Origin of the sequence: Streptomyces roseus (assembly GCF_001044425.1) — a bacterium.
GTDB classification, from domain to species: Bacteria; Actinomycetota; Actinomycetes; order Streptomycetales; family Streptomycetaceae; genus Streptomyces; species Streptomyces roseus.
On record NZ_LFML01000108.1, the window covers coordinates 13,607 to 71,277 of the forward strand.

Annotated in this window: 45 protein-coding genes (1 of these 45 cut by a window edge); 24 read left to right on the forward strand and 21 right to left on the reverse strand. The window is 72.8% G+C overall.

Translation table 11 applies throughout. The features are described from left to right. Positions 1-920, forward strand: a 920-nt coding sequence (locus ACS04_RS24785; RefSeq protein ID WP_342449534.1) for a TIGR03619 family F420-dependent LLM class oxidoreductase, incomplete at its 5' end; no start/stop codon positions are given. Here the strand turns inward: ACS04_RS24785 and ACS04_RS24790 are convergent. Continuing rightward, the gene (locus ACS04_RS24790) at positions 901-4,407 is read right to left on the reverse strand and encodes an ATP-binding protein (RefSeq protein WP_053080939.1); all 3,507 of its coding nucleotides are present in this window, start codon (positions 4,405-4,407) and stop codon (positions 901-903) included. The genes ACS04_RS24785 and ACS04_RS24790 overlap by 20 nt on opposite strands. Positions 4,408-4,530: 123 nt before the next feature. On the opposite strand from ACS04_RS24790, the gene ACS04_RS24795 reads away from it, so the two are divergent. Further along, positions 4,531-5,571: a vWA domain-containing protein gene (locus tag ACS04_RS24795; RefSeq protein WP_048478969.1), complete on the forward strand. Its 1,041-nt coding sequence runs from the start codon at positions 4,531-4,533 to the stop codon at positions 5,569-5,571. Between the two features lie 98 nt (positions 5,572-5,669). Here the strand turns inward: ACS04_RS24795 and ACS04_RS24800 are convergent, their stop codons facing one another. From ACS04_RS24800 to ACS04_RS24810, 3 genes are all read right to left on the reverse strand, one after another. Further along, on the reverse strand, positions 5,670-6,503 hold the full coding sequence (locus ACS04_RS24800; RefSeq protein WP_048478970.1) for a PIG-L family deacetylase: 834 nt from the start codon (positions 6,501-6,503) through the stop codon (positions 5,670-5,672). Between the two features lie 212 nt (positions 6,504-6,715). Then, positions 6,716-8,215, reverse strand: coding sequence for an APC family permease (locus ACS04_RS24805; RefSeq protein WP_048479004.1), 1,500 nt, complete (start codon positions 8,213-8,215; stop codon positions 6,716-6,718). A 259-nt stretch (positions 8,216-8,474) separates the two neighbouring features. Then, positions 8,475-9,188, reverse strand: a complete 714-nt coding sequence (locus tag ACS04_RS24810; protein ID WP_048478971.1) for a TetR/AcrR family transcriptional regulator — start codon at positions 9,186-9,188, stop codon at positions 8,475-8,477. A 124-nt stretch (positions 9,189-9,312) separates the two neighbouring features. On the opposite strand from ACS04_RS24810, the gene ACS04_RS24815 reads away from it, so the two are divergent. Both ACS04_RS24815 and ACS04_RS24820 read left to right on the forward strand, forming a co-directional pair. Continuing rightward, positions 9,313-10,539, forward strand: a complete 1,227-nt coding sequence (locus ACS04_RS24815) for a saccharopine dehydrogenase family protein (protein WP_048478972.1) — start codon at positions 9,313-9,315, stop codon at positions 10,537-10,539. Between the two features lie 293 nt (positions 10,540-10,832). After that, on the forward strand, positions 10,833-12,254 hold the full coding sequence (locus ACS04_RS24820; protein WP_048478973.1) for an MFS transporter: 1,422 nt from the start codon (positions 10,833-10,835) through the stop codon (positions 12,252-12,254). Between the two features lie 24 nt (positions 12,255-12,278). Here the strand turns inward: ACS04_RS24820 and ACS04_RS24825 are convergent, their stop codons facing one another. After that, complete coding sequence (locus ACS04_RS24825) at positions 12,279-13,337, reverse strand: aldo/keto reductase (protein WP_048479005.1); 1,059 nt, start codon at positions 13,335-13,337, stop codon at positions 12,279-12,281. 189 nt (positions 13,338-13,526) lie between these two features. Between ACS04_RS24825 and ACS04_RS24830 the strand changes: the two genes are divergently transcribed. Then, complete coding sequence (locus tag ACS04_RS24830; protein ID WP_048478974.1) at positions 13,527-13,907, forward strand: hypothetical protein; 381 nt, start codon at positions 13,527-13,529, stop codon at positions 13,905-13,907. Positions 13,908-13,929: 22 nt separating this feature from the next. Here ACS04_RS24830 and ACS04_RS24835 read toward each other — a convergent pair whose 3' ends face one another. Next, on the reverse strand, positions 13,930-14,922 hold the full coding sequence (locus ACS04_RS24835) for an AraC family transcriptional regulator (RefSeq protein WP_048478975.1): 993 nt from the start codon (positions 14,920-14,922) through the stop codon (positions 13,930-13,932). A 219-nt stretch (positions 14,923-15,141) separates the two neighbouring features. Between ACS04_RS24835 and ACS04_RS24840 the strand changes: the two genes are divergently transcribed. The 3 genes from ACS04_RS24840 (at position 15,142) to ACS04_RS24850 (ending at position 19,348) form a co-directional block, all read left to right on the forward strand. After that, positions 15,142-15,885, forward strand: a complete 744-nt coding sequence (locus ACS04_RS24840; protein WP_048478976.1) for an SDR family NAD(P)-dependent oxidoreductase — start codon at positions 15,142-15,144, stop codon at positions 15,883-15,885. Between the two features lie 100 nt (positions 15,886-15,985). Then, entirely contained in the window at positions 15,986-17,569 is a 1,584-nt protein-coding gene (locus ACS04_RS24845; protein ID WP_048478977.1) for an FMN-binding glutamate synthase family protein, read from the forward strand. A gap of 51 nt (positions 17,570-17,620) precedes the next feature. Continuing rightward, positions 17,621-19,348 (forward strand): thiamine pyrophosphate-dependent enzyme, encoded by a 1,728-nt coding sequence (locus ACS04_RS24850; protein WP_048478978.1) that lies wholly within the window; start codon positions 17,621-17,623, stop codon positions 19,346-19,348. 75 nt (positions 19,349-19,423) lie between these two features. Here the strand turns inward: ACS04_RS24850 and ACS04_RS24855 are convergent, their stop codons facing one another. Then, entirely contained in the window at positions 19,424-20,389 is a 966-nt protein-coding gene (locus ACS04_RS24855) for an LLM class F420-dependent oxidoreductase (RefSeq protein ID WP_048478979.1), read from the reverse strand. A 171-nt stretch (positions 20,390-20,560) separates the two neighbouring features. Here ACS04_RS24855 and ACS04_RS24860 point away from each other — a divergent pair, with 171 nt between their 5' ends. Further along, on the forward strand, positions 20,561-23,011 hold the full coding sequence (locus ACS04_RS24860; RefSeq protein WP_048478980.1) for a SpoIIE family protein phosphatase: 2,451 nt from the start codon (positions 20,561-20,563) through the stop codon (positions 23,009-23,011). Positions 23,012-23,088: 77 nt separating this feature from the next. Here the strand turns inward: ACS04_RS24860 and ACS04_RS24865 are convergent, their stop codons facing one another. The 4 genes from ACS04_RS24865 to ACS04_RS40110 form a co-directional block, all read right to left on the reverse strand. After that, positions 23,089-23,427: an STAS domain-containing protein gene (locus tag ACS04_RS24865; protein WP_048478981.1), complete on the reverse strand. Its 339-nt coding sequence runs from the start codon at positions 23,425-23,427 to the stop codon at positions 23,089-23,091. Then, positions 23,424-24,710, reverse strand: coding sequence for a PP2C family protein-serine/threonine phosphatase (locus ACS04_RS24870; RefSeq protein ID WP_048479006.1), 1,287 nt, complete (start codon positions 24,708-24,710; stop codon positions 23,424-23,426). The genes ACS04_RS24865 and ACS04_RS24870 overlap by 4 nt, the downstream gene beginning before the upstream one ends. Then, the gene (locus ACS04_RS24875) at positions 24,710-25,513 is read right to left on the reverse strand and encodes an alpha/beta fold hydrolase (protein WP_048478982.1); all 804 of its coding nucleotides are present in this window, start codon (positions 25,511-25,513) and stop codon (positions 24,710-24,712) included. Before ACS04_RS24875 ends, ACS04_RS24870 begins: the two co-directional genes overlap by 1 nt. Positions 25,514-25,702: 189 nt before the next feature. Continuing rightward, a complete protein-coding gene (locus ACS04_RS40110) occupies positions 25,703-27,535 on the reverse strand; it encodes an IPT/TIG domain-containing protein (protein WP_158977490.1) in 1,833 nt (610 codons plus the stop codon). A 412-nt stretch (positions 27,536-27,947) separates the two neighbouring features. Here ACS04_RS40110 and ACS04_RS24885 point away from each other — a divergent pair, with 412 nt between their 5' ends. Next, positions 27,948-29,180, forward strand: a complete 1,233-nt coding sequence (locus ACS04_RS24885) for an MFS transporter (protein WP_048478983.1) — start codon at positions 27,948-27,950, stop codon at positions 29,178-29,180. 236 nt (positions 29,181-29,416) lie between these two features. After that, entirely contained in the window at positions 29,417-29,692 is a 276-nt protein-coding gene (locus ACS04_RS24890; RefSeq protein ID WP_048478984.1) for an isoamylase early set domain-containing protein, read from the forward strand. A gap of 51 nt (positions 29,693-29,743) precedes the next feature. Here the strand turns inward: ACS04_RS24890 and ACS04_RS24895 are convergent, their stop codons facing one another. The 3 genes from ACS04_RS24895 to ACS04_RS24905 all read right to left on the reverse strand — a co-directional run bounded on the left by ACS04_RS24895 (position 29,744) and on the right by ACS04_RS24905 (position 32,785). After that, complete coding sequence (locus ACS04_RS24895; protein WP_048478985.1) at positions 29,744-31,576, reverse strand: glycoside hydrolase family 15 protein; 1,833 nt, start codon at positions 31,574-31,576, stop codon at positions 29,744-29,746. Positions 31,577-31,721: 145 nt separating this feature from the next. After that, the gene (locus tag ACS04_RS24900; RefSeq protein ID WP_048479008.1) at positions 31,722-32,159 is read right to left on the reverse strand and encodes a VOC family protein; all 438 of its coding nucleotides are present in this window, start codon (positions 32,157-32,159) and stop codon (positions 31,722-31,724) included. Between the two features lie 50 nt (positions 32,160-32,209). Further along, a complete protein-coding gene (locus ACS04_RS24905) occupies positions 32,210-32,785 on the reverse strand; it encodes a SixA phosphatase family protein (protein ID WP_048478986.1) in 576 nt (191 codons plus the stop codon). A gap of 225 nt (positions 32,786-33,010) precedes the next feature. Between ACS04_RS24905 and ACS04_RS24910 the strand changes: the two genes are divergently transcribed. Together ACS04_RS24910 and ACS04_RS24915 are read left to right on the forward strand one after the other, a co-directional pair. Further along, a complete protein-coding gene (locus ACS04_RS24910; RefSeq protein ID WP_048478987.1) occupies positions 33,011-34,405 on the forward strand; it encodes an alpha/beta hydrolase family protein in 1,395 nt (464 codons plus the stop codon). Between the two features lie 230 nt (positions 34,406-34,635). After that, positions 34,636-35,154 carry a cupin domain-containing protein gene (locus ACS04_RS24915; RefSeq protein ID WP_209441768.1) on the forward strand — a complete coding sequence of 173 codons (519 nt, stop codon included), beginning with the start codon at positions 34,636-34,638 and terminating at the stop codon, positions 35,152-35,154. A 13-nt stretch (positions 35,155-35,167) separates the two neighbouring features. Here ACS04_RS24915 and ACS04_RS24920 read toward each other — a convergent pair whose 3' ends face one another. After that, positions 35,168-35,641: a MarR family winged helix-turn-helix transcriptional regulator gene (locus ACS04_RS24920; protein ID WP_078865275.1), complete on the reverse strand. Its 474-nt coding sequence runs from the start codon at positions 35,639-35,641 to the stop codon at positions 35,168-35,170. Positions 35,642-35,827: 186 nt separating this feature from the next. Between ACS04_RS24920 and ACS04_RS24925 the strand changes: the two genes are divergently transcribed. From ACS04_RS24925 to ACS04_RS24940, 4 genes are all read left to right on the forward strand, one after another. Beyond that, positions 35,828-36,958 (forward strand): NADH:flavin oxidoreductase, encoded by a 1,131-nt coding sequence (locus ACS04_RS24925; protein ID WP_048478988.1) that lies wholly within the window; start codon positions 35,828-35,830, stop codon positions 36,956-36,958. 203 nt (positions 36,959-37,161) lie between these two features. Next, positions 37,162-37,317, forward strand: a complete 156-nt coding sequence (locus ACS04_RS38690) for a DUF6131 family protein (RefSeq protein ID WP_167352601.1) — start codon at positions 37,162-37,164, stop codon at positions 37,315-37,317. A gap of 681 nt (positions 37,318-37,998) precedes the next feature. After that, the gene (locus ACS04_RS24935; protein ID WP_398021976.1) at positions 37,999-39,762 is read left to right on the forward strand and encodes a BCCT family transporter; all 1,764 of its coding nucleotides are present in this window, start codon (positions 37,999-38,001) and stop codon (positions 39,760-39,762) included. 186 nt (positions 39,763-39,948) lie between these two features. Beyond that, entirely contained in the window at positions 39,949-40,980 is a 1,032-nt protein-coding gene (locus ACS04_RS24940; RefSeq protein ID WP_245236530.1) for a PP2C family protein-serine/threonine phosphatase, read from the forward strand. Positions 40,981-41,006: 26 nt separating this feature from the next. Here the strand turns inward: ACS04_RS24940 and ACS04_RS24945 are convergent, their stop codons facing one another. Beyond that, positions 41,007-41,522 carry a GNAT family N-acetyltransferase gene (locus ACS04_RS24945; RefSeq protein ID WP_048478991.1) on the reverse strand — a complete coding sequence of 172 codons (516 nt, stop codon included), beginning with the start codon at positions 41,520-41,522 and terminating at the stop codon, positions 41,007-41,009. A 201-nt stretch (positions 41,523-41,723) separates the two neighbouring features. On the opposite strand from ACS04_RS24945, the gene gnd reads away from it, so the two are divergent. The 4 genes from gnd to ACS04_RS24965 all read left to right on the forward strand — a co-directional run bounded on the left by gnd (position 41,724) and on the right by ACS04_RS24965 (position 47,508). Continuing rightward, a complete protein-coding gene (gnd, locus tag ACS04_RS24950) occupies positions 41,724-42,767 on the forward strand; it encodes a phosphogluconate dehydrogenase (NAD(+)-dependent, decarboxylating) (protein ID WP_048478992.1) in 1,044 nt (347 codons plus the stop codon). Continuing rightward, positions 42,764-44,251 carry a glucose-6-phosphate dehydrogenase gene (gene zwf / locus ACS04_RS24955; RefSeq protein WP_245236531.1) on the forward strand — a complete coding sequence of 496 codons (1,488 nt, stop codon included), beginning with the start codon at positions 42,764-42,766 and terminating at the stop codon, positions 44,249-44,251. The genes gnd and zwf overlap by 4 nt, the downstream gene beginning before the upstream one ends. Positions 44,252-44,365: 114 nt before the next feature. Then, positions 44,366-45,109, forward strand: coding sequence for a beta-phosphoglucomutase family hydrolase (locus ACS04_RS24960; RefSeq protein ID WP_048478993.1), 744 nt, complete (start codon positions 44,366-44,368; stop codon positions 45,107-45,109). Then, positions 45,106-47,508 (forward strand): glycoside hydrolase family 65 protein, encoded by a 2,403-nt coding sequence (locus tag ACS04_RS24965; protein WP_048478994.1) that lies wholly within the window; start codon positions 45,106-45,108, stop codon positions 47,506-47,508. Before ACS04_RS24960 ends, ACS04_RS24965 begins: the two co-directional genes overlap by 4 nt. Positions 47,509-47,530: 22 nt before the next feature. Here ACS04_RS24965 and ACS04_RS24970 read toward each other — a convergent pair whose 3' ends face one another. Continuing rightward, the gene (locus ACS04_RS24970) at positions 47,531-48,202 is read right to left on the reverse strand and encodes a PAS domain-containing protein (protein WP_048479013.1); all 672 of its coding nucleotides are present in this window, start codon (positions 48,200-48,202) and stop codon (positions 47,531-47,533) included. A gap of 152 nt (positions 48,203-48,354) precedes the next feature. Here ACS04_RS24970 and ACS04_RS24975 point away from each other — a divergent pair, with 152 nt between their 5' ends. From ACS04_RS24975 to ACS04_RS24985, 3 genes are all read left to right on the forward strand, one after another. Then, positions 48,355-51,621 carry a bifunctional cytochrome P450/NADPH--P450 reductase gene (locus ACS04_RS24975; RefSeq protein WP_048478995.1) on the forward strand — a complete coding sequence of 1,089 codons (3,267 nt, stop codon included), beginning with the start codon at positions 48,355-48,357 and terminating at the stop codon, positions 51,619-51,621. 191 nt (positions 51,622-51,812) lie between these two features. Beyond that, on the forward strand, positions 51,813-53,042 hold the full coding sequence (locus ACS04_RS24980) for a cytochrome P450 (protein WP_048478996.1): 1,230 nt from the start codon (positions 51,813-51,815) through the stop codon (positions 53,040-53,042). A 157-nt stretch (positions 53,043-53,199) separates the two neighbouring features. Further along, on the forward strand, positions 53,200-53,463 hold the full coding sequence (locus ACS04_RS24985) for a hypothetical protein (RefSeq protein WP_048478997.1): 264 nt from the start codon (positions 53,200-53,202) through the stop codon (positions 53,461-53,463). A gap of 33 nt (positions 53,464-53,496) precedes the next feature. On the opposite strand, the gene ACS04_RS24990 is transcribed toward ACS04_RS24985, so the two are convergent. From ACS04_RS24990 to ACS04_RS25005, 4 genes are all read right to left on the reverse strand, one after another. Continuing rightward, positions 53,497-54,057: a hypothetical protein gene (locus tag ACS04_RS24990; RefSeq protein ID WP_048478998.1), complete on the reverse strand. Its 561-nt coding sequence runs from the start codon at positions 54,055-54,057 to the stop codon at positions 53,497-53,499. Continuing rightward, positions 54,021-55,304 (reverse strand): molybdopterin-dependent oxidoreductase, encoded by a 1,284-nt coding sequence (locus ACS04_RS24995; RefSeq protein WP_245236532.1) that lies wholly within the window; start codon positions 55,302-55,304, stop codon positions 54,021-54,023. Before ACS04_RS24995 ends, ACS04_RS24990 begins: the two co-directional genes overlap by 37 nt. Positions 55,305-55,503: 199 nt before the next feature. Then, the gene (locus ACS04_RS25000; RefSeq protein WP_048478999.1) at positions 55,504-57,129 is read right to left on the reverse strand and encodes an MFS transporter; all 1,626 of its coding nucleotides are present in this window, start codon (positions 57,127-57,129) and stop codon (positions 55,504-55,506) included. Positions 57,130-57,220: 91 nt separating this feature from the next. Further along, on the reverse strand, positions 57,221-57,671 hold the 3' end of the coding sequence (locus ACS04_RS25005) for a PP2C family protein-serine/threonine phosphatase (protein ID WP_048479000.1). Its footprint extends 1,268 nt past the window's final position; the window shows 451 of its 1,719 coding nt (coding positions 1,269-1,719); the start codon falls outside the window, past its right edge — the gene reads right to left on this strand; the stop codon is at positions 57,221-57,223.

Genomic DNA, 57,671 nt, shown 5'->3' on the forward strand with positions numbered 1-57,671 from the left:
AAGTCCCACCGATGCGCATCGGATTCTCCGTCCCCCAGTTCGGCCCCTTCGCCGACCCCGACCGCACCGCCGGCATGTGCGCCGCGCTGGAAGCGCTGGGCTGCCACGCCCTCTGGGTCGCCGACCGGCTCCTGGCACCGCTCACCCCCGCCGCGGGATATCCCGGCGGGAAGCCGATGCCCGACCGGTACGGCACCCATCTCGACCCGCTGCTCGCCCTGGGCGTGGCGGCCTCGGCCACCACACGGGTCCGGCTCGGCAGCAGCACGCTGGGCGCCCTGTGGCAACCGCCCCTCGTACTCGCCCGGGCGCTGACGACCCTCGACCTCATCAGCCACGGCCGCCTGGACGTGGGCCTCGGGCTCGGCTGGATGCGCGAGGAGTACACGGCCGCCGGGGTGCCCTGGCGGGGGCGCGGGGCACGGCTGGAGGAGACCCTTGACGTACTCGACGCCGTATGGCGGTCCGAGCGGGTCGTCCACAGCGGCCCCTTGTGGACGGTGCCCGAGTCGACCGTGCTGCCCAAGCCCCTCCAGAGACCGCGGCCGCCGATCCTGCTGGGCGGTTTCACCCCGTACGCCATGGAGCGGGTCGGCAGGCGCGCCGACGGCTGGCTCGGCGCGTCGATGCCGCTGCCCCACCTGGACGGCCTGTGGGCGGTCGCCGCGCAGGCGGCCGAGAGGGCTGGCCGCGACCCGGCGGCGCTGCGCCGGGTGTTCCGCGTGAACGCCGATGTCACGAAGACCGACGCCGACCCCGCCGAGACCCACCACCTCGGGACCGTGCGACAGATCTGCGAGCACCTCAGGGCGGTGTGCGCGGCGGAGACCGACGAGGTGCTCGTGGACCTCCAGTTGACGACGGACTCACCGCAGGAGTTCCTCGACCTCGCCTCGGAGTTCATGGCCGAATTGGCGTAGCCCCCAGGCCCGGGGCGCCTGCGGATTCCGGCCCCAGGTCGGCCAGTGCGGCCTGCGCGGCGCGCGTCCACAAGGGTGAGTCCCACGCGGCTGCCACCCTCATGGCTTCGAGGAAGTGACGCCGGGCCTCTTCGGGCCGGTCCAGGAAGCGGGCGAGTTCGCCGAGGGACTGCGCGACGGGCCGGAAGGCGAGGCTGAGGCTGCTCGCGCCGCCCGCCAGCCCCCGCAGGGGCAGCAGGTCCTGGTACACCTCCTCGGCCGCCGCGGTGTCGCCCAGGGCGATGGCGGCCACCGCACGCATCCCGGCCAGTATGGGATAGGCGAAGTCGCGCCGCAGCGGCACGCGTTGGCCGAAGATCTCCCGGGCCTGCGCAGGACGGTCGGCGGCCAGCAGCGCGAGTGCGGCGAGGGCCTCGTTGTGCGGCTTGTACCGCTCCCACACCTGGAGCAGTACGGGCAGCATCTCGGCGAGCCGGCCCTGCTGGAAGCGCATGCAGCCGACTCCGAGGGCGGCCAGTCCGCTGAGGTCCACCGCCCCTCGGGCCCGCAGCTCCGCGACCGCCGTCCCCAGGTCCCGCTCGGCCTCCTCGAAACGTCCCTGCGCCATGGCGACCATGGGATGGCGCAGCCTGGCCACCGCGAACGCGCCCTGGAGCTCGTACCTGCGGGCGATCTCGTCCGCTCGTACGAGACACCGCTCCATCTCGGCCGGGTCATTGCGCCCGGCCGCGATCCGGGCGGCGACGTAGGCGCTCATCCACGCGTACTCGGGACTGTCCTGGGCGGCGGCCACCTCGGCGAGTTCCCGGTGGAGTTCCCGGTAGGCGGCGGGTTCGAGTTCGCCGTCGACCTTGCGCAGCAGCGACGTGAGGGTCAGGCCCCGCAGGCGGGGCTCGCCCACGGTCCGTGCGAGGTCCACGGCCCGGCGCGCCACGGTCACCGCGCGGGGGTCGGTGTCGTCGAGGGCGTCGGCGAGCTGGTCCAGGAGCAGGCAGCGCTGCCGGTCGCCCAGTTCCGGGTCCTTCAGCAGCTCCCCGAGCTCCTCGACGGCCTCGGGGTCGGACGCCGCGTACGGGCGCACCCGCCAGGGCGTCGGCTCGGTCCACGTGGTGTAGGCGGCGGTCAGCAGCTCGGGCCGGCCCTCCGCGCGGGCCACCCGTACGGCCTGCTCCTGGGCCTCCCGTGCCGGCACCACGGCGCCCATGCGGATCCGGCAGTCCACCAGCTGCCCCAGCAGCAGCACCCGTAGCAGGGGCGCATCCTGGTCGGCGAAGGCGGCGGGGTGTTCGGCGAGGAGGGCGAGGGCCGCGTTTAGGAGGGCCTCGGCGTTCTGCGGCGCGTAGCGGCGCACCGCCTGCTCGCACGCGAGGCGGGCGTGGCGGACCGCGGGCCCGGCGTCGGCGCTCACGACCGCGGCCGCCCGCAGGAGGTGGTGCGCGATGGCGGAGACGTCGTCCGAGCCGAGGGCGATCAGGCTCCGGCCCAGGCGCGAATGCATCCGCGCGAGCCGCAGGCGCGTGAGGTCTCCCTCCAGAGCGTCCCGGACGAGGGCGTGGGTGAAGCGGACGGTACCCGGGCGCGGCTCGGTGAGCAGTCCGGCGGTGACGCCCGCGTCGAGGGCGTCGAGGAGCTGCTCGGCGTCGCCGTCCGCGGCGTGGACGAGGAGGGCGACCGCGGCCTCGCGTCCGGCGACGGCCGCGAGCCGCAGTCCGGCCGTGACGGCCGGCGCGAGCAGGGCCAGCCTTCGCCGCAGTACGTCCTGGACGCCCTGCGGGACACGGGCCAGCGCCTGCCGCTCGCCCTCACCGGCCAGCAGGAGCGAACTCTCGCGCAGGTGGAAGGGGTTGCCCCCGGCCCGTTCGGCCAGGGCCACCGCGGCGTGATCACTCATGGCGGCCGCGCCGCGCCGCAGCAGTTCCCGCGCCTGGGCGTCCGAGAGGCCGCCGAGGGCAAGCCTCAGGGGCGAGCAGGGGGCCAGCCGTGCCAGTGCCCCGGTCAGGTCGCCCTCGCCGGTGCGGTACGAGCCCACCAGCAGCAGGGGTACGTCGCGCAGCCGCTCGGCGCAGAGGAGGAACAGCTCGATGCTCTCCTGGTCGCCCCGGTGCAGGTCGTCCAGCACGATGGCGAGCGGTCGCCGCAGGGCCGTGTCGCGGAGCCAGCCGAGCAGCGCCTTGTGCAGGTGGAAACGCCGGGCCGGGCTCCCGTCCGGCAGCCCGAGGTCCCGCTCGGTTCCGGGCGCCAGCAGCGGGGCGAGCGCATCGGCGTACGGACCCGGCGGCGCGGCATGCGCCAGGGCCGGCAGCATGTCGAACCAGGCCCAGCCGGGCGGGGCCCCGTCCGTCTCCGGGCACTGTCCCGAGCCGACCAGCCAGCCCTGGGCAGGGAGTTGGCGGACGGCGGCCTCCAGGAGGCTCGATTTGCCGATACCGGCCTCACCGGAGATCAGGACCACCTGCGCGCGCCCGGCCCGGGCACGGTCGGCGGCGGCGGCGAGTCCGGCCAGCTCCTCGTCACGGCCCAGGAGCCGGTCCGCCGCCAGGGAGGTCGGGGCTGCCGGGGAGGTCGGGGCTCTCGCGGCCGGGGGCTGCGGGGGAAGGGCCGTCGGGGTCCTGTGCCCGGGTCCGGCCGGAGCCGGCGCTTGCGGGGCGGGCGCCTGTGGTTCCGGCGCTCCGGCGGTGGCCGCCCGTGGGTGTCCGGTGGCCGCCGCGGGGGTCCCGGTGGCCCGGTGGAGCACGTCGAGGCGCTGGTGCAGCAGGGCCTGCTCCAGCTCCAGCAGGGCGGGCCCGGGCTCGACCGCGAGTTCCTCTCCGAGTACGCGCCGGGCCTCGCGCAGCGCGGCCAGGGCGTCCCCCTGGCGGTCACGGGCCCACAGCGCCAGGGCCAGCAGTCGCCAGCCCTCCTCGTGCAGCGGCTGCTCCCGGGTCAGGGCGCCGGCGTCGGCGAGGGCTTGTGCGGCCTGCCCGCCGGCCAGCCGTGCCGCGGCGAGCCGTTCGCGGGCGGCGCGGTGCAGCTCGTCCAGTCGGGCGCGCTCGCCGGCGGTCCACGGCTCGTCCGAGAACTCGGCGTACGGCTGGCCGCTCCAGGACGCGAGCGCCTCGGCCAGCCCCTCGGCGGCGACGGGGGCGGGCAACTCCGGCGCCGAGCAGGCCAGCAGTCGGCCCTCGAACACCCAGGCGTCGACCGCGTCCGATTCCAGGGCGAGGGCGTAGCCGTAGGGCGCGCTGAGCAGCAGTCGCGCGGGCGTGCGCGGCGCGCGTTCCGGTTCGAGGACGCGCCGCAGACGCGCGATGTAGGCGTGGAGCGACGCGTGGGCGCTCGACGGGGCGCGGGTGGGCCACAGGCGCTCGATGATCCGCTCCGTGGGCACGACCGCCCCTCGGGCGAGCAGCAGTTGGACCAGGACCATACGGGCGAGCCGGCCCCCCGCATCGACCGGGCGGCCGTCGACCTCGACCCGGAGCGAGCCGAGCACCTTCACTGTGACCATGACAAGAACATGATAAGGGGAGGTTGCGGCCGCGGTCGCCCGGCAACGCGGTTCGTGAGCCCGGCGATTGTCAGTGGTGGGTGAGAAGGTTGGATCATCCAGTCGGGAAGAGGGGGAGCGGCCATGTCCGGAAACCAGAACTTCATCAATCACGTTGCTCTTGTGTTGGATGCCAGTTCGTCGATGTCGCATCTGAACCGGAAGGTCGTCGAAGTCGCCGACCAGCAAATCGCCTATCTGGCACGCCGGTCGGAGGAACTCGACCAGGAAACCCGGGTCACGGTGTACGTGTTCGCGGACAAGGTGGAATGCGTCATCTACGACAAGGACGTGCTGCGGATGCCGTCCCTGAAGCAGTTGTACCGGGTCGGCGGGATGACGGCTCTGCTGGCGGCCACGCTGAAGTCCCAGCGGGAGCTGGCGCAGACGGCCCAGCTGTACGGCGACCACAGCTTCCTGACGTTCGTGCTGACCGACGGGCAGGAGAACGCGAGTCACCGCTGCTCGGACGCCCCTTCCAGGGATCCGCGGGAACTGGCGCAGGCCGTGTCCCGGTTGATCGCGACGCAGGAGGACAACTGGACGCTGGCCGTCCTGGTGCCGGACCAGATGGGCAAGCGCGAGGCCATGCAGTGCGGTTTCCCGAAGGACAACATCGCCGTCTGGGACGCCACGAGCACGCAGGGGCTGGAGGACGCCGGGGAAGTCATCAAGCAGGCCACCGAAAAGTTCATGGTGGGGCGCTCGCAGGGAATCCGAGGATCGCGCGCGGTATTCTCCACGGGTGCGGACGCCGTCAACAAGGAAACGATCGAGGCGGCCGGTCTCACGCCGGTGGATCCGTCGGAGTACACGTTGATTCCGGTGGCCCGTGATGCGGGAATCCGGGAATGGGTCACCGAAAGCGGGCACGTCTATCGCACCGGTGGTGCTTTCTATCAGCTGAGCAAGTCGGAAAAGGTCCAGGCGCGAAAGCAGATCGCGGTGCTGGAGAAGAAGACGGACCGCGTGTACACGGGTCCGCAGGCCCGGGCCCTGCTCGGACTGCCGGATGTGGAGGTCCGCCTCAAGCCGGACCACAACGACGAGTTCACGATCTTCATCCAGAGCACCAGCGTGAACCGGAAGCTGGCGCCGAACACGCGCTTGCTGCTCATGAACTGACGCCGGTGAGGGCCCGGGTCGGTGCCGGGTGGGGTCCAAGGCCGGGCGGCACCGCGGGGTGCCGCCCGGCCGCCGGTGGGCGTCGGTGGCCGGGCGGGTCAGCGCAGTCCGGCGAAGAGGTCGTTCTCGGGTACGGCCGCGCCGGTGGCGTCCTGGACACGTACGAAGGTCTCCATGCCCATCAGCTCGGCGAACCGCTCCTTGCCCATCCTGAGGAAGAAGATGTTCTCGCCCTGACTGGCGTGCGCGGCCAGCGCGTCGAACTTCTGACCCGCGAAGGCGGTGGTGTCCACCCAGGTGGTGATCTCGTCGTCGGGAAGACCGATCTCGGCCAGCGCGGCGGTCTCCGCGGGGTCCGGCTCCGGCATGTCCTCGTGGAACTCGCGCATGATCTCGCCGAACCGCTGCATCGCCGAGCGCGGCATCGTCGTCCAGTACACCTTCGGGGTCAGCCCGGTCATCTCCAGCGCCGCCATGGTGATCCGGTGCGCCTGGATGTGGTCGGGGTGACCGTAGAAGCCGTTCGCGTCATAGGTGACGACCACATCGGGCCGGTAGTGCAGCATGAGGGTCGCGAGCCGGGCGGCGCCTTCCTCAACGGGGGTCTGCCAGAAGGATCCGGCGGCGTCGTTGCTCGGCCAGCCCATCATCCCGGAGTCGGCGTAGTCCAGCATCTCCAGGTCGCTGATCTTCAGGACTTCACAGCTCGCCTCGAGTTCCTGACGGCGCATCGAGGCGACGGCCGCCGGGTCGTGCCCGGGATCGCCCGGCTTGGCACCTCCCGGCCCGTCCCCGCACCCGCCGTCGGTACACGTCACCAAGACCGTGCGGATGCCCTCCGCCGCGTAGCGCGCGAGGACGCCGCCGGTTCCGGTGGCCTCGTCGTCGGGGTGGGCGTGCACTGCCATGAGCGTCAAAGGCCGGTCGGCCATGAAAGTCCTCCTGCGGAAATACGTCTGGGCGGCGTGCGCGCCGGGCGTCACGCAATGACGGGGACCGGCTCCTGCGGGAGCGGACGACTTCGACGTGTCCGTGTCCCCGCCGGTACGGCGCCGGTCCCCACCCCAGTACAACAGTGCCGGTCGGCCCGGCTGTTCCCGGCGCGGCCCATTGATCTTCCGGATGAGGAGCGCGAGCCGGGCGCCTACGGGGCCTCGGGGGCCACGCCGGGGCGTTCGCGCCAGAAGGCTCCGGAGGCGGCGCGGCGCACCAGCATGAGCACGACTCCGGCGCCCGCCAGGAACAACGCGATGATCAGGGGGGCGCCCAGACCGAACCAGGCGGTCGAACTGGAGGCGTTGCCCGGGTCGGCCATGTCGGCCACGGATTCCACCAGCAGCCAGATCAGCATGGCCGAGCCGAGCAGGGGGCCCAAGCCGAGCAGCAGGAAGGGGCCCGGTCCCCGCATCAGGCGGCGCCGGTACCAGACGGCGCAGGCGATGCCGGTGAGGGCGTAGTAGAAGGCGATGAGCAGGGACAGGGCGGTGAGGGAGTCAGCCAGGGCGTTCTCGCTGATCCGGTGGATGACGACGTACCAGACCGTCGCGGTGCCCGTGACCCACCAGGTGCTGGTGCTCGGCGTGCCCCGGCGCGCGTCTATGTGGGCGAAGGCGCCGGGCAGCGCCCCTCGGCGGGCCATGGACAGCGCCGTACGGGAGGCCGGGATGATGGTCGTCTGCGTCGAGGCGAGGGCGGAGGTGGCGACGGCGAGCAGCAGGATCCAGTCCCATCCGCCGAGCACCTCACGGGCGAGCGCGGCGAAGACGTCCTCCGCCGCATCGGCGTGTCCGGCGAGGTACGCGGTACCGGCGTAGGCGACGACGGCGAAGGCCACGGCCAGGTACGTCGCCAGCAGGACCACCGTGGACCAGATGCCGGCCCGGCCGGGGGCGTTCGCGGAGTCCTTGGTCTCCTCGGTCAGGTTGACGGCGGACTCCCAGCCCCAGTAGGCGAAGACGCCGAGCAGCAGGCCGCCGGTGAGCGCGGGGCCACCGGCCCCGAAGGGGTCGAGCCAGTCGGCGCCCGGGCGTACGGCATCCAGGGATCCCGTGCCGGCGTACACGCGGTAGACGGCGACGGCCGCGAACACGACGAGGCAGAGGACCTGGAGCAGTCCCAGGACGTTCTGGAAGCGGGCCGACACCTCGGTGCCGCGGACGCAGAGCCAGGACATGAGCAGGATCAGCAGGACGGTGAGGGCCTCGCGGACCAGGGTGTCGTCGGCCAGGCCGTCGGCCCCGACGGCGAGGAGGCCGAAGCCGACGGCGACGTCGGCGAGCGAGCCGACGACGAGTACTCCGGTCATCGCGATGGCCCAGCCGCCCAGCCATCCGGTGGTGGGGCCGAGGGCGCGGGTGACCCAGGAGAAGGTCGTACCGCAGTCCGGATCGGCCCGGTTGAGGAAGTGGAAGGCGGAGGCGATCAGCAGCATGGGGACGAAGGACGCGAGCATGACCCCGGGGGCGTGTACGCCGACCAGGGCGACGAGGGGTCCGATGACGGCGGCCAGCGAGTAGGCGGGCGAGGTGGCGTTGAGGCCGATGGCGAGGGCGTCGAGGAAGCCGATCGCGTCCGGTGTGAGGGCTCCGGCCGGGGTGGGCGCCTCCGGTGCGCCGTTCCCGCTCGGGGCGGCCGGGCCGGTCATCCCGGTCGGGCCGGCCGCGGCGGTCGGGCCGACCGGCGGCGCGGGCGCGGTGGTGGCCGTGGCGGCTCGGGGGGTGGTTTCCGGCGGGGTGTCTGCGGCCATCGTCCCTCGCTGTGCTGAGTGCGGTGTGCGGGCCGCGCCGTGGCGGCGCGGTGTGAACAGGGCGTGAACTGCGAAGAGGAAACCCGCGCGGGCGGGAAGGGGTCAATGGTGTTGGCATAAGGGCCCGCGCAGGTCCCGGCGACTGAGCGCGCCCGGGTCAGCCGGCCGGCGGCAGGGACCGGAGCCTGGCTTCCGCGCTCGCGAGCAGCATGTCCAGGGCGACCGGGTAGGCGCTGTGGTTCATGCGGGCGGCGAGCAGTCGCTTGGTGGCGGCGATGTGCGGGTACTCGTCGGCCGGCAGGCGCGCGTACGTGGACTCCCACTGCCCTTCGTCGGAGGTCCGGGAGGGCTCGGTCAGGGCGAGGGCTCCGGCGTCGAGCGCCGCGAAGGCCAGGCTCTGGTCGATGAAGGCGTGGTAGATCAGCACCGCCTCCGGATCGGGGAAACCCGCTGTGCGCAGGATGCCGAGGACGGCCTCGTCGGCGGCGATCTCGCGGGGCCGGCCGGTCACGCGGCCGGCGGTGAGCACGGCCGCCTGCGGGTGTGCGAGGTAGGCGCCGTGGATGCGCAGCCCGAGTTCGCGCAGGTCGTGACGCCACCGGCCGGTGACCGCCCAGCCGTCGAGGGCCCGGCCGATGAGCTCCTCGCCGATGGCCAGGGTGAGGGCGTCCATGCCGTCGAAGTACCGGTAGAGGGTGCTGGGATCGGCGCCGAGCGCGGCGCCGAGTCTGCGGGCCGACAGACCCGCGCTGCCGTGTTCGCGCAGCATGCGCAGGGCGGTCTCGACGATGAGCCGCTCGGACAGGACCACGCCCTGCCGGGTGGGGCGTCGCCGCCTGCGGGCTTCCTCGGGGACCACGGGCTTCGCCATCGGGCACCTTCCTCTCACGCCTCCACCCTTACGCCAACACCATTGACCTTATCTCGCGGCCCCGGCTTTCATCCCTCCCATGGGGCGCGGACCTCCGCGGACCTCACCGAGAGAGGGTTTCGTCATGCGTGTTCTGCTTGTGGGCGCCGGTGGCGTCGGTACCGCGATCACCCGGATCGCGGCCCGCCGGGACTTCTTCGACCGCTTCGTGGTCGCCGACTACGACCTGGACCGCGCCGAGGCGGCCGTGGCCGCGCTCGGCGAGGACGGCGGCCGGTTCCACGCGCGCCGCATCGACGCCTCCGACCAGGCGGCGGTGGCGGCGCTGCTGACCGAGGAGCGGTGCGACGTGCTGTTGAACGCCACGGATCCGCGGTTCGTGATGCCCTTGTTCGAAGCCGCGCTGGCGGCTGACAGTCACTACATGGACATGGCGATGTCCCTGTCCCGGCCGCACCCCGACCGGCCCTACGCGCAGTGCGGGGTCAAGCTCGGCGACGAACAGTTCGAGCGGGCCGGCGCCTGGGAGAAGTCGGGGCGGCTGGCTCTGGTCGGCATGGGTGTCGAGCCCGGCCTGTCGGACGTCTTCGCCCGGTACGCGGCAGACGAACTCTTCGACACGATCGAGGAGATCGGCATCCGCGACGGGGCGAACCTGACGGTCGAGGGTCACGAGTTCGCGCCGTCCTTCAACATCTGGACGACGATCGAGGAGTGCCTGAACCCGCCGGTGATCTACGAGCGCGAGCGCGGATGGTTCACCACCGAGCCGTTCAGCGAGCCGGAGGTCTTCGACTTCCCGGAGGGCATCGGGCCGGTCGAGTGCGTCAACGTCGAGCACGAGGAGGTGCTGCTGGTCCCGCGCCGGGTGGATGCCCGCCGGGTCACCTTCAAGTACGGCCTGGGCGAGGACTTCATCGGCAAGCTGAAGACCCTGCACGCGCTGGGCCTGGACTCGACCGAACCGGTCACGGTGCGCGGCGCGGACGGCAGCCCGGTACGGGTCTCTCCGCGCGACGTGGTCGCGGCGTGCCTGCCCGACCCGGCCGGCCTGGGCGAGCTGATGTCGGGCAAGACCTGCGCGGGGACGTGGGTGAAGGGCACCCGGAACGGCCGCCCGCGCGAGGTGTACCTGTACCACGTGGTGGACAACCAGTGGTCGATGCGCGAGTACGGGTCGCAGGCCGTGGTGTGGCAGACCGCGGTCAACCCGGTCGTGGCGCTCGAGCTCATGGCCGGCGGGGTCTGGGCGGAGTCGGGCGTACTCGGCCCGGAGGCCCTTCCGCCGCGCCCGTTCCTGGACCTGCTGACCGCGTACGGCTCCCCTTGGGGCATCCGCGAACAGGGCTGATCGCAGCCGTCCGCCGCTGTCGCGGGCCGTTTCGGACTCCGGCCGCCCCGGCCCGCGACAGCGGCCCTCGCCCCTTGCCCGGACGGGCGCGACATGACCGATCTCAAGATCATCGGCATCGACGGCGGTGTGTCGGCCGTACGTTCATCTGGTTCGCGCTCCCACCGCCCTCAGGCGAGCGACCGCATGTCCCACCGTGGTCGAGCCCGCGCGCGTCGTACCCCTCGACGTGCGCGGAAATCGGTGCGGCGGCGGAAGCACACCCGTCCGCTCACACAACCGGGGCCTTCCGAATGAACACCTCACCGCACGGAAAGAACACCTCACCGCACAGACAGATCAGCCGGCAGCACCGCACGACGCTGCGCCGGCTCATCGCCATCACCACCGTCACGCTGGTCTTCGACGGCTACGACCTGGTCGTCTACGGGACCGTGGTCCCACAGTTCCTGCGCGACCCGAGTCAGATCGGCCACCTCTCCGTCGCCCAGGCCGGCGCGCTCGGCTCCTATGCGCTCATGGGCGTCATGGTCGGCGCGCTGAGCGCCGGAGCGGTCGGCGACCACGTAGGACGCCGTCGCGTCATGATCGCGGGGATCATCTGGTTCTCCGTCGCCATGGGGCTGAGCGCCTTCGCCACGAGCATCCCCGAGTTCGGCGTCCTGCGCTTCCTCACCGGTATCGGGGTGGGCGCCCTGGTGGCCACCGCCGCCGCGATGGTCGCGGAGTTCGCGCCGCCCCACCGCCGCAACGTCTACAACGCGATCGTCTACAGCGGCGTCCCCGTCGGCGGTGTCCTCGCCGCGGTCTTGGCACTCATCACCTCCGGCGGGGACAGCTGGCGCACCCTGTTCCTCTTCGGTGCGGCTCCCCTCGTGGTCCTGCTGCCGGTCACACTGCTGTGCCTGCCCGAGTCTCCCAAGTGGCTCCAGGCGCGCGGGCACACCGAGCGGGCCCACCTGCTCTCCGAGCGCACCGGAGTCGCGCTGAACGGGCCGGTCCGGGCGGCCGACGACGAGAAGGTCGGCTTCGCGGCGCTGGCGAGCCGCCGGTACGCTCTGCCCACGGTTCTGCTCGGCCTGATGAGCTGCTCCGGTCTCCTGCTCACTTACGCCCTGAACACGTGGCTGCCCGAGATCATGGGGCAGAGCGGCTTCGACAAATCGTACTCACTGGTCTTCCTGCTCGCCCTGAACGGCGGGGCGGTCATCGGTGGGCTTCTCGCCTCCCGGGCCGCCGACCGGAGGGGCCCGCAGCGGGTGATCACCTCCACCTTCGTGCTGGCCGCCGTCTCCCTGGTGCTGCTCACCCTGGGGCTGCCCCTCGGGGCTCTGCTGGCGCTGGTCGCGGTGGCCGGAATCGGCACGATCGGCACCCAGGTCCTGGTGTACGGCTTCGTCGCGAACTACTACGACACCCGGGCCCGCGCCGCCGGAGTCGCCTGGTGTGCCGGGTTCGGCCGGCTCGGTGGCATCGGCGGGCCCCTGGTCGGCGGCGCCCTGATGAGCGCCGGCATCTCGCCCCACCACGCGTTCTACGCCTTCGCCGGCGTCGCCGTCCTCGGTGCGCTGGTGACCCTCTTCGTTCCGCGCCGGAGCACCGGGGAGGAGGCCGCGGCCGAGTACGTGACCGAGCCGGGTGTGCCCGAGTCCGCACCCGGCTCGATGCCCGACTCCGTGTCCGTTCCCACGTCCGCGTCGATTCCCGTGGGGTGACGCCCCTCGGCGGCTCAGGTGACGTCAGGTGCACCCGCCCGCCGCGCGGTCCTGCGGTGCCCGGCGGCGCTGCGCGGGGTCGGTCAGAGCCGGCGGGCGCCACACGCCGTCGGGCTGGTAGAGGTTCGTCCCCGGCGGCACGATCTCGTCGATCCGGTCGAGCGCCGCGTCATCAAGGACCAGTCCGGCGCCCTTGACCAGCGAGTTCAGTTGGTCCATGGTCCGCGGACCGATGATCACCGAAGTGACCGCGGGATGGGCGACGGGGAAGGCGACCGCAAGCTCGGGCAAGGTGCAGCCGATCCCGTCGGCGAGCTCGACGAGCGCTTCCACGGCCTCCAGTTTCGCGATGTTGCCGGCAATCGCCGGGTCGAAGCGCGCGGGTGTCAGCGCCGCCCTCCCCGTGCTCAGGTCGACGGGCCCGCCCAGCCGGTACCTGCCGCTCAGGAAGCCGGAGGCCAGCGGGCTCCAGGTCAGTACGCCCATGCCGTGGCGCCGGGCGACCGGCAGCACGGCGGCCTCCACCCCGCGCGCGAGGATCGAGTACGGGGGCTGCTCCGTACGGAACCGCGGCAGGGCCCGCCGCTCGGCGACGTGGTGCGCCTCTGCGATCTCCTCGGCGGGGAAGGTGGAGCAGCCGAAGGCGCGGATCTTGCCCGCCCGCACCAGGTCGCCGAGGACCGAGAGGGTCTCCTCGACGTCCGTCGTGTGGTCGGGCCGGTGCACCTGGTAGAGGTCGATCCAGTCGGTGTCCAACCGCCGCAGGCTGTCCTCGGCGGCCTGCGTGATCCACCGCCGCGAGTTTCCGCTGCGGTTGCGCCCCTCTCCCATCCGGAAGTGGACCTTGGTGGCGAGTACGACGTCATCGCGCCGCCCCCTGAGCGCCTTGCCCACGATCTCTTCGGACTCTCCGGCGGAGTACATGTCTGCCGTGTCGACGAAGTTGATGCCCTGATCGAGTGCGGCGTGGATGATGCGCACGCAGTCCTCGTGATCCCCGTTCCCCACCGCTCCGAACATCATCGTGCCGAGGCAGTGCGCGCTCACCTCTATGCCGGTCCCACCCAGGGTGCGGTATCTCATGGTCATGGGGCGGAACTCCAGGAGTTGGAGTGCGCTCCAGCGCAAGCACTCGGCAGACAGCCCCGGTTGGACCAGCTCCTCTGCCCACCGAACCGCGCGGCGGCACCGGCTTCGCATTCCGGCCGACAGCGGGTGCGGGTCTTCGCAATACGGCTTTCGCGGGCACCGGGACGGGTCGAAAGTGGAAGCATGTCCTCCCCCACGATCGCCGGGCTCACCCAGGACGGGTCCGGCGACGACTGCGCACGTGTGCGGCGTCTGCTCGCCCGTGCCGGTTTCGAGACGGTGCCGCAGGACGGGCACGGCCTGCGCGTCTGGGCGGCGCCGGAGGGCGTCTTGATCGGATGGGCCGCTCAGGAGGTACTGCGGCCGACCATCCAGGTCCACGGTCACGAGGAGGACCTCTCCCGGTTCACCGCCCTGCCGGGCCTGCACACCGCTCTGCGGACGGCTCTGGCGGTGACCCTGCGGGACGGCGGCCTCGATGTGGCGGTCCGGGGTGATCACCTCCTCGCGCTGCGGCCCCGGGAGGCCACGGGCTCCGGTCCTGCCCCGGACCCGGCCGTTTAGCCGGCCGGCGCCCCGGCCCGGGCTACGTGGCCGGGCCGCTCTCCCCCAGGGTGTGGCTCGGCGCGTGCCCGTATGCCGCGCGGTAGGCGGCGGCGAAACGGCCGAGGTGGTGGAAGCCCCACCGATGGGCGATGGCCGCCACCCCGACCCCGTCCGCCGGGCCGGCCGCCAGCAGGTCGGCGTGCGCGAGGTCGAGCCGTACGCGGCGCAGGTAGGCGGTCGGCGTCGTACCGGCATGCCGGCGAAAGGCGTACTGGAGCGCTCTCGGGGTGACGCCCGCGGCCGCGGCCATCTCCGTCAGACCGATCTCGGCGTCGGGCGCGGATTCGATGAAGGCCACGGCTCGCCGGACGGTCTCCGACGTCGCGTCGCGGGTGTCGGCCAGTACGGGCGCGGGGTGCGCGGTGTTCGGGAAAGTGGTCAGCACATGGGCTGCGATCATGCGGGCGGCGGCGTCCAGCACCAGCGGTTCACCGGCCGCGGGCCCGGCCAGGACGTCCGACTCCAGATAGGCCACGGCCTTCTTCCACTGCTGCGCCAGCGCCGGGGAGACGGGGGTGAACCGGGTGAACCGCAGCGGCGGCGCGGGCCGGCCCGGCCGGCGGCCCGCGGCGTCCTCGACGAGTCGGCGGGGCAGGGACACCGCGTGCAGCTCGGCCCCCTCGACGCGGCCGGTGTACGGCTGGTCGGGCTGTGAGATCGCGAGGACGTCGCCCGGCCCCGCGGCGAGGGCGTCGTCGGCGCATTCCCGGTGCATCCGGCCGCTCACCACATGGGTGATGGCCACGGCGTCCAGCGGCTCGCTGGCGTACGCGTACTCGGCGGCCAGCGCGAGCGTGCTCAGCGTGACGGGGCCGGCGAGCGTACGGGAGTAGCTGAAGGTGCCGTTCGGCGCGGGGGACCTCATCCGCAGGCTCGTGCCGTACGCGTTCCTCATCCAGTCGCGGGCGGCTTCCAGGTCCGTGATCCGGAAGCTCGTCCGGCCGGGCGAACCGGCCGGGGAATTCCGTCGCATCGCAGCCCTCCCCCTTCCGCAGGCGGCCGGCTGGAGGCCCGGCCCGGCCTTCCAGAATAGGGTCGCTCCAGGCGGGCGGACCTACGCCCTTCGGGCAGAACCGCTGCGCATCCCCGCCCCGTACGACGCGCGGCGCTCACGCCCGTGTCAGGATGCAGGCCGCGACGCGCGCGCCCCGCATCGCGCGCAGGGACGCCTCCCGCCCCGACGAGGAGAGCCATGAACCACACGACCAGCCGGATCCTGGTGACCGGTTCCGCCGACGGGCTGGGACGGGCGGCAGCCGAGTCCCTGCTGTCCGCGGGGCACGAGGTGGTGGTGCACGCCCGGAACCCGGAGCGGGCGGCCGCCCTCGCCCCGCTGCTGGAGCGCGGCGCGGGCCTGGTGGTGGGCGACTTCACCGACCGCGGCACCGTACGGCGCATCGCCGAGGAGCTGAACGACGCGAAGCCGCTCGACGCGGTCATCCACAACGCGGGGGTGTGGAGCGGCCCGGCGGTCATGCCGGTCAACGTCATCGCGCCGTACCTCCTCACGGCCCTGGTGCGCGGGCCCCGCCGCCTCGTGTACCTGAGCAGCGGCTCCCATTTCGACGGTCACCCCCACTCCTCGCTCGACGGCATCGACTGGCGGGGCGAGCAGGCGGGCTCGTACGCCGACAGCAAGCTGTTCGTCACGGCGCTCGCGGCCGCCGTCGCCCGCCTGCGCCCGGAGGTGGCGAGCAACGCCGTGGATCCGGGCTGGGTCCCGACGAGGATGGGAGGCCCGCACGCGCCGGACGACCTCGAACTCGGCCACCGGACACAGGAATGGCTGGCGACGAGCGCCGATCCCGAGGCCCTGACGAGCGGCGGGTACTGGTACCACCGCCGGCGGCAGCCGCCCCACCGGGCGGTCCACGACCGGGCCTTCCAGGACCGCCTGCTGCGGGCGCTGGCCCAGGAGACGGGCGCCGCCGTCTGATCCGTACGTATCGGGCGGGGGGCGGACGGAGCCGGGGGCGGGAGGGACCGGGCGCATCCTCCGACCGGTTGGCCTGCGGACTTCGGGACAGAAGCACGACGTGCTGAAGATATCTCTCGTGGCCCTGCTCGCCGTGGTCGCCATAGGTGCGTCGGTCGCCGCCGCCCTGACCACGCCGTGGCTCGCGGCCCTCGCCGTCCCCCTGGTCCTGCTCGTGCTGGTGGCCGTACACGACCTCGTACAGCGCCGGCACTCGATCCTGCGGAACTACCCGCTGCTGGGGCACCTCCGCTTCGCCTTGGAGGCCCTGCGGCCGGAGATCCAGCAGTACTTCGTCGAGCGGAACTTCGACGGCCGCCCCTTCGACCGGGACACCCGCAGCATCGTTTACGAGCGGGCCAAGGGGACCGACGCCGAGGAGCCGTTCGGCACCGAGCTCGACCTGTACCGGCCCGGCAGTGAGTACCTCGTGCCGTCGATGGCCCCGCGGCCGGTGCGCACGGATCCGCCCCGGGTGCGGATCGGCGGACCCGACTGCACCCGCCCGTACGACATGGCCCTGCTCAACGTGTCGGCGATGAGCTTCGGCTCGCTGTCGGCCAATGCCGTACTCGCCCTCAACGCGGGCGCGCACGCGGGCGGCTTCGCCCACGACACCGGCGAGGGCGGGCTGTCGGAGTACCACCTGCGCCCGGGCGGGGACCTCGTCTGGGAGATCGGCACCGGCTACTTCGGCTGCCGGACCGACGACGGGGGCTTCGACGAACGGCAGTTCGCCCGGAAGGCCGCGTACGAGCAGGTCAAGTGCGTGTCGCTGAAGATCAGCCAGGGCGCCAAGCCGGGCATCGGCGGCGTCCTGCCGGGAGCCAAGGTCAACGCCGAAATCGCCGAGGTGCGCGGTGTCCCGCAGGGCAGGACGGTCGTGTCGCCTCCGTTCCACCGCGTCTACTCCACGCCGCGCGAGCTGGTGCGCTTCGTGGCCCGGCTGCGCGAGCTCGCCGACGGCAAACCGGTCGGTTTCAAGCTCTGCGTCGGCTCGCGGCGGGAGTTCCTCGCAGTGTGCAAGGCCATGCTGGAGGAGGGCACCACACCGGATTTCATCATCGTCGACGGCGCGGAGGGCGGAACGGGCGCCGCGCCGCTGGAATTCGCCGACTACGTCGGGCTGCCACTCGGCGAAGGGCTGATGACCGTCCACAACGCCCTCGTGGGCACGGGCCTGCGCGAGCGCATCCGAATCGGCGCCAGCGGCAAGGTCGCCACCGGCAGTGACCTGGTCAAACGCCTCCTCCAGGGAGCCGACTACACCAATGCCGCCCGCGCCATGATGTTCGCGGTGGGCTGCATCCAGGCCCAGCGCTGCCACACCAACACCTGCCCCGTGGGGGTCGCCACCCAGGACGAGCGGCGCGCCCGAGCCCTGGACGTCGGCGAGAAGGCGGAACGCGTGCAACGCTTCCAGGAGGCCACCGTCAAGAGCGCCCTGCAGATCATGGCGGCGATGGGCGTCGACGAGCCGTCCGGGCTGAGCCCGCACCAGCTGGTACACCGGGTGGATCCGCATACCGTCCACTCCTACGCGGAACTCCACGAGTGGCTCACACCCGGACAACTGCTCGCATCGGCTCCCGAGAGCTGGGCATCCGACTGGCGGGCGGCCGACCCGGACCGCTTCACCCACTGACATCGCGCCGGCCCTCGCCGCGGGGGCCGCACCGGACCGAAGGGCACTCCTGTGGCACGTACCGTCGCCCACGTGATCGTCGACGCACTCAAGGAACTGGGTGTCCGGCACGTCTTCGGCGTCGTCGGGGACGCCCTGAACCCCCTGACCGACGCCATCCGCACCACCGACGACCTGGACTGGGTCGGCTGCCGGCACGAGGAGGCCGCGGCCTTCGCGGCCTCGGCGCAGTCGCAGCTGTCCGACACCCTCGGGGTGTGCATGGGCACGGTCGGGCCGGGTTCCGTGCACCTCCTCAACGGGCTCTACGACGCGGCCAAGAGCCGCACGCCGGTCCTGGCGATCTGCGGGCAGGTCCCGCTCGCCGAGGTCGGCAGCGACTACTTCCAGGAAGTCGACAACGACCTGCTCTTCCGCGACGTGGCCGTCTACCGCGCCACCGTCACCTCCCCCGACCAGATGCCGAGGATGCTCGAATCGGCCGTGCGCGCCGCCGTGACCCAGGGCGGGGTGGCCGTCCTGACCGTACCCGGCGACCTCGGCGACCAGGAGCTGAGCGAGGACCGCCCCACGCGCTTCGCCCTCGCCGCGCCCCGCACGCGGCCCGAGGACCCGGCCCTCGCCGAGGCCGCCGAGCTGCTGAACTCCGCCTCCCGGGTCACGCTGCTCGTCGGCCGCGGGGCGCGCGAGGCCCGTACCGAGGTGCTCCGGGCCGCGGAGCTGCTCGCAGCGCCCATGGTGCTCACGCTCAAGGCGAAGGAGGGCTTCGAGGGAGACAACCCCTTCCAGGTGGGGCAGACCGGCCTGATCGGGAATCCCGCTGCGGCGCACGCGCTCGACAACGGCGACGCGCTCTTGATGCTGGGCACCGACTTCCCCTACCGCGACTGGTACCCGACGGGCTGCAAGGTGGTTCAGGTGGACACCCGGGCGGAGCACCTGGGGCGCCGGGTCCCGGTGGACGTGGGTCTCGCGGGCGATGTCGGGGCCACCCTGCGCGCCCTGCTGCCCCTGCTGGAGGCGGCCTCCGACCGTACGCACCTGGACGGCGCCCGGGAGCGGTTCGCGCGCTGGGAGGAGGGGCAGCAGCGGCTGGCCGACCCCGGCCACGAGCGCCGGTGGACCGGCAGGCTGCGAGCGGCCCTCGACAACCGAGACCACGAGATCCGTCCGGAGGCGCTGGCCGCCGCGGTGGACCGGTACGCCGACGAGGACGCCGTGTTCACCTCCGACACCGGCATGGCCACCGTGTGGCTGTCCCGCTTCGTCGGCATGCGCGGGAGCCGGCGGCTGGTCGGCTCGTACAACCTCGGGTCGATGGCGAACGCCATGCCCCAGGCGCTCGGGGCGCAGCTGTGGGCGCCCGACCGGCAGGTCGTCGCCTTCTGCGGTGACGGCGGGCTGAGCATGCTGCTCGGGGACCTGATGACGATCAAGACGTACGGGCTCCCGGTGAAGCTCGTGGTCTTCGACAACCGCAGGCTGGGCATGGTCAAGCTCGAACAGGAGCAGGCGGGCCTGCCCGAGTTCGGTACACAACTGGACAACCCCGATTTCGCCGCCGTCGCCACGGCACTCGGCCTGACCGGGATCCGGGTCACCGATCCGGCCCAGCTCCACGACAGTGTGCGCCGGGCCATGCAGACTCCGGGGCCGGTCCTGCTGGACGTACTGACGAACCCCGAGGAAGTGGCCGTGCCGGGCAAGCCGACCGTGGCCCAGGGATGGGGCTTCGCCATCGCCAAGATCAAGGAGACGCTGTCGAGCCACGAAGGCTGACGCAGGACCCCGGCCCCGGCGGACGACAGCCCGCCGGGGCCCGTCGGCGGCCCGCGCAGGGCGCCGGGGACGGTCTCACAGCTCCCGCAGGGCCGGCAGCAGCTTCTTCTCGGCCCAGTCGAGGAAGGGCAGCTGCTGGTCTCCGCCGATCTGGACCAGGGCGATCTCGGTGAATCCCGCGTCGACGTACGGGCGCACGGCCTCGACGAAGGCGTCGACGTCATCGCCGCAGGGGATGGCCTCGGCGACGTCCGAGGGCCGGGTGTGCTGCGAGGCCTGGGCGAAGCCCGCGGGACCGGGGAGTTCCGCGTTGACCTTCCAGCCGCCGAGCGCCCAGCGGAACTGCTCGTGCGCTCGGGCCGCCGCCGCGTCGCGGTCGGGGTCGTAGGAGACCGGCAGCTGCCCCACGCACGGCTTGCCGGCGCCTCCGTACCCGCCGAACGAGGCCACCAGCCCCTGCTTCGGCTCGGTGGCGATCAGGAGGTCGCCGTGGCGTCCCGCGATCTCGCAGGAACGGTCGCCGGAAGCGGCGATCCCGATCGGGGGCGGATCCTCGGGGAGGTCCCAGAGCCTGGCGTTCTCGACGTCGAAGTGGGCGCCGTGGTGGCTGACGTATCCGCCCGCGAACAGGGAGCGGATGATCTCCACGGCCTCCTCCAGCATGTCGAGGCGGACGTGGGCGGCGGGCCAGCCCGCGCCGATGATGTGCTCGTTGAGGTTCTCGCCCGAGCCGAGGCCCAGGCGGAAGCGCCCCTGGGACAGGAGCTGCACGGTGGCCGCCTTCTGCGCGATCACCGCAGGGTGGTAACGGAAGGTCGGACAGGTCACATACGTCATGAGCGGGATCCGGGAGGTGGCCTGCGCCGCGGCGCCCAGGACGCTCCACGCGTAGGGCGCGTGCCCTAGGGACTCCAGCCAGGGGAAGGAGTGGTCGGAGATGACGGAGAAGTCGAATCCCGCCCGCTCCGCGGCCACCACGTGCGCCACGAGGTCCCTCGGCCCGGCCTGCTCGGTCATCATCGTGTACCCGATTTTTGCCATATCGGGCGCATTACCGTTTCCGAGCCGTTCAACCGCCTCCGGGCCGACCGGCACCGGCCCCCTCGTCGCCCCGCCCGTCCGGGTCGCACCCCGGGTCGGGCGGGGTGACCATGGGCAGGTGGTGGGAGGGCGGTCGACAGCGGCTGCCCGCGCAGGAGGGCACTACGGATCGTGACCAGGCAGCACTTTGCGTTCTGCGGGGCGGAGCTGGCCGCTGTCTACGTACTCGCCGAAGGCCGCAGGGAACTCCATCTGGCCGAGATGACCGGAAACCGCTCCATGCTCTACGGGCTGCCCGCGGTCCTCTCCGTGGACGGGCACTCCCCGGCCGCCGAGGCCTACCGTACGGGCCGCCCGCTGTGGCTGACCCCGAAGGCGCTCGCCGCCTACGTGGAGGAGGACCCGCACCACTTCCCGGGCCGGGTGGGGGAGGAATCCGCCAGGGTGTCGCCGGCCAGGTTCTCGCTCGGCGCCCTGCCGCTCGGGCACGGTGCCAGGGAACTGGGCTGCCTGGTCGTCGCCGGCGAGGTCGACGACGGCTTCAGCAGCGATTGCCGGAGCCTGCTGGAGCTGTACGCCGACCAGGTGGCCGCCGGACTCGAATCGGCGGCCGCCCACGCGCCCGGGCGTGCGGCGCCCCGCCCCGTTCTGGGGCACAGCCTGGTACCGATGCGGGGCGGCGCGTTCATCCTGGACCTCGCCTCCGGCCGCCTGGAGGCGCACGCCCGCGTACTGGAGCTCCTCGGCATCCCGCCCGACCGGTTCGGCGGCACCGTGGAGATGCTGCTCGCGAGCGCCGTGCCGGACGACGTTCCCGCGCTGATGGCCGTACTGGAGCCGGACGGGCTCACGACGGAGCCGCAGCAGCTGGCGTTCCGCATCCGCAGGCCGGGAGGAGAGCTGCGCTGGCTGGGCCTGCGGTGCCGGGTGACGACGGACGACGAAGGCACCCCCACGCGCGTGCTCGGCGTCGTGGCCGACGCCTCCTACCTGCGTCCGAGCGCCGACGAGGTCTCCGTCGTCCAGCGGCTGTCCACCAAGCTGGCCGGCGCGACGACCATCAGGGACGTCAGCCAGATCGTGGTCAACTCGCTGCGCGACCCGCTGGACGCCGGCCGGGTGGCTGTCGCCGAGCTGGAGGCCGACCGGCTCGTGATCACCGTGCTGGACCCTCCCGAACCGCGCGCCTGGCCGGACATGTGGCGCTCCGAATGGCGCTCCGAGTGGCCGGACGCCTCGATGCACGACCTGCCCACGCTGCAGAACGCGATCCGGGAGGGTCATGTGAGCCTGTGGCCGCCGGGTGCCGACCTCGAACCCGCCCTGGCGGGCATCGGGCCCGGCGGGCTCGCGGTCCTGCCCCTGCCGGCGGACGGCCGCATGGTCGGGGTCTGCCTCGTCGGATGGGACGGGGAGCACCGGTTCGGGCCGGAGGAGCGCTCGCTCCTGACCGCCACCGCCGGGCTGGTGGGGCAGGCGCTGATGCGCGCCCACGCCCTGGACGCGGGCCATGAACTCGCCACGATGCTCCAGCGCAGCCTGCTGCCGCGCAAACTGCCCCCATTGCCCGGCGGAACGGCCGTAGCCCGGTACCTGCCCGCGACCGTGGGGCTCGAAGTGGGCGGCGACTGGTACGACGTCATCCCACTGAACGACGGCCACGTGGCGCTCGTCATCGGCGATGTGCAGGGCCACAGCGCCGGCGCCGCGACCATCATGGGCCAGATCCGGACGGCCGTGCGGGCCTACGCGGTGGAGCGGCATCCGCCCGACGTGGTCATCGCGAGGGCCAACCGGCTGCTCGTCGGCATGGAGACGGACCTGTTCGCCACCTGTCTGTACGTGGACCTGGACATGGAGGAGGGCATCGCCTGGTTCGTCCGCGCCGGCCACCTGCAACCGATCCTGCGGCACCCGGACGGGCGGGCCGAGGAACTGGCGGTCGAGGGAGGGCCGCCCCTGGGAGTGGTCGCGGACGCCGAATTCCCCATGACGGAGCTCGGCCTTGCGCCGGGGAGCGTGCTGGCCCTGCTGACGGACGGCATGGTCGAGTCGTCCAACCTCCGTCTGGAGGAGGGAATGCGGCGGATGCGCGACGCACTGGCCACGGCGGACCCCGCCGACCCGGGGATGATGGCCGACGAACTGCTCGCGGGCGTCAACCGGCGCGACGACGACGTGGCGCTGCTGCTCCTGCGCTACGACGGCACCGACACCCGGCCGATGCGGACGAACTGGACCGTCTGGCGGCTCCCCAACGCCGTCCAGCACGCCCGGCGGTTCGCCGCGCGCGCCCTGCGCTCGTGGGGTGTGGAAGAGGAGGTGGACGTCGCTCTGCTGGTGGTGTCCGAGCTGGTCACCAATGCCCTCGCCCATACGCAGGGCGAGGTACGGCTGGACCTGACCCTCTCCGCGGACCGGCTGCGCATCGCCGTGAACGACGCCTCGCCGCGCAGCCCGGTCAAGCCCGGGGACGTCGACTGGTCGGCGACCGGGGGCCGCGGCATCCTCATCGTCGAGGCGACGACCGCGTCGTGGGGGTCGGTACCGCTCAGCAGCGGCAAGCAGGTGTGGGCCGAGGTTCCGCTGGCGCCGCGCGAGCGGCTCGCCCACGGCGGGTAGCAGGGCGCCGCACCCGCTGCGCGGCGTGCTGGGACGTCGGGATGAGGGAAACCGGCGTGGCGGAGTGCGACGGCGGTTCAGGTTCCCGTGGCGGTCTCCGTGTCGGGGTGGATGGCGAAGACCCGGTCCAGGCCCACCAGCCGGAGGATGCGCAGGGTGTGGACGGGGACGGCTGCGAGGGCGATGACGGCCCCGTGGGCGACCGCGTGGTTGTAGGCGGCGATCAGGGCGCTGATGCCGCTGGAGTCACAGAAGTCCATGTGCTCCAGATCGATGACGAGGCGCCCGCCCGGGCGGAGGGTGAGGGTGGTGAGGAGGTCGTGGACTTGGGGGGCGGTGATGTAGTCGAGGGTGCCGGCGACTTTCAGGAGGGGACCTGTCGCGGCGTCCAGAACGGTGATGCGCAGCGGGCTCATTTCAGGCTTCCGGTCGTAGGGGCGCCGAGGGCGAGGAGGGCGGTGTCGTCGTCGAGGCCGGCACCGAAGCCGTCCAGCAATGTTGCCAGTGCCTTGACGATGGCCTGGGGCGACTGGCCGGCGTGGCCGGCGGTGAAGTCGCGCAGGGCCTTCTCTCCGTACAGGGCGCTGCGGTCCGCGCCGGTACGGGCTTCGGTGATGCCGTCCGTGTAGAGCAGAAGCGTGTCACCGGGCGACAGGACGGTCGTGACGGAGGTGAAGTGCGCGGCGGGCAGGACTCCGATGAGGAGGCCGCCGGGGGTGGGCAGGAAGGAGGCCGTGCCGTCGGCGCGCAGGACGAGGGCCGGAGGGTGTCCGCCCGCGGCGAGGGTGATGGCCACCTGGCCTGACACGGGGTCGTGTTCGAGCGTGCCGAAGATGGCGGTGCAGTAGCGCGGGTCTCCCGCGCTGTACCGCTCGTGCAGGGCCTCGTTGAGGATGGCCAGTGCGGATACGGGGTCGGGGTCGTGCAGGGCGGCGGCCCGCAGGGTGTAGCGGGTCAGCGAGGTGACCGCCGCGGCCCGGGGGCCCTTGCCGCACACGTCGCCGAGGAAGAACCCGTACCGCTTGCCGTCGATGGGGAAGAGATCGTAGAAGTCGCCGCCGAGCCGGTCCGGGGAGGCGGTGCGGTAGTGGGCGGCCGCCTCCACTCCGGCGATCCGGGGCAGGCTGTCGGGCAGCAGCGAGGCCTGGAGCACGGCCAGGGCGTCCTGGAGCCGGGCCCGGTCGGCTTCGGCTTCGCGGCGTGCCTCCTCCGCCGCCTTCCGTTCCCGCAGGAGCTGTTCTTCGTAGGACCGCCGGTCGCGGGCGTCGAAGACGGTGGTGCGGATCAGCAGCGGGTCGCCGGATTCACCGTATTTGACGACGGAGGAGACGAGCACGGGCAGCCGGCCCCCGTCGGCCCTCTTGATCTCCAGGGCGATCCCGCCGACCTCGCCCCGCATGCGCAGGAGGGGTGCGAGATGCGTTTCGTGGTAGAGCCTGCCGCCGACGGTGAGCAGATCGGTGAAGCGTCTGCGGCCCACCAGCGCTTCCCGTGGCAGGCCGAGCCAGTCCAGGAGGGTCGCGTTGATCTTCGCGATGGTGCCGTCCATGAGCGTGGACAGGTAGCCGCACGGGGCGCTTTCGTAGAGGTCCTCGGCGCTGTCCTCGAGCATCGCCGCGAACACGGCCTGGGATTCCTCCCCGCCCTCTTCCGGACGGTCGGCTCCGTGCGCCCCCGAGAGGTGCCCGGTCCCGCACATCACCGCAGCCCCGCCAGGAAGCCGGAGAGGGCGGTGTTCGTGGCCTCCGGCGCGGACAGGTGGGGGCAGTGCCCGGTCGCGCCGAGGGTCACCAGGGTCGAGCCGGGAATCGCCCCGTGGACGAAGGCGCCGACCTCGCGGGGTGCGATGACGTCCTGGGTGCACTCCAGGATCAGCGTCGGGACGTCCACCTTCTTCAGGTCCTCCCGGGAGTCCGACAGGAAGGTGGCCCGGGCGAAGACGCGGGCCATGTCGGGGTCGGTGGCGCAGAAACTGGCGGTGAGTTCCTCCCCGAGCTCGGGCCGCTCCGCGTTGCCCATGATGGCGGGGGCCATGGCGGCGGACCAGCCGAGGTAGTTGGCCTCCATGGACGTCATCAGCTCGTCGATGTCCTCGGCGCTGAATCCGCCGTGGTAGTCCACGTCGTCGATGTAGCGCGGGGAGGGAGCGACCATCGCCAGCGCACCGATGCGTTCCGGTGCCCTCTCGGCGGCCAGTACTCCGATCATCGCGCTGACCGAATGACCCACGAACACGGCGTCGCGCAGGTCCAGCGCCTCGCACACCTCGACGACGTCCTGGGCGTACCCCTCCAGGGACGCGTAGCGGGCCTCGGAGAACGCCGACGGGTCGGAGCCTCCCGATCCGACGTAGTCGAACAGCACCAGGCGGTAGTCGTCGGCGAGGGCGGGCACGGTGAGCCGCCACATGTTCTGGTCACAGCCGAACCCGTGCGCCAGCACCACCACGGGCCCTTGCGGGTTGCCCGTGACGCTGACGTTGTTCCTCCTGGCGATATCCATGAGCGCAGTCTCGCAGGGTCCGGGCACGGACCGTGAACGGGCCGTGAACGGGCCGAGACCCCCGGGCGCATGGGGCTCGGCCGCCCGCCGGGAGGAGGACCTGGGTCTCCGGCCCCCTGCGGCCCCGGGCCCGGGCGCGAGCGCGGGTGGCCTCGTTCGCCTCCGCTTCGTGCCCGGGCCCTTGGCGCGTCAGGGGCAGGTGGCCAGGAGGACGGAGACGACCGTGCAGGTGGCGGTCGCGCTGTCGTCGAGCGGGTCGGGGTCGGCCGGGGCGGACACCGTGCGGGTGGCGGTGACCGAGACGCGGCCCAGCGAGAGCAGGCCGAGCGGCACCCGGAAGGTCTTGGCCGGGGCCGCGCCGGCGGCGATGGTTGCGAAGGCGCAGGTCACGGTGGCGCCCGTGGCGGTGCACCCCGGAGCGAGGGAGGTGGCCGAGGAGCCCGGCGGCAGGGTAGCGGTGAGGGTGGCCGAAGTGACCGTACCGGGCCCGGTGTTGTGGGCCGTCATGGTGTAGGAGAGGTACGGGACGAGCAGGCTCAGGCCCGGCTGTGCGGTCAGGTCCACGTCGATGTCGGCGGGCGGGAGCTGGTAGGTGTAGCGGGCTGCGGGGGATGCGGCACTGGTACCGCCCGGGGTGGTGACCTGCACGTCGACGGGGCCCGAGGCATGCGCGGGTGCGGTGGCCAGGCAGGTGGTGGCGGTGCAGGACAGGGCGCCGGCCGGGTTGCCGGGGCCGAAGGTGAGCGCCGTGGCGCCGCTCAGGCCGGTCCCGTGGACGGTGACGACGGTTCCGCCGTCCGTGGTGCCCGAGGTGGGGCTGAGCGAGGTCACGACGGGGACGGGGAGATAGGTGTAGCGGGCTGCGGGGGTCGTGGCACTGGTACCGCCGGGCGTGGTGGCCCGGATGTCGACCGTGCCGGTGCCGGCCGGGGCCGTGGCGGTGCAGGAGGTCGGGGTGCAGGTGACGCCGGTGGCGGGGTTGCCCGGGCCGAAGGCGAGGGTGGCGCCGGTCAGGTGGGTGCCGGTGAGCGTGAGAGACGTACCGCCCGCGGCGGGACCGGTGTCCGGGCTGACGCCGGTGAGCGTGGGAGCCTCCGGGAGGAAGGCAAACACGATCCGGCCGTCCCCGGCGTTGGCTCCCTCGGTCAGGGTGACCGGCGAGCCGGGCAGGGTGCCGGACACCAGGCTGGATCCGCCGCCCCCGCCGCCGCCCCCGCCACCGGTGGTTCCGTACCGGCCGCCGGCTCCGCCCCGGCCGCCGCCGCCGTACCCGGCGCCACCGCGGCCGCCGGCCCCCGTCGGGTTGTAGACGCCCTGTGGGGCGGATCCGCCGGAGCCGTTCGGGTGGGCGCCGGGAGAACCGTTCGCGCCCTCATTGTCCGTGCCCGGCCCCCCGATGCCCGCGGCACCGCCGGCGGTGGCGGTGCCCGGGCCGCCGCCCGTACCGCCCTGTGCGTCCGGGACCAGGCCGTTGCCGTCGCCTCCGGCGCTGCCGCTGTCCCCGCCCGCGCCGCCCCGGTAGGACGGGGAGCCGATGCCCGGGCCTCCCGCGCCGCCGCCCGAACCGGCCGTCAGCAGGGGGGCGTTGGCGTCGGTGGTCACCGCGACGAGGGCTCCGCCCGAACCGGGTGCGCCGAACTGCGGATTCGCCGCCGCGTTGGCGCCGCGGCGGCCGACGGTGACGTTGAACGTCTGCCCGGGGGGCGTGGGCAGGCTCGCCACCAGGTGCGCGCCCTTGCCGCCGGGTGTGCCGTCATAGGCGTTGCCGCCTCCGGCGCCGTCGAGGGTGACCACGGCGCCGGTGGTTCCCTCGGGCACGGTGAGGCTTCCGGAGCCCCCCGCCGTGCAGGTGATCGTGGTGATGCCGTCCGCGACGGCGGGGGCGGCGCACACCCCTTCGGCCGCTGCCGGAAGCGCCAGGGCGGTGAGACCGCCCGCAGCGAGCGCGGACGACGCGGTCAGGACCAGCAGCCGGTCGCGCCAGCGGGTTCTCGGTCCGCGGAGTAACCCTTTCGATGACATCGGCATCTCCCCCTCCTCAGTTCCGCCCGGCCGCGACCGGAGGCGAAGTCTCCCGGAAAGCCGCTGCCGGGCGCTCCGGCACGACGAACCGGCGCGCCGATCCCCGTGGCGCCGCCCGCGTTCGCCGGTGTCGCCGGACCACGCGTGCGAGCGGGGCCCGGCGACAACGGCGGAAGCATCGCAGCGGGCGCCGCGCGGTGAGGGAGAAACCCGAAATCACGTCCTTCCCCGTGCCGGGAGGGAGTAGGTGGGGCGAGGCCGATGTCCTCCCGTCTCCCGTGCACGCCGGCCACATCATCACGGCCGGGGACGGCCCGCACGCTCTCGGTCGGTGATGGCCCCGCGACCCGGTCGGGGCCACTGATGGCCCAGTCCGGGCGACGGGCCGGACGAATTCGCTTTGACTGGCGCCATGGAGACGGAAGCCAAACCTCCCGCCGGGGCGTACCGCAACCTCGCCGTCGCTACGGTCGGCTTCGCCCTCACCTTCTGGGCGTGGGACCTCATCGCCCCGCTGGCCGCCGGCTACAAGGACCGGCTGGGCCTGAGCGACTTCCAGCAGGCGGTCCTGGTCGCCGTCCCGGTCCTGGTCGGGTCACTCGGCCGCATCCCGGCCGGCGCGCTCACCGACCGGTACGGCGCACGCGTCGTCTTCCCCCTGGTCGCGGCGCTGACCATCGTCCCGGTGCTGCTCCTCATTCCCACCCGCGACAGCTACGGGTGGGTTCTCCTGGCCGGGTTCCTCCTCGGCCTGGGCGGGACCACGTTCGCGATCGGCGTGCCCCTCGTGAACTCCTGGTTCCCGCCCCGCCGCCGGGGCTTCGCCCTCGGCGTGTTCGGCATGGGGACCGGAGGTGTCGCCCTTTCGGGATATTTCACGCCCCGGATGGCGGCACACGGCGAGAACCTCCCGTTCCTCGTCGTCGCGATCGCACTGGCCGCGTTCGCCGTCGCCGCCGCCTTCCTCATCACCGACCGCCCCGGCCGGCCCGTCCCCACCGCCCCGCTCTCCGCCCGGCTGGTCGGCGCGGGGAGGCTGCGGGTCACCTGGGAGCTGTCCGCCCTGTACGCGATCGGATTCGGCGGGGTCGTCGCGTTCGGGGTCTACCTCCCGACCTACCTCAAGACGTGGTACGAGCTGTCGCCCACCGATGCGGGCGCCAAAGCGGCCGGCTTCGCGCTGGTCACCGTCGTCTTCCGGCCGGTCGGGGGCCGGCTGTCCGACCGGTTCCACCCGGCTCTCGTCACCGCCGGGGCGCTGGCCCTCGTCGCGCTCTTCGCGGTGGTCCAGGCCTTCGATCCCCCGCTGTACCCCCTCGGCACCCTCGCCCTGCTCCTCATGGCGGCCGGGCTCGGGGCGGCCGGCGGCAGCGTCTTCGCCCTCGTCTCGCAGGTGACACCGCAGGAACGGGTCGGCAGCGTCACCGGCATCGTGGGCGCCGTGGGCGGCCTCGGGGGGTTCGTCCCCCCGCTGCTGATGGGCGCCGTCTACAGCGCGAAGGGCTCGTACTCCATCGGCTTCATGCTCCTGTCCGACCTCGCCCTCGCGGGCTGCGTGTACGCGTACGGCCGGATGCGGAACCTGGAGCCCACCTCGGCGGCGCCCGCCCCGGAGCCCCTCCCCGTGCTCGGCCGACGCCCGTAGAGGTGACCGCACCGTCCCGTCGGCCTCACCCCGCCCGTCCCCCAATGGCATACGCGTACCCGCTCCGTACGGGCGGTGCGGGCCGGGCCGTGGCACGGTGGCAGGGCGAGGTGAGGTCCACGCACGCGGGGCCCGGCCGGCGAAGAAGCCACCCCGGCCGGGCCCCGCACGGACCCGGAACCGGCACTCCCCCACCACCCGCGCATCCGCCCCACCACCTACGGCTGGAGAACACCGTGCTGGAACGCAAGTCGGCCAGAGGCCGCACCAAGGTCACCTTCGTCCTGCCCGAGAGCAACCCGGACGGCCCGGTCAGCGTCGTCGGGGACTTCAACCACTGGAACCCGGCCGCCCACCCCCTCCAGCCCCGCGGCGACGGCACCCGCGCGGCCGAGGTGTCCCTGCCCGCGCACAGCGCGCACTCCTTCCGCTACCTCGCCGCCGGCGACTACTGGTTCAACGACGAGCACGCCGACGGACATGACGGGACCAACAGCCGCCTCCACACCTGAGCGCCTCGCCGGTCCACGCTCGTGGGCTCACCGGACGGTGCGCCCATGGACTCAGCCGAGGGCGCGGTCGAGGTTGAAAGCCGCGCTGATCAGCGAAAGGTGGGTGAACGCCTGCGGGAAGTTGCCCAGTTGTTCTCCGCTGCGGCCGATCTCTTCGGCGTAGAGGCCGACGTGGTTCGCGTAGGTCAGCATCTTCTCGAACGCCAGCCGGGCCTCCTCCAGACGTCCGGCGCGCGTGAGCGCCTCGACGTACCAGAAGGAGCAGATCGAGAACGTGCCCTCGGAGCCCCGCAGGCCGTCCGGGCTGACCTCCGGGTCGTAGCGGTAGACCAGCGAGTCGGAGACCAGGTCCGCGGTGAGCGCGTCCAGGGTCGAGAGCCACTTCGGGTCGGTGGGCGAGATGAACTTGGCCAGCGGCATCATCAGCACCGCGGCGTCGAGTACGTCGTCCCCCAGCCCCTGGGCGAACGCTCCGCGCTTCGCCGACCAGCCCTGCTGCATGATCTGCCGGTAGATCGCGTCCCGGTTCCGCTGCCAGCGCAGAAGATCGGCCGGCAGGCCGCGCCGGTTGGCCATCCGGATGGCCCGTTCGATCGCGACCCAGCACATGAGCCGCGAGTAGACGAAGTTCCGCCGGCCGCCGCGGGTCTCCCAGACCCCTTCGTCGGGCTGGTCCCAGTGGTCGCAGAGCCAGTTCACCACTGCGTCGACCTCGTCCCAGTGGTCGCTGCTGATGGGCCGGCCCCACTTGTCGTACAGGTAGACCGAGTCGATCAGCGCGCCGTAGATGTCCAGCTGGAGCTGTTCGGTGGCGGCGTTGCCCACCCGCACCGGAGCGGATCCCAGGTGCCCTTCGAGGTGGGACATCTCGGTTTCGGGCAGCTCGGTGCGTCCGTCGATGCCGTACATGATCTGCAGCGGGCCCGTGGGCCCGACGCCCCGCATGATGCCCCGGTCGGACAGGAAGCCCATGAACGCCTCCGCCTCGGTCGTGAAACCCAGGCGGAGCATGGCGTAGATCGCGAAGGCGGCGTCGCGGACCCAGACGTACCGGTAGTCCCAATTGCGCTCGCCGCCGACCCATTCGGGCAGGCTGGTCGTCGGTGCGGCCACGATCGCACCGGTCGGCGCATAGGTGAGCAGCTTGAGCAGCAGCGCCGAGCGGTGGACCATCTCCCGCCACCGGCCGCGGTAGCGCGACTGGCTCAGCCATCGGCGCCAGAACCGGACCGTGGCCTCGAACTGCTCCTCCGCCTCGGCGTGCGGACACGCCAGCGGGCGGACGTCATCGCTGATCTTGTCGAGGGCGAAGACCACGGACTCGCCTTCGAGGAGCTTGAAGTGCGACCACACGTCCGTGGCGTCGCTTTCGAGCGGCACGGTGGAGGTCAGCGCCAGCGAGATCGACGGGGAATCGAAGACGGCCTCGTGGCCCTGCACGCGTACGGTGTGCGGCTCGGCGCCGTAGCCGAAGCGGGGGGCGATGCGCGTCCTGAAGGGGAGGGAGCCGCGGACGCAGATCACTCGGCGGATCAGCCGGTGCCGGGACGCCTCGCGCGACTCGTCGACGACCGGCATGAAGTCCTGGATCTCCGCCACCCCGTCCTCCGCGTAGAACCGCGTGATCAGGACGTTGGTGTCGGGGAAGTAGAACTGTCGCGTCCGCGTCGCGATGTCGGTGGCCAGTTCCCACGAGCCGCCCTTGTCCGCGTCGAGGATGGACGCGAAGACGCTCGGTGCGTCGAAGCGGGGGCAGCAGTACCAGTCGATGGTGCCGTTGGCTCCCACGAGCGCGGCGGTGCGAAGATCACCGATCAGGCCGTGCTGGGCGATGGGCAGGTAGCGTGCGCCGTCCGCTCCCGCGGCTCCGTTCCCGAACTCCATGCCGACCTCCCTGCCGCCTCGCCGTGGCGGGGTGGGCGGGAACCAAGAAGACCAAGAAGACCTTGCCCTTCATGGTAGAACGCTCCCGGATTCCGGCGCGGCGAGGAGAGGGACAACAGCGAACAATTGTTCGCCACCGCAGGCGTCAGTCCTTCTTCAGCTCCTCGGCGAGCATCACGAGGATGCCGCTGGGACCGCGGAGGTACGTGAGCTTGTAGACGTCCTGGTAGGTCGCCACACCGCGAAGCGGGAGGCACCCGTGCTTCGCCGCCGTCTCGAGGGCTTTGTCGATGTCGTCCACGGAGAAGGCGACGCGGTGCATGCCGATCTCGTTGGGGCGCGTGGGCTCCGTCTCGATCGCTTCTGGGTGGACGTACTCGAAGAGCTCCAGGCGCCCTTGGCCGTCCGGCGTCTGGAGCATCGCGATGTGGGCGTGATTGCCATCGAGGCCGACGGCGGTGTCGGTCCACTCCCCACTGACCGTGTCACGGCCGATGACGGTGAGGCCGAGGTCGGTGAAGAAGGAGATCGCCGCTTCGAGGTCGCGAACGGCGATGCCGACGTTCTCAAGTCTGATGCCCATGCGGCGCATGCTACCGATCCCGAACCGGGCGGATCGAGCGTTTGCGGCAGTCACACGGCCTGGCCTCGGGGGACGGCCAGGTCCGTGAGCAGCGCGGCGTCCGGGCCGAGGTCCGACCAGGGGCCGCGCAGGGCCAGTACGGCCACCGCCGAGGTCGGGAACTTGGTCCGGGCGCGCTCCAGGGCATCGCCCACGGCCGCCGCGGCGACCACCAGCAGCAGGTCTTCCAGTCCCGGGTTGTGGCCGACCAGCAGCAAGGTGCCCACTTCGGGCGGGACTTCGCGGATGACATCGAGGAGGTCGCACGCGTCCGCCGCGTACAGGCGCGGGTCGTGCCGGACCGGCGGTGTGCGGTCCAGTTCCGCAGCGGCCAGGTCCCAGGTGTCCCGGGCGCGGCGCGCCGGGGAGCACAGCACGAGGTCCGGCACGCCGAGGGAGCGGGCGAAGAGCCGGCCGACCGCCGGCGCGTCGCGCACGCCGCGGGGCCCGAGCGGGCGGTCGTGGTCGGGAACCCCGTCCGGATAGGCGCTCTTGGCGTGTCGCAGGATCACGAGTCGGCGCCCGGTGTCGTGCGGCCCCGCACTGCGTACGTCCTGGCTCTCGGGTGACCCGTCTCCGTGCCTCATACCCCGAGCGTAGAGGCCCCGGGACCTGGTCGGGTCGGCCCGGGCCGGGTCCGTACGGGCGTCCGCACGCTCGCCGCCGGGCCGCCCGAACGGCGCAAGGGCGGTCGGGCGCGGCGCGGGGGTGCGATGTCCCTGTTCAGGGGCGGGTGGGAGCGGTGGCCGGCTCGCTCCGGGCGCGGCGGTCCGGGAGGTCGGGGCTCCCGTCCGGCTCTACGCTCCGGTGCCATGAGCCCCGTACACGGCGGTCCGCACTCCGGACCCACGCGACGAGCCCTCCTCACCGCCGGCGCGGGAGCCGCGCTCCTTGCGGGCTGCGCCCGCGGCGGCGCCCCCGGCGCCCCGGCCGCGGTGGCCAGCAGCCCGGCCGCGGCTGCGGGCGGTGGCATCACACCGGGCGCGATGACGCTGTTCAAGGACCCCTCGTACAACTTCAACGGACTCCTGGCGCTCGGGGCCTCGGGCGCCGGCTCCGCGGAGGTCGGTGAGGTCCTGACGGCGGTGAACGCCATCAACGGCGCCGGGCTGACGGCCCAGTCGTACGTCAAGACGTTCCGCAGCCTCGGCGACCAGCTCATGGCGGCGCCTCCGGGCGCCCCCGCCGACGGCCAGACCAAACGCTTCCGTGCCCTGCGCGCGGCCCAGTACTACGGCCAGGCGCTGTTCTTCGTGCTGGGCTCGGACGACCCCGGCAGCGAGGAGCAGCTCTACAAGGCGGGACGCGCCGCCTGGGACGCTTTCTGCGACCTGTGCGACCCCGCGCCGGTGAAGGCGAAGGTGCCCTACGGGACCACACCGCTGCCGGTGTGGTTCTTCCGGCCCGACGCGTCCGGCACTCCGCGCCCGACGGTGATCCTGACGAACGGGAGCGACGGCCAGAACGTCGACATGTGGACGTACGGGGTGCCCGCAGCCCTGGAGCGGGGCTGGAACGCGCTCGTCTACGACGGACCCGGCCAGGGGCAGCTGCTCTTCGTGGACCGCGTGGTGTTCACCCCCACCTGGGAGCGGGTCGTCACGCCGCTCGTCGACTGGCTGACGGCGCGCCCGGACGTGGACCCCGGCAAGATCGCCCTGACCGGCCTGAGCATGGCGGGCGACCTCGCGCCGCGGGCCGCGGCGTTCGAGACGCGCATCGCCGCGCTGGTGGCGATGCCCGGGTGCGTGGAGCCGTGGCTGGGGTTCCCGCCCGAGATCCGGAAGATCCTCACCCCGGACAAGCAGCAGACGAACGACATCTGGAACAAGGAGGTCGTCCCCGAACTGCCCCCGGAGGCGGCCGATGTGATGAAGAAGCGGTTCGAACCGTTCTCCGTGCCCGCCATGCTCGCGGCGCGTCAGGGCAAGCTGTTCACCGACTTCTACACCCCGGCCTCCCGTATCAAGGCACTGTCGATCACGGACGTCGTCCCCCGCATCAAGACGCCTACGCTGGTGCTGGATTACGAGGGCGAGCAGTTCTACCCGGGGCAGCCGCGCCGCATGTTCGACGCCCTCACCTCGCCCAAGGACTACCTGAAGCTGACGGCGGCCCAGGGGGCCCAGCTGCACTGCTCCCCCATGGCCCCGCAACTGCACTGCGAGGTGGTCTTCGACTGGCTCGGCAAGACGCTGGGCGCGTAGAGGATCTTCCGAAGGCGGCGGGGCCGCGGCGTCCGACCCGCCAGCCGATCACTCCGGTGGCGCGCCGACCGGGTCCACCGGCGCGACCACGGGCGCGACCGCCTCGTCGCCCGTGAGCGCCTGCTCCCGGCGCGGAGGGCGCCACGACGGGGCATCCTGGTTGGTGGGGGGACGGAGACTGTTCCGGAGACCATCGTTTCCTCTCCGCTTTCTGTCGAGGAGTGATCGCCATGACAGAACCGCCGGTCCCACCGCTCACCATCGTTCGTCCCGGCGAGGGCTCCGAGGGCTTCCTCGGCTCGATCGGGGTCGCCTTCAAGCTGTGGGGGGAGGACACCGGCGGCGCGGTATCCGTCGTCGAGCACCCGTTTCCGGTCGGGGCCTTGGTGCCCCCGCACCTGCACACCCGGGAAGACGAGTACTCGATCGTCACCGAAGGCGACATCGGGTTCCGGTCCGGGGACCGTGAGACCGTCCTGGGCGCCGGCGGCTACATCACCAAGCCGCGCGGGGAAGTGCACACGATGTGGAACGCCGGATCCGCCCCCGCCCGGATGATCGAGATCATCAGTCCGGCCGGATTCGAACACTTCTTCCGGGAGATGGTCGAGATGCTCGCCGACGGCCGGCCGCCGTCCGAGGACGCGGTACCGGCACTCGCCGCCAAGTACGGGCTCGTGCTCGGGCGCCCCGACTGGCTGCCCGACGTCATCTCCCGGTACGGCCTCACGCCCCCGCCCGGCCTCTGACCGAGGCCGCGGGTCACAGCGCTGCGGATTCCTGCGGGGTCGGCTCCTGGCATGCGGTGGGGGTGATGCCCTCCTCCACGCGCGGCCAGTACCGCCCTTCGAGGGCCTCGGCGCTGCGGTTGAGCCGGACCAGGACGTCCTCCAGCTCCCGCACCTCCTCGGGGGTCCAGCCCGCGACGACCCGGGCCAGGCAGGACTGGTTGACCTCACGGTCTCCGGCGAGCCGGCGCCCGCCTTCGACGGTGATGCGCAGCTTGCGGGCCATGCCGCCGTCGGGATCCGCGACGCGCTCGGCCAGTCCGCAGCGCAGCAGCGCGGCCGTCTGGCGGTTGACCGTCGAGGTATCGAGTCCGAAGGCCTCCGCCAACTGTCCGATGGACATGGGGCCTTGCGTGTCGATCCGGCTGAGCAGGAGGTAGGCCGACCGCTCCAGGCGTTCGGGATCCCGCTCGCGCCGAGCGAGCACCTGGTGCCGCGAGAGCAGCATCAGCTCCCGCTCGAGTTTCTCCAGCACTGCGTCTCCCCGCTCCTTCCGGCGCCCTCATTATCGCCGACCCGCGGGCCGGCTGACCCCTGCCGGGATGCAATATGCATGATACATAAGCTGTGTACTATGCACTTCTCGTCGCCGTCTCACCCCGACGAGCCACAGCCTCAACCCCGGAGGACCCGCATGACCCTCTCCACGTCCACCGCCTCCCGCGCGGCCGAGATCCTGTCCCGGCCCATCACGCTGAACGGCCTGACCGTTCCCAATCGCATCGCGATGGCCCCGATGACGCGGATGTTCTCCCCCGGCGGCGTACCCGGCGAGGATGTGCAGGCGTACTACGCCAGCCGGGCCGCCGCGGGCGTGGGCCTGATCGTCACCGAGGGCACCTACGTCGGCCACGACTCCGCCGGGCAGAGCGACCGGGTGCCGCGGTTCCACGGGGAGGACCAGCTGGCGGGGTGGGCGAAGGTCGCCGCGGCCGTGCACGAGGCGGGCGGCACGATCGTCCCCCAGCTGTGGCACATAGGCATGGTGCGCAAGCAGGGCGAGGCGCCGTACGCCGACGCTCCCGCCGTCGGCCCCTCCGGCATCCGCGTCGACGGCACCGAGGGGACCGGCAAGGCGATGACCCGCGCCGACCTCGACGACGTCATCGGCGCGTTCGCCGACGCCGCCGCGGAGGCCGAGCGGATCGGCTTCGACGGCGTCGAACTGCACGGCGCCCACGGCTACCTGCTCGACCAGTTCCTGTGGGAGCGGACCAACCGCCGCACCGACGGCTACGGCGGCGACGCGGTGGCGCGTACGAAGTTCGCCGCGGAGATCGTGACCGCGGTCCGCGAGCGCGTCGCGGCCGACTTCCCGGTGATCTTCCGCTACTCGCAGTGGAAGCAGGAGGCCTACGACGCCCGCCTCGCGCAGACCCCGGAGGAGCTGGAGGCCATCCTGGCGCCGCTGGCGGCCGCCGGTGTCGACGCGTTCCACGCCTCCACCCGGCGCTACTGGGTGCCGGAGTTCGAGGGCTCGGACCTGAACCTGGCGGGCTGGACCAAGAAGCTCACCGGCCGCCCGGCCATCACCGTGGGCTCGGTCGGCCTCGACGGCGACTTCATCCGCGCGTTCGCCGGCGAGGGCGCGGCGCTCGGTGACATCGACAACCTGCTCGACCGCATGGAGCGCGAGGAGTTCGACATGGTCGCCGTCGGCCGGGCGCTGCTCCAGGACCCGCACTGGGCGGCGAAGGTCCTCGGCAACCGCTTCGACGAGCTGAAGCCGTACGATCCGGCGGCGCTCAAGTCGCTCAGCCGGTAGCCGCCACCCGGCCGCCGGAGGACCGCTCCGAGTACGCCCCCTGACGCCGGCCCGCCGACGTCGCGGGGCGTTCGCGTGCCGGCCGGAGGCCAGCGCGCCGCGCCGGGGCCACCGGGACCGTCCACATGGTCCCGAAAAGGCGTGAAACTGCAGAAATGGGTAGAAGCAGGAGGTCCCCGCTCTGGCAGGACATGGAGGTCCTCATGATTGTCCTCGGCGTAATTCTGCTCATTCTCGGCTTCGTCTTCGGCATATCGATCCTGTGGACGATCGGCCTGATCCTCCTCCTGGTGGGTCTGGTGCTCTGGGTGCTTGGCGCGGTGGGGCACGCGGTGGGGGGTCGACGGCACTATTGGTGACGATCCCCACGCGGAACGCGGGCGCTTCGCCGGGCGGCTGAACGACCCGGCGGAGCGCCTGAGCGCGCCTCTTCGGACGGGTGAGCGGCTCACTCCGCCGCGTGCGGGCCGGACGGAGCCGTGACCGCGGCCGATGCCCGCGGCGGGCGGGGCTTCGCTCAGTGGCTGGGGGGCGGGGCAGGTGAGCGGCACATCGGTACGGTCTTCCTCGACCGCGGTCGCCCGACCGCGGTCGCCGTCCCGTCGGCGGCCCGGGGGCCGCTGTGTGGTCAGCGGGCGCCGGGGGCTTGGCCCGGCCGGTCCGAGGGAAGGCGTGGACGCGGCCGCAGGCTGTGCCGTGCGGCGGGACGGCGGAGCTTGACCGTGTCGGGTGGCCCGCAGACGGCACCCGGGGGGGGAAGGGGTGCCGCCTACGATCACCGGCCGCGATGGTCGCCGGCCCGGCGAGACGTGCCACCGTCATCGACGCGTGTGTCCCCGATCGCGAAGCCCAAACCCCGTCCGCGACCGCGAATGTGCGCCGCACGGCACGGTGCGGGGCGTCGAGCGCCGCCGCCGGGCCCGAAGAAGCCGCCTTCCTGGAACGGCGCAGGCCGGGCGAGTCACACACGACCGGGCGGGTGCGCCGTGGTACGGGATAGCAGGAGCCGAATCCGGCCATGATCGCGAAGGGTGGCACCTGTGTCCCAGGAGCAACGCACACGGCGGCAGAAGCCGAGGCTGCCCGTCAAGGCGGCCCTGCCCGGCCGTCATCCACAGGAGGACAAGGCCCCCGTCACCGACCGGGTGGTCTTCGGCGTGACGGCCGTACTGACCCTGGGTTTCGTGATCTGGGGCGTCACGGCCACCGACTCGCTGGAAAGCGTCTCCGACACACTGCTGAACGGCCTGATGCACAACGGCGGCTGGGCGTTCGTCCTGGCCGCCTCGGGGTTCGTCGTCTTCGCGCTCTGGCTCGCCATCAGCCGGTACGGACGGATCGAGCTGGGCCAGGAGCACGAGAAGCCGGAGTTCAGCACCGTCTCGTGGGTCGCCATGATGTTCAGCGCCGGCATGGGCATCGGCCTGATGTTCTACGGGGTCAGCGAACCCCTCGCACACTTCACGACCCCGCCGCCGGGCACCGACCCCGCCGATGCCGCGGACCGCATGCAGACGGCACTCGCCACCACCCTGTTCCACTGGACGCTGCACCCGTGGGCCATCTACGCGGTGGTGGGCCTGGCCATCGCGTACAGCACCTTCCGGCGCCGCCGGCGGCAGACGATCAGCGCCGTCTTCGTCCCGCTGCTCGGGAAGGAGCGGGCCGAGGGCGCACCCGGCCGGGTGATCGACATCCTGGCGATCTTCGCCACGCTGTTCGGCTCGGCCACCTCCCTGGGACTCGGCGCGCTCCAGATCGGCAGCGGCATGCACGAGGTGGGCTGGCTGGACAAGGCCGGGACGGGGCTGCTCGTCGCCATCATCAGCGTCCTGACGGTCTGCTTCGTCTTCTCCGCCGTGTCCGGCGTGGAGAAGGGAATCCAGTGGCTCTCCAACATCAACATGGTGCTGGCCGTCGTCCTCGCGATCTTCGTGTTCGTCGTCGGCCCCACCATTTTGATCCTCGACCTGATCCCCACCTCCCTCGCCGCGTACTTCGAGGAGCTGCCCCAGCTGGTCGGCCGCACGGAGGCCTCCACGGGCGGCGGTGACGTCGCCGACTGGCTGAGCAGCTGGACCGTCTTCTACTGGGCCTGGTGGATCTCCTGGACCCCGTTCGTCGGCATGTTCATCGCCCGCATCAGCCGGGGCCGTACGATCCGGCAGTTCGTGGGCGGCGTCATCCTGGTGCCCAGCTCCGTGAGCCTCGTCTGGTTCGCGATCTTCGGCGGCACCGCCATGCGCCTGAAGGAGCAGGGAAGCCTCGGCGGCGCGACCACGCCCGAGGCGCAGCTCTTCGGGGTGCTCCAGGAGTTCCCCATCGCCGGGGTGATGAGCCTGCTCGTGATGGTCCTGGTCGGCATCTTCTTCGTGTCCGGCGCCGACGCGGCGTCGATCGTGATGGGCACCCTCTCCCAGAAGGGCAGCTTCGAACCCGACCGGTTCGTCGTCGTCTTCTGGGGCGTGGTGACGGGCGGGGTGGCGGCCGTCATGCTGCTCGTCGGTCAAGGCAAGGGAGACGCCCTCGCGGGTCTGCAGCACCTCACGATCCTCGTGGCGGCCCCCTTCGTCCTGGTGATGATCGGCATGTGCTGGGCCCTCCTGCGCGACCTCCGAAGGGACCCGCTGATCATCAGGGGCCGGCTCGCCGAGGAGGCGGTGGAGGACGCCGTGATCGCGGGCCACGAGAAGTACGCGGGCGACTTCGAGATCCGCATCGGCCCGGCCCAGGACGAAGCGGCGGGGAAACCGCGGGACGACCGTGACGGCAAGGACCCGGGAACCCCGCCCCCGGCCCCCTGACGCACGCCTGACACACCCCCGAGGGCGCCCTCGAGCGGGGACCGGTCCGGCGGTCCCCGCCGACGCATCGCAGCGCCATGTGCCGGTGACGCGGATATTCTGTGAAGTGTGATCGAGTCTGGACGACCGTGGCACCGTCGGCGCCCCGGCCCGGGAAGACTTGTGCGGCTGTCGCCCGTCATCTTGATGGTCGTCATCGCCAGCCTGGCCTACGCCACTCCCCCGGAGATGGCCTTCAGCCGCCTCCTGCCCGCCGCGCCGGCCCTCGCCGCCGCGATGTGGCCGGTCCTCCCCACCGTCCTGCTCGGGACGGTCTGCCTGATCCTGATGATCGGCCTCAGCCTCGTCTTCCCCGACCTGGGAACGTGGTGGACGGCCGCCGGGATCATCGCGGTCACCGTGGCCGCCGCCTACGGAAGCCACGCCCGGCTCCAGCGCGAGCGCACCCTCCTCCAGGTGCGGCTCGTGGCCGACGCGGCGCAGCAGGTGGTGCTGAGCCCCCTGCCGCGGCGCTTCGGGAACATCGAGATCGAGTCGCTGTACCTCGCGGCCGCGGCCGAGGCCCGGATCGGCGGGGACTTCTACGAGGTGGTGGAGACCCCGTACGGGATCAGGATGCTCATCGGGGACGTGCGGGGCAAGGGTCTGCCGGCGGTGGGGGAGGCCGCCGCGATCGTCAACGCCTTCCGGGAGGCGGCGCACGGTGAGAGCGACCTGGTGGACATCGCCCGCAGGCTGGACGCCAGCAGTACCCGGTACAACGCGTCCTTCCCCTCCGACGGGCCGATGGAGCGCTTCGCCACCGCGCTGCTGGTGGACATCCCGCACGAGGGCGGCCGGATCGACGTCCTCAACTGCGGACATCCCCCGCCCCTGCTGTTGAACCGCGGGGAACTGCGCATCCTCGAATCCGCCTCCCCCTCGCCGCTGCTCAGTCTCGCGGAGCTGATCGGCGATCACTACAGCGTGGACAGCTTCGACTTCGCCCCCGGCGACCTGCTGCTGCTGTACACGGACGGGATCGCCGAAGCCCACGTCCGGGACGGCGAGTTCTTCCCGCTGGCGGCCTGGATGCGCGAACAGCCCCCGCTACCGCCCCGCGAGGTGCTCACCGCTCTCCACCGCGACCTCCTGCGCCACAGCAAGGGACGCCTCGACGACGACGTCGCCGCCCTCGCCGTACGCCTGCGCGCACCGCGGGGCTCCCGGTCCCCGTGAGGACATGGCGCCGGGGGCCGCTCGGCTCAGAGCGTGCGCCGGTAGCGGAGTTCCGTGAGGGTGGTCTCGTCGTAGACGTCGTCCTGGGCCGCGCCGTCGGCCTGGTAGCCGATCCGTTCGTAGAAGCGCCGGGCTCCGGCGTTGTCACCCAGGACCCACAGGGCCGATGCCTGGAAGCCCTGGCCCTTCATCCGGGCGTGGGCCTCGCCCAGGAGGGCCCGGCCGATGCCCCGGCCGATCAGATCGGGCGAGACGTACACGGCGTAGACCTCACCGGCCCGGCCCGGGCCGGGCATCTCGCCCCGCCACGGCCCGAAGCAGGTCCAGCCCACCGGGCCGCGGTCGTCGACCGCCACCAGGTCGCGCGAGGTGCGTCCGGGCCGGGAGAACGACTCCCGGCGCAGACCGGCATCACCCTCCACCGTCATGGCATCGAGGTACGTCCGGGGGACGATGCCGGCGTACGCCGCCCGCCATCCTCGGACCCGGATCGCCGAGACGGCCTCGATGTCGGCCGCTTCCATCTCCCGCACGTGCACCATCGCGCCAGCGTATGGGCACGGCCGCCCCGCATCGAAGTGTTTTGGCCGCGCCGTCCCCGAGTGGCCGAGTACCGGGTGCCGGGGCCGGGGCGGACGGGCACAGTGGGGCGCGGAGGGGGGACGGCGGCACGGGCGGCGCCGCGCGCCCGGACGGCGCGCGACGCGGGCTCGCGGCCAGAGCGGGAGAACGGGAGCACGGCGATGACATCGGACGCGCCCATGCAGCTCGGAATGGTCGGACTCGGCCGGATGGGTGCCAACCTGGTGCGCCGGCTCATGCGGGACGGCCACCGCTGCGTCGTGAACGACGTCACCCCCGACGCCGTACGGGCCCTGGAGGGGGAAGGTGCGACGCCGGCCTTCTCGCTGGAGGAGCTCGTCGAACGGCTGGAGCCGCCGCGGGCGGTGTGGCTCATGGTGCCGGCGGGCGTGGTCCAGGGGACCCTGGACCGGCTCGTCGGACTCCTGGAGCCCGGTGACACGGTCATCGACGGCGGAAACTCCTACTACCGGGACGACATCAGGCGGGCCCGGGCCCTGGCCGAGCACGGCATCCACTACGTCGACTGCGGCACGTCGGGAGGGGTCTGGGGCCTGGAACGCGGCTACTGCCTCATGATCGGCGGCGAGCCGGGCCCCGTGGAGCGGCTCGCTCCCGTCTTCCGTACCATCGCGCCCGGAACCGGCAGCGCCGAGCCCACCCCCAGCCGGACCCGGACCGGGGGCACCGCGCCGCACGGCTACCTCCACTGCGGGCCCAGCGGGGCCGGTCACTTCGTGAAGATGGTCCACAACGGGGTGGAGTACGGGATGATGGCCGCCATCGCCGAGGGCCTCGCCATCATCCGGCACGCCGACGCCGGTCTGAGCGCGCGCACCGCCGACGCCGAGACCGCTCCCCTGTCCGATCCCGAGGCGTACCAGTACGAGATCGACGTGGCCGAAGTCGCCGAGGTGTGGCGCCGCGGGTCGGTCGTCGGTTCGTGGCTGGTCGACCTGACCGCCGACGCCCTGGCCCGCTCCCCCCGGCTGGACGACTTCTCGGGCCGCGTGTCCGACTCCGGCGAAGGGCGCTGGACCGTACTGGCGGCCATCGAGGAGAGCGTGCCCGCCCCGGTGATCAGCGCTTCCCTCTACGAGCGCTACGAGTCCAGGGGGCTCGGCGAGTTCACCGCCAAGGTGCTGTCCGCCATGCGCAGCGAGTTCGGCGGCCACGCCGAGAAGAGCCCCGGCGCGCAGTCGTGAGCGGGCCCGCCGTGGACCGTGCCTCCGGCGCCTCGCAGGCCCCGTCGCGCCCCGAGGACCACGTCGTCGTGCTGTTCGGCGCGACGGGTGACCTGGCCCGGCGCAAACTGCTCCCGGGTCTCTTCCACCTCGCCAAGGCGGGGCTGCTGCCGCGGCGTTACCGCATCGTCGGATCGGCCCCGGCGGCCGAGGCCCTCAGCGACGAGCAGTTCCGCGCCCACGCGCGCGAGGCCGTCGCGGAGTTCGGCCGCTCGCGCCCCGAGGGCCCGGCGTGGCAGGAGTTCGAGGCCGCCCTGTCCTTCGGCTCGGCCGACACGGATGCGACCGGGCCTCTGGTGGAGGCGGTGCGCGAGGCCGAGCGCGCCATCGGCGGCGCGCCGCGCCGGCTGTTCCATCTCGCCGTTCCGCCCGTGGCGTTCGCCTCCGTCGTGGCGCTGCTCGGTGCGACCGGCCTGGCCCAGGGCGCGCGCGTCATCGTGGAGAAGCCCTTCGGGACGGACCTGGCGTCCGCGCGCGCGCTCAACGCGGCCGTCCACGCCGTGTTCGACGAGTCCCGGGTGTTCCGCATCGACCACTTCCTGGGCAAGGAGGCGGTGGACAACATCCTCGCCCTGCGGTTCGCCAACGGTCTCTTCGAGCCGCTGTGGAACCGCGAGCACATCAGCCACGTGCAGATCGACGTGCCCGAAAAGATCGACATCCAGGGCCGTGCCCGCTTCTTCGAGGGCACCGGAACCTTCCGCGACATGGTCGTCACGCACCTGTTCCAGCTGCTCGGATTCGTGGCGATGGAACCGCCGGTGGCCCTCGAAGCGCAGTCGCTGCGCGACGAGCAGGTCAAGGTCTTCCGCAGCATGCGGCCGCTGGACCCGGCGCAGGCCGTACGCGGCCAGTACACCGGCTACCGCGGCGAGCCCGGGGTCGATCCGGCCTCGGACACCGAGACCTTCGTGGCGCTGCGCGTCGACATCGACAACTGGCGGTGGGCCGGCGTGCCCTTCCACCTGCGCTCGGGCAAGGCGCTGGCGGAAGGCCGGCACGTCGTCACCCTCGGCCTGCGCGAGCCCGTGCTCGCCATGTTCCCCCTGGACGCGCGGGAGGCGGCGGACGGCCGCGCCAACGAACTCGTCATCGACTTCGACGACCCCGGTTCCATCACCGCCCGCTTCCTGGCCAAGGAGCCCGGCCCCACGATGCAGCTGGCGGAAGCCGAGTTGACGTTCAACTACCACACCTCCTTCACCACCGAGAACGCCCTGGAGGCGTACGAGCACCTCATCCTCCTGGCGATGCTCGGCGACCAGTCCCTGTTCACCCGCTCCGACGGCATCGAACGCCTGTGGGAGGTGTCCGCTCCGCTGCTGGACGCGCCGCCGCCCGTCGTCCCGTACGCCCCCGGGTCCTGGGGCCCCGAGACCATCGACTCCGTCGCCGCGCCCTACCGGTGGCACCTGCCCGACCGGGGGCTGCCCTGCGCGCGGTGAGGCGGCGGGCGCGTTGCGCCGAACGCCACACCCCCTCAGCCGTACGGGGTACCGCGCCCCTGCCACGGGCGCCGCAGTGGCCGCCCGAGGCCGCGTCCTCCTAGCCTCGACGGCATGCTGGGACTCCCCGACCACGTCAGCGCCTGCCTCTTCGACCTCGACGGCGTGCTCACCCGGACCGCGAAGGTCCATGCGGCCGCCTGGAAGGAGATGTTCGACGACTACCTGCGTCAGCGCGCCGCCCGCGACGGTTCGCCCTTCGTGCCGTTCGACGCGGTGCGCGACTACGACGAGTACGTGGACGGCCGCCCCCGCGAGGACGGCGTGCGCACCTTCCTCGCCTCCCGCGGCCTCACCCTGCCCGAGGGCACGGTGAGCGACGGTCCCGACCAGGAGACGGTCCACGGCCTGGGCACGCGCAAGAACGACCTGGTGCTCCGGGCGATCCGCGAGCAGGGGGTCGAGTCCTACGAGGGGTCCGTGGCCTATGTGCGCGCCGTGCGCGACGCGGGCCTGCACCGCGCCGTCGTCTCCTCCAGTGCCAACTGCCGCGACGTGCTCGTGGCGGCCGGCATCGAGGACCTCTTCGAGGGCCGGGTGGACGGCGTGACAGTCGCCGAGCAGGGGTTGCGCGGCAAGCCCGCCCCCGACAGCTACCTGGCGGGCGCCCGCCTCTTCGGCACCGACCCGCGCGATGCCGCCGTGTTCGAGGACGCGCTGGCCGGGGTGGCCGCCGGCAAGGCGGGCGGCTTCGGTTTCGTCGTGGGCGTCGACCGCACCGGTCAGGCGGACGAACTGCGTGCGCACGGGGCCGACGTCGTCGTCACCGACCTCTCCGAGCTGCTGGACCGCGGATGATCACTCACGAGAACTTCGCGACCGAGCCCTGGCAGCTGCGGGAGACCGCCCTCGACCTCGACGTCCTCGCACAGAGCGAATCCGTGTTCGCCCTGTCCAACGGGCACCTCGGCTGGCGCGGCAACCTCGACGAGGGCGAACCGCACGGCCTGCCGGGCTCGTACCTCAACAGCGTCTACGCGAGCCACCCGCTGCCCTACGCCGAGGCCGGGTACGGCTATCCGGAGTCCGGGCAGACGGTCGTCAACGTCACCGACGGCAAGATCATCCGGCTGCTCGTCGACGACCACCCCTTCGACCTGCGCTACGGCGAACTCCGTTCGCACGAACGCGTCCTGGACTACCGCACCGGCGTCCTGAGCCGCTCCGCGGAATGGACCACGCCCTCCGGCCGGACCGTGCGCCTGACCTCCCACCGCCTGGTCTCCTTCGCGCAGCGGGCCGTCGCGGCGATCTCGTACACCGTCGAGACCGTCGACGGGCCGGCCACCGTCGCCTTGCAGTCGGAGCTCGTCGCCAACGAGCAGCTGCCCACGGTCTCCGGCGACCCGCGCATGGCCGCCGCCATCGACGCGCCGCTGCTCCCCGAGGAGCACTACGCGCACGGCACCCGGCTGCGCCTGATCCACTGCACGGCCACCAGCGGGCAGCGCGTGGCGGTGGCCGCCGACCACTTCGTGGACGGCCCCGAGGGCACCGCGTGGGCCGCCGAGAGCGAACCGGACGTCGCCCGCCTGACCGTGACCGCCACCCTCGCACCCGGGCAGCGGCTCGAACTCGTCAAGTTCGTGGCCTACGGCTGGTCGGCTCAGCGCTCCCTGCCCGCCGTACGCGACCAGGTGGAGGGCGGGCTGGCGGGGGCCCGCAGTACCGGGTGGCAGGGGCTGCTGGACGCGCAGCGGGCCTGCCTGGAGGAGTTCTGGTCCCGGGCGGACGTCGAGGTGGAGGGGGACGAGGAGGTGCAGCAGGCCGTCCGGTTCGGCCTCTTCCACCTCTACCAGGCCTCCGCGCGCGGCGAGCGGCGCCCCATCCCGGCCAAGGGGCTGACGGGCACCGGCTACGACGGCCACGCCTTCTGGGACACCGAGTCCTTCGTCCTGCCCGTCCTCACGCACACCGCGCCGTACGGCGTCGCCTCCGCCCTCGCCTGGCGGCATTCCACGCTCCCCCGCGCGCTGGAGCGCGCCCGCCAACTGGGCCTGGAGGGCGCGGCCTTCCCCTGGCGTACGATCAACGGCGCCGAGTGCTCGGCCTACTGGCCCGCCGGAACCGTCGCCTTCCACGTCAACGCCGACATCGCCGCGGCCGTCGAGCGGTACGTCTTCGCCACCGGCGACCGGGAGTTCCTCCGCGGTCCCGGACTCGACCTGCTGGTGCAGACCGCGCGCCTGTGGCGCTCGCTCGGCCACTTCGACGCCGACGGCGTCTTCCACATCGACGGGGTCACCGGCCCCGACGAGTACAGCGCCATCGCGCGCGACAACCTCTACACCAACGCCATGGCCCGGCGTAACCTGCGCGCCGCCGCGGACGCCGTCTCGCTCCACCCGGACCGGGCACCGGACCTCGGCGTCAGCGCCGAGGAGGTCGCGGACTGGCGCAACACCGCCGCGCGGACGGCCATCCCGTACAACGAGCGGCTCCAGGTGCACGAGCAGTCCGCCGGCTTCACCGACCAGGAGCCCTGGGACTTCGAGGGGACCTCGCAGGAGCAGTACCCGCTGCTGCTGCACTTCCCGTACTTCGACCTGTACCGCAAGCAGGTCGTCAAGCAGGCGGACCTGGTCCTGGCGATGTTCACCTGCCCGGACGAGTTCACCCCCGAGGAGAAGGCCCGCAACTTCGCCTACTACGAGCAGCTGACCGTCAGGGACTCCTCCCTGTCCGCCTGCTGCCAGGCCGTGCTCGCCGCCGAGACCGGGCACCTGCGCCTCGCCTGGGCCTATACCCGCGAGGCGGCGCTCATGGATTTGGACGACCTGGAACACAACACGCGCGACGGCCTCCACATGGCCTCCCTCGCCGGTACCTGGATCGCCCTGGTCCAGGGGCTGGGCGGGCTGCGGCGCATCCGGCCCGCCCCGGCCGCACCAGCGCAGGGCCAGCCGTCCGGGGCGACGCGGGCCGAAGGTCCGCGGGCCCCGGTGCTCTTCGCGCCCCGGCTGCCCTCCTCGCTCACCCGGCTGGCCTTCAACGTCCGGGTCCAGGAGCGGCTGGTCCGTGTGGACATGGTCCAGTCGACGGCCCGCTACACGCTCCTGTCCGGCGAGCCCGTCTCCGTGATGCACCACGGCACCCTGGTCGCGCTCACCGCGGACACGCCCGCGGAACTCCCCGTACCGCCCGCGCCCGAGGCCCCCGAACCCCGCCAGCCCAAGGGGCGCGCCCCCGGCACCTGACGGCGGGGAGGGATTCGGCGCCTCAGGCCCGTTCCGGACCGGCCGGCGCGGCGCGCGGGGGCCACACCGCGGGGTCCAGGAGGCCGAGGACGTAGGCGCGGGCGATCAGAGCCGGGCGGTTGGGTACGTCGAGCCGTCGGCACAGACGGGTCACGTGGTAGTTGACCCCGTCGACGGTGAGGCCCACCTCGCGGGCGACGGCCGATCCGGACGCCCCCGCCGCGACGAGCGGCAGGATGCGCGCCTCCTGGGGGCTCAGGCCGTGGGCCGGGTCCTGCGGTGGCGGATCGGGCGGGGCTTGGCCCGTTTCCTCGGTCAGCGAGACCAGCAGACGCGGGATGTCGTCCAGCGGGTCGGATACCGGTTCGACGGTGACCCGGCCGTGGCGGGCGGTTCCCCCGGCCCGCCAGGTGACCTCGACCGGGTAGCGGGACCTGCGGCGCGAGCGCAGGGCCTCGTCCAGCCGGTGCAGCTGGCGCTCGTTGGTCGGGGTGAGGATGTCGAGGAGGCGGCGGCCTTCCAGTTTTCCCGGCTGGAGCTGCCACGCGGAGGCGAACGCGGGGTTCGCGCCGAGGATCAAGCCGTACGCGTCGCTGATCGCCAATGCCACGGGGGCCCTGTCGAACAGGCTGACGAAACGCGATCGCCAGGCCGCCGCGGCCCCGTCCGGCGCGTGCCGTGACGGCTGTGTCACGGACTCCCCCTCTGCCACGGCGAACCGCCCCCGATCAAGCCTTCCAACGGAAAACACCCCTACAAGAATAGGTAGTCGTCGTCCGCCGTCGCCCCGGCTGCCGCGTCACCGTGGACACGACACGGCTGACGTGACCAGAAGAGGCAGACGCCATGAATGACCCGCACACCACCGGCACAGGGCCCCTCGACGACACCGCGCACCCGCCGGTCGTCGACGTGAGCGACACGGGGATGACGAGCACCCCGCTGCAGACGGCCATGGGGCACGCGCGCCGGCTCGGTCCGCTCTTCGTCCAGCGCTTCCACGACCGCGAGACCGTGTTCGTGAGCTCGGCGGCGCTGGTGGAGGAACTCTCCGACGAGCAGCGCTTCGTCAAGGGGATCGGCCCGGCGCTGGAGAACGTGCGCGAGGTCGCCGCCGACGGACTCTTCACCGCGTACAACGACGAGCCCAACTGGGCCAAGGCGCACGACATCCTGCTGCCGGCCTTCGCCCTCACCTCGATGCGGACCTACCACCCGCACATGCTGCGGGTCGCCCGGCGCCTCATCGGCTCCTGGGACGCGCGGTTCGGCGAGGGCTCCGACGTCTCGGCCCCGGTCGACGTCGCCAAGGACATGACCCGGATGACGCTGGACACCATCGGCCTGTCCGGCTTCGGCTACGACTTCGCCTCCTTCGAGCGGGAGGAGGCGCACCCCTTCGTCCGGGCACTCGTCCGGGCCCTGGCCCACAGCCAGGCCAAACTCGGCCGGATGCCCGGCGCGGACCACACCGCGCAGGACGAGGCGTTCGCCGCGGACGCCGCCTACCTGGCCCGCGTCGTGGACGAGGTGATCGAGCGGCGCAAGGCCTCGGGGGACACCTCGACCGACGACCTGCTGGGCCTGATGCTGGGTTCCCCGCACCCCCGGTCCGGCGAGGTGCTCGACGAGGCGAACATCAGGAACCAGGTGATCACGTTCCTGATCGCGGGCCACGAGACGACCTCGGGCGCCCTCTCGTTCGCGCTCTACCACCTCCTCAAGAACCCGGCGGTGCTGCACCTGGCCCAGGCCGAGACCGACGCGCTGTGGGGTGACGACCCGGACCCCGAGCCCGCGTTCGAGGACATCGGCCGGCTGCGCTACGTACGCCAGGTCCTCAACGAGACGCTGCGGCTGTGGCCGACCGCAGCCGCGTTCGCCCGCGAGGCGCGCGCCGACACCGTGATCGGCGGCCGCCACCCGGTCAAGGCGGGGCAGCGCATGCTGGTGCTGACCCCGATGCTGCACCGCGACCCGGTGTGGGGCGACAACGTGGAGGAGTTCGACCCGGACCGGTTCTCGGCCGAGGCCGAGGCGGCCCGCTCCCCGCACGCGTACAAGCCGTTCGGGACCGGGGAACGCGCCTGCATCGGGCGGCAGTTCGCCCTCCACGAGGCAACGATGCTGCTGGGCATGCTGGTGCACCGCTACCGCTTCCTCGACCAGGGGCGGTACGAGCTGCGCGTCAAGGAGACGCTCACCCTCAAGCCCGACGGGTTCACGCTGGCCCTGGCCCGGCGCACCCCGGCCGACCGCGCCCGGGGCCGCGCGGCCCTCGGGGCGGTCCTGCCGGCCGGCGGGCGGGAGGACGCGCAGGCTCCGGCCGCCGGGGCCTCACCCATCAGGGCCGTTCCCGGTACGACGCTGACGCTGCTGCACGGGTCCAACTTCGGCACCTGCCGCACGTACGCGCAGGACCTGGCCGAAATGGCGGCGGAACTGGGCTTCGAGACGCGTGTCGCACCCCTCGACGACCACCGTGAGGGCGGGCTGCCGACGCGGGGGCCGCTGGTCGTCGTCGCCGCCTCGTACAACGGACGGCCCACGGACGACGCGGCCGGATTCGTCTCCTGGCTGACGCAGGCGGGGCCCGGTACGGCGGAAGGCGTGCACTACGCCGTCCTGGGCGTCGGGGACCGCAACTGGGCCGCCACCTACCAGCAGGTTCCCACGCTCATCGACGGCGGCCTCGCCTCGGCGGGTGCGGCCCGGCTGATGGACCGCGTCGAGGCGGACGCCTCCGGGGACCTCGCGGGTGCGGTACGCGGCTTCACCGCCGCCCTGCGCCGCACCCTGCTGGAGCGCTACGGCGACCCGGAGTCCGTGGCCCCCTCCCCGCAGGCGCAGGCGCAGGCACGGCGCGGCCCGGCGTACGAGGTCGCCGAGGTCACGGGTGGACCGCTCGACGCACTGGCCCGGCGGCACGGCCTCCAGCCGATGACGGTGACGCACACCGGGGACCTCGCCGACCTGGGCCACCCGGCGGGCAGGTCGAAGCGCTTCCTGAGCGTCCGGCTGCCCGAGGGGGTCGCATACCGCACCGCCGACCACCTCGCCGTCCTCCCGGCCAACGACCCCGCGCAGGTGGAGCGGGCGGCGCGGGTCCTGGGCGTCGACCAGGACGCGGTGCTGGACATCCGCAGCCACCGCCCCGGGCGGAGCGCCCTGCCGCTCGACCGCCCCGTCGCCGTACGCGAACTCCTCACCCGGTACGTCGAGCTCCAGGCGCCGGCGACGGCCGGGCACGCGGCCGTACTCGCGGCGCACAACCCGTGTCCGCCGGAGAAGTCCGCGCTGGAGCGGATCGCCGCCGAGGCCGCTGGGGCGGACGGAGCCCGCCCGGGCAGCCTCGTGGACCTCGTCGAGGAGCACCCCGCGCTCCGGGGCCGTCTGCCGTGGCCCGTACTGCTGGAACTGCTGGAGCCGATGCGCCCGCGCCACTACTCCATCTCCTCCTCCCCGTCGGCGCGGGCGGGGCGGGCCGATCTGATGGTCTCGCTCCTGGAGGCCCCGCACCGCTCCGGCCGGGGCGGGGTGTTCCGCGGGGTCGGCTCCTCGTACCTGCACCGGGTACGCCCCGGAGACACGGTCCTCGCCCGGGTGCAACCGTGCCGGGAGGCCTTCCGCATCCCGCACGACGGGCGGACGCCGGTCATCATGATCGGCGCGGGTACCGGCCTCGCACCCTTCCGGGGGGCCATCGCCGACCGCCGCGCGCTGCGCGCCGCGGGAGCCGAACTGGCGCCCGCGCTGTGCTACTTCGGCTGCGACCACCCGGACGTGGACTACCTCCACCGGGCGGAGCTGGAGGACGCCGACCGCGAGGGCGCCGTCTCGATGCGCCCCGCCTTCTCGCTGGCGCCCGAGGGCGAGGTCCGCTTCGTACAGCACCGGATCGAGGCGGAGGGCGAGGAGGTCTGGCGGCTGACCGAGGCGGGCGCCCGCATCCATGTCTGCGGCGAAGGCTCCCGCATGGCCCCGGGCGTCCGCGAGGCCTTCCGGCAGCTGTACGTCAAGTACAGCGGGCAGGACGCCTCGACGGCCTCGCAGTGGCTCCAGGGCCTGGTGGCGGACGGCCGCTACGTGGAGGACGTCTACGTGGGCGGCTGACGGCGCGCGGGCCCGGCGGCGGTGGAGCGCGCCGGCCGGCCCCGGTCCGGGGCCGCCGGGCCTCCCCCGCCCCCCCGTCGAGCCGGGCGCCCTACCGGGCCGCGCGGCTTTCGGGGAGGATGACCCGGCGCACCGGAGGTCACCCGCGGCCGTGACCCCGTCCGGTCCCGACCGTGATCCGGAGGTCACCAGTGGCATGGCACGACGACCAGGCGCGGCGGGACGAGCTGTACCGCGACCCCTATCCGCTCTACGAGCGCGCCCGCCGGGCCGAGGGGTTGTTGTACGTGCCCGAGTTCGACGCGTGGCTGGTGGCGCGCGACCGGGACGTACGGGAGGTGCTGCTGCGCGCGGGGGACTTCTCCTCGGCCAACTCCCTGCTGCCGGACGTGCCCCTGTCCAAAGCGGCGCTCGGTGTCCTGCCCCGGGGGTTCGGGCCCCGCCCCACCGTCGTGTCCGCGGACGCCGAGGCCCACCGGCGGCTGCGGGCGCCGCTGAACCGGGGCCTGTCCGGCGCGCGAGTGGCGGCGCTGATGCCGTACGCCCGTGCGTGCGCCGGGGAGTTGGTGGACGGTTTCGCCGCGGACGGGTCCGCCGAGCTGGTGGAGGCGTACGCCCGGCGGCTGCCCGGGATGGTGGTCGGCCGGCTGATCGGGCTGGACCCCGCCGACGTGCCGGCCGCCGTGCACGGCGGCTACCGGGCCGAGGAGCTGCTCTTCCGCCCACTGTCGCCCGAGGGGCAGGCGGCCGCGGCCGAGGACGTGGTCGCGCTCCAGCACCTGCTGGACGGGTACGTCCGCGAACGCCGCGTCCGGCCCCGGGAGGACATGTGCTCGGTCATGGTGGCCGCCCTGGCCCCCGGTGACGCCGAGCTCACCGTCGAGCAGCGCCACGAACTGGTGGCGAACCTGCAGAACCTGCTGATCGCCGGATTCCTCACCACGAGCGCCCTCATCGGCACCACGCTGATGCACCTGCTCGCCGACGACCGGCGCCAGTGGCGGATGCTCCGCGACGATCCGTCCCTCATCCCGGCAGCGGTGGAGGAGGCCGCCCGCCACGACAGCGCCATCCAGGCGTTCCGGCGGACCACCACCCGGCCGGTAACCCTCGCGGGGACGGAACTGCCGGCGGGGGTCGCCGTGATGGTGGCGTACGGCTCGGCCAATCGCGACGAGGAACGTTACGAGCGGCCCGGGGAATTCGACCTCACCCGGTCCGCGAACCGCCGGCACCTCGGCTTCGGATACGGACCCCACGCCTGCCCCGGCTCGCAACTGGCGCGCGAGCAGCTGCGCCTGACCCTGGAACTGTTCCTGCGCCGCATGCCGGAACTGCGACCGGACCCGGGCCGTCCGCGGCCGCGGATGCAGCCGACGCTCATCCACCGCTCACCGCGGGCCCTGTACGTCACCTGGTGACCCGGCGGCGCTCGCGGCCCGCCGCGCACCCGGCCCGGCGGCGCGGCCGAGGTGCCCCGGGGGCGGGGCGGGGCGGACGGCGCCCCCGGGATCTACCATCGGGACAGCACCCCGGACCCGGCACACCCCGGAACCGGCACCGACATCGGGAGCGGATGTGGGAGCGACTCTCCTCGTCGCCGCGATCGTGCTCGCGGCCCTGGTCGTCAAGGCCGCCCTCGCCGAACTCGGGGAACCGGGGAGCGGCCGGCGCCAGTGGCTGTTCCTCACCGACCGCCGCGCCGCCGCGGCGGGGGCGTTCACCGCTCTCGCCCTCGGCCTGCCGGGCTGGTGGCAAGCGGGGCCCGAGGGCCTCGTATGGGCGGGACTCGCCGGGGTCCTCGTCGCGTTCGTCATCGGGCAGGGCCGTAGCCCACAGTGACCCGCCAGCAGGACGGAGCGCCGGCGGGCGGCGTCATTTCACGGCCTTGCGGGCCTCCCTGCGCCGGCGTCGTTCCGCCCGTCGCCGAGGCCCCGACGCATGCAGTCCGCGGACGACCAGGGTCGCCGCCGAGGCCGCGAAGAGGGCGGCGGTGATCAGCAGCCAGTGCCCGAGGAACACGTCCGCCGGAAGTCCCGTGGCCGCCGTGTAGTGGCCGACCCGGCGCAGGATCAGCGGCCACCAGACCAGCAGCAGGAGCGCCGACACGAAGGCCGGCACCCGTACGTAATTCACGCTCGGCCTCGTCGGCCGGCTCCCGTCCCCCGCGCCCGCCCCCTTCCGGAACAGGTACTGCGCGGCCCGGTCGGTCACCGCGTACAGGGGAAGCAGCACCAGGTCGTGCAGGAGCGCCGCCCCGACGAACCACAGGGCCACGCCCAGGGTGTCTCCCTTGAGCAGGCGCACGCCGGCGTACGCGGCGAGGGCGAAAGAGGCCAGTACGAGGAGCAAGTGGAGCGGGGAGGCCCCGTAGCGGCGGCGGAAGGCGAGCGCGCCGTTCACGCGGGCTCTCCGAAGGTGAGGCGGGTGACCCATTTGGTGTTGTGGACTCCGGGGGCACCGGGGACGATCACGCGGGCCGGGTAGCCGTGATCCTCGGACAGGACCGCGCCGTTGACGCGGACGGCCAGGAGCGAGCGGGGGTCGCGCACCTGGTTGTCCGCGAGGACGACCGAGCCGAACGGCCCGCCGCGCTGCACCGATTCCACCAGTGCCCGGGAAGGGTCCGAGCCCCGTCCGACGAGGGCTGCCAGATCGGTGAGCCGTACCCCGCTCCACAGCTGGTCGGAGGTCGACCAGCCCTCCACGCAGGCGATGGGCAGGGCGGCCTCGTGCTGCTCCATGGCCAGCAGCTCCTCGCGGGTGAGGACGACCTGGCGGCCCGGCCCGCGTACGGTCAGCCGCCAGGCGGGGCCGATGTCGCTCGGCCGGATGCCGACGGACGCCGCGGTCTTGTTGATCTGGAAGCCGTGGGGCCCCGGGCCGGGGTCCCGGCCGTGCGGCGCGAGCAGGGCGGTCCGGCGCCACCAGCCGCCCGCGCTCTGCCCGGCCGTCACCGCGAACAGCGCCAGGGACCCCAGTCCGACCATGCCCAGGGCGCCCCGGCGGGAGATGGTCGGCGGCGCCGGGCGGGGCGAGACCAGCCCGGCCGCCTCCTCGGTACCGGCCTGCGGCGGTGCGCCCGCGCGCCGCACGGAGCGGAGCGCCCGTGGGAGGCGCGAGGCCACGTGCACCACGAAGGCGCCGATGAACACCCACGCCCCGTAGAAGTGCAGGACGTAGAAGGAGCCGGGGAAGATGTAGTGCAGCTGTACGTTGAGGATGCCGGTGGCGAACTCGAAGCCGGCGCCGCCCACCAGCAGGAGCAGGGACAGGCGCTCGACGCCGTGGCCGACCGACCGCACGGGCGGCCATTCGAAGAGTTTGGGGATGACCGACCACAGCTTCGCCAGCAGCACCGGCACGAGGACGATGCCGAGGACCACGTGCACGCCCTGGTTCACGCGGTAGAGCCAGTACGGCGAGGTCGGCCAAGGGAACAGGTAGAAGCCGAGCCACCCCTTGTCCGGAGTCTGGTCGTTGACCGGCGCCAGATCGGGGTTGTAGGAGGCGTAGGACAGCAGGCCCGTCACGAACAGCAGCGTGACGCCGACCAGCAGGACGAGCCCGAGCACGGCCGTCAGCCAGGGGCCGCGCAGGGGGCTGCGCCAGAACTCCGGACGCGTCGGCCCGGGGGGCGCGGCGAAACGAGACCGATCCGGCCCGCCATCGGTCACGCCCACCGCGACACCTCCGCACACCGGGCCTGTCGGACGACCGCCCGCTGAGGAGAACATGCCGTACCCGGAGGCGACCGATCCCGCGACACGCCACGACGACGCCTGCGACACGCGGTACGCGGGCCCGGACCGCGCGCCGGCGGCGGCGCGCGCCGCGACACCCGCACCGCCCGGCGGCCGCGGGCCGCCCCTTCCCGGCGCGTCAGGGGCGCGCCGATCCGGGCTGGGTCGCGGGGATGCGCTGGGTGAAGAACAGCGCTGTCAGTGCGGCCAGGGCGAGGATCCCCAGGGCGGCCCGCAGACCGTCGATCCGTGCGGTGGCGTTCGCGTCGAGTGCGGCCTGGGACACCTCCGACTTCGCACCGGCTTCTTCGAGGGCGGCGGTGAGCTGGGCGTCCGACAGGAACGGCGCCCCTCCCGTGAGCCGTACGTTCGCCTGGCTCTTGACCTCGTCCGGGATGACCGGGCTCTGCTCGATGGTCGCGAGGAACGACGAGGTCAAGACGGTGATGAGGATCGATCCGGCGACGGCGGTACCGATCGAGGCGCCGAGGTTGGTGACGGTGTTCTGGATTCCGCCGACCTCGGCGCTCTGTTCGTCCGGGACGGCCGAGACGGTGACCGCGCCCAGCTGGGAGGCCAGCGCCCCCATCCCGAGCCCGATCAGCAGCAGCGGCACGGTGACGACGGCCGCGCCGGAATCGGCGTCCAGTGTGACCAGCAGGACGACGGCGCCGGCGAACATGGACAGGATCCCCAGCTTCACCACGCGCCGCGGCGAGGCGTCGGGAAAGAGCCGCGGGATCCCGATCGCGGCGGCCAGCAGCGAGATGGAGAGCGGCAGGATCAGCACGCCCGTCTTGACGGCGGACAGGCCCAGCGCGACGGACAGGTACAGCGGGACGACGAAGAAGACGCCCATCTGCACGAGGTACTGGAAGAGGAACATCGTCAGACCGCCGGTGAGCTGCCGGTTCCGCATGAGCTCCGGATCGACGAGCGGTTCGGTACCGCGTGCGACCAGGCGGGCCTCCCAGCGGAGGAAGAGCCAGACGAGGAGGATGCCCGCCAGCATCAGCCAGACGACCGGGGAGAGGCCGCACCACGACGGAGCGCCCGACTTGGGCAGGAACCAGCCCCATTCACTCGTGCGCAGCACCCCGAACACGAACAGCCCGATGCCCAGGGCGGACAGGACCGCGCCCAGGACGTCGATGCGCGGCCGGTGGTCGGGGGGCGCGTCGGCCACCCGGCGGCCCAGCATCAGGATGGCCAGTACGACCACGACTTCACCGGCGAACACCCAGCGCCAGGAGAAGTACGTGGTCGCCACCCCGCCGATGAGCGGCCCCACCGCGATCGCCACCGCCCCCGCGGCGGCCACCAGCCCGTACGCGGCGGGCCTGCGTTCCACCGCGAAGTTCGACGCGACCAGCGCCACGATCGCCGGCAGGATCAGAGCCGCTCCCACGCCCTCCAGGAACGACCAGCCGAGCAGCAGGACGGGCAGGTTCGGAGCGAGCGCCGTGGTGAGGGATCCGCAGCCGTAGACGACACAGCCGATCATGAAGGCCCGTCTGCGGCCGACGAGCGCGCCCACCTTGCCACCGATGATCATCAGCATCGCCATGACCAGCGTGTACGCCGTGATCGCCCCTTGCAGGCCGCTCACCGTGGTGCCGATGTCCTGCGCGACCGTCGCGATCGAAACGTTCATCACCGAGCTGTCCAGGGCCATCAGGAACTGCCCGGACGCCAGCGTCAGCAGGATGAGCTGTGCGGCTTTCGCCTTCCCCGCCGTGGAGGTCCGGGGCGCTTTGGCTGTCATGCACGGAGCGTCCCACGGGTACGGACGGCGGTGTGCCGCCTCGCCGTGCAGGTCAGCCGAGTGGCGGGAGCCGGTTGCGGCGCCACCGCCCTCAGTCGAGCCGTACCGCGACCAGACAGGTGTCGTCCTCGTTCTCCTCGGGGGCGAACGCGGACATGAGGCGGTCCATGGTCTCTTGCGCGCCGAGTCCCGCACAGGACACGAGCACCCTGCGGAGAGCCTCGATGCCCTGCCCGATGTCCTGCCCGCGCCGCTCGACCATCCCGTCGGTGTACAGCAGCAGGAGGTCGCCCCGGCGGAGCGGGACGGTCTCGGTCGCGTACTCGTGGCCGGGCAGCAGACCGAACAGCGGCCCCCGGTGGGAGGTGTCGAGCTCCACTGCCTGCCCGTCGCGGAGCAGCAGGGGTGCCGGATGGCCCGCACACGCCCAGCGGAAGGTGCGCTCCTCGTCGATGTGCCCGATGACCCCGGTCGCCGTCTCCGCGGCGTCGTCGGCGCACACCAGTTCGTTGAGCCAGGTGGTCAGCTGCCCGGCGTGCGTT

What these genes read in the sequence shown, in the direction of transcription:
- ACS04_RS24865 (WP_048478981.1), bottom strand. Translation starts at nt 23,427, where the DNA reads ATGAGCCCGCTGCGCATCACCGTTCTGGACGCCGCGACAGGTCCCCTC.
- ACS04_RS24830 (WP_048478974.1), top strand. Translation starts at nt 13,527, where the DNA reads ATGTCCTCCCCCACGATCGCCGGGCTCACCCAGGACGGGTCCGGCGAC.
- ACS04_RS24825 (WP_048479005.1), bottom strand. Translation starts at nt 13,337, where the DNA reads ATGAGATACCGCACCCTGGGTGGGACCGGCATAGAGGTGAGCGCGCAC.
- ACS04_RS24795 (WP_048478969.1), top strand. Translation starts at nt 4,531, where the DNA reads ATGTCCGGAAACCAGAACTTCATCAATCACGTTGCTCTTGTGTTGGAT.
- ACS04_RS24790 (WP_053080939.1), bottom strand. Translation starts at nt 4,407, where the DNA reads ATGGTCACAGTGAAGGTGCTCGGCTCGCTCCGGGTCGAGGTCGACGGC.
- ACS04_RS24820 (WP_048478973.1), top strand. Translation starts at nt 10,833, where the DNA reads ATGAACACCTCACCGCACGGAAAGAACACCTCACCGCACAGACAGATC.
- ACS04_RS24920 (WP_078865275.1), bottom strand. Translation starts at nt 35,641, where the DNA reads ATGCTGCTCTCGCGGCACCAGGTGCTCGCTCGGCGCGAGCGGGATCCC.
- ACS04_RS24810 (WP_048478971.1), bottom strand. Translation starts at nt 9,188, where the DNA reads ATGGCGAAGCCCGTGGTCCCCGAGGAAGCCCGCAGGCGGCGACGCCCC.
- ACS04_RS24905 (WP_048478986.1), bottom strand. Translation starts at nt 32,785, where the DNA reads ATGAGGCACGGAGACGGGTCACCCGAGAGCCAGGACGTACGCAGTGCG.
- ACS04_RS24940 (WP_245236530.1), top strand. Translation starts at nt 39,949, where the DNA reads ATGGTCGTCATCGCCAGCCTGGCCTACGCCACTCCCCCGGAGATGGCC.
- ACS04_RS24915 (WP_209441768.1), top strand. Translation starts at nt 34,636, where the DNA reads ATGACAGAACCGCCGGTCCCACCGCTCACCATCGTTCGTCCCGGCGAG.
- ACS04_RS24800 (WP_048478970.1), bottom strand. Translation starts at nt 6,503, where the DNA reads ATGGCCGACCGGCCTTTGACGCTCATGGCAGTGCACGCCCACCCCGAC.
- ACS04_RS24945 (WP_048478991.1), bottom strand. Translation starts at nt 41,522, where the DNA reads ATGGTGCACGTGCGGGAGATGGAAGCGGCCGACATCGAGGCCGTCTCG.
- ACS04_RS38690 (WP_167352601.1), top strand. Translation starts at nt 37,162, where the DNA reads ATGATTGTCCTCGGCGTAATTCTGCTCATTCTCGGCTTCGTCTTCGGC.
- ACS04_RS24910 (WP_048478987.1), top strand. Translation starts at nt 33,011, where the DNA reads ATGAGCCCCGTACACGGCGGTCCGCACTCCGGACCCACGCGACGAGCC.
- ACS04_RS24875 (WP_048478982.1), bottom strand. Translation starts at nt 25,513, where the DNA reads ATGGATATCGCCAGGAGGAACAACGTCAGCGTCACGGGCAACCCGCAA.
- ACS04_RS24805 (WP_048479004.1), bottom strand. Translation starts at nt 8,215, where the DNA reads ATGACCGGCCCGGCCGCCCCGAGCGGGAACGGCGCACCGGAGGCGCCC.
- gnd (WP_048478992.1), top strand. Translation starts at nt 41,724, where the DNA reads ATGACATCGGACGCGCCCATGCAGCTCGGAATGGTCGGACTCGGCCGG.
- ACS04_RS24885 (WP_048478983.1), top strand. Translation starts at nt 27,948, where the DNA reads ATGGAGACGGAAGCCAAACCTCCCGCCGGGGCGTACCGCAACCTCGCC.
- ACS04_RS24900 (WP_048479008.1), bottom strand. Translation starts at nt 32,159, where the DNA reads ATGGGCATCAGACTTGAGAACGTCGGCATCGCCGTTCGCGACCTCGAA.
- ACS04_RS40110 (WP_158977490.1), bottom strand. Translation starts at nt 27,535, where the DNA reads ATGTCATCGAAAGGGTTACTCCGCGGACCGAGAACCCGCTGGCGCGAC.
- ACS04_RS24990 (WP_048478998.1), bottom strand. Translation starts at nt 54,057, where the DNA reads ATGGGTCACCCGCCTCACCTTCGGAGAGCCCGCGTGAACGGCGCGCTC.
- ACS04_RS24925 (WP_048478988.1), top strand. Translation starts at nt 35,828, where the DNA reads ATGACCCTCTCCACGTCCACCGCCTCCCGCGCGGCCGAGATCCTGTCC.
- ACS04_RS24870 (WP_048479006.1), bottom strand. Translation starts at nt 24,710, where the DNA reads ATGTGCGGGACCGGGCACCTCTCGGGGGCGCACGGAGCCGACCGTCCG.
- ACS04_RS24965 (WP_048478994.1), top strand. Translation starts at nt 45,106, where the DNA reads ATGATCACTCACGAGAACTTCGCGACCGAGCCCTGGCAGCTGCGGGAG.
- ACS04_RS24840 (WP_048478976.1), top strand. Translation starts at nt 15,142, where the DNA reads ATGAACCACACGACCAGCCGGATCCTGGTGACCGGTTCCGCCGACGGG.
- ACS04_RS24855 (WP_048478979.1), bottom strand. Translation starts at nt 20,389, where the DNA reads ATGGCAAAAATCGGGTACACGATGATGACCGAGCAGGCCGGGCCGAGG.
- ACS04_RS24975 (WP_048478995.1), top strand. Translation starts at nt 48,355, where the DNA reads ATGAATGACCCGCACACCACCGGCACAGGGCCCCTCGACGACACCGCG.
- ACS04_RS24895 (WP_048478985.1), bottom strand. Translation starts at nt 31,576, where the DNA reads ATGGAGTTCGGGAACGGAGCCGCGGGAGCGGACGGCGCACGCTACCTG.
- ACS04_RS25000 (WP_048478999.1), bottom strand. Translation starts at nt 57,129, where the DNA reads ATGACAGCCAAAGCGCCCCGGACCTCCACGGCGGGGAAGGCGAAAGCC.
- ACS04_RS24960 (WP_048478993.1), top strand. Translation starts at nt 44,366, where the DNA reads ATGCTGGGACTCCCCGACCACGTCAGCGCCTGCCTCTTCGACCTCGAC.
- ACS04_RS24835 (WP_048478975.1), bottom strand. Translation starts at nt 14,922, where the DNA reads ATGCGACGGAATTCCCCGGCCGGTTCGCCCGGCCGGACGAGCTTCCGG.
- ACS04_RS24815 (WP_048478972.1), top strand. Translation starts at nt 9,313, where the DNA reads ATGCGTGTTCTGCTTGTGGGCGCCGGTGGCGTCGGTACCGCGATCACC.